47 protein-coding genes are annotated in these 47,310 nt (G+C 73.7%); 27 read left to right on the forward strand and 20 right to left on the reverse strand.

Features of this window, described 5'->3' with window-relative positions:
• The 3 genes from ACWD4P_RS25140 to ACWD4P_RS25150 form a co-directional block, all read left to right on the forward strand.
• On the forward strand, positions 1-105 hold a 105-nt coding region (locus ACWD4P_RS25140; protein WP_449781151.1), incomplete at its 5' end, for a sigma factor-like helix-turn-helix DNA-binding protein.
• A gap of 82 nt (positions 106-187) precedes the next feature.
• Positions 188-583, forward strand: a complete 396-nt coding sequence (locus tag ACWD4P_RS25145; RefSeq protein WP_359827973.1) for an STAS domain-containing protein — start codon at positions 188-190, stop codon at positions 581-583.
• 163 nt (positions 584-746) lie between these two features.
• On the forward strand, positions 747-1,226 hold the full coding sequence (locus ACWD4P_RS25150; protein ID WP_449781112.1) for an ATP-binding protein: 480 nt from the start codon (positions 747-749) through the stop codon (positions 1,224-1,226).
• A gap of 97 nt (positions 1,227-1,323) precedes the next feature.
• On the opposite strand, the gene ACWD4P_RS25155 is transcribed toward ACWD4P_RS25150, so the two are convergent.
• Positions 1,324-1,692, reverse strand: coding sequence for a PRC-barrel domain-containing protein (locus tag ACWD4P_RS25155; RefSeq protein ID WP_359827970.1), 369 nt, complete (start codon positions 1,690-1,692; stop codon positions 1,324-1,326).
• 243 nt (positions 1,693-1,935) lie between these two features.
• Here ACWD4P_RS25155 and ACWD4P_RS25160 point away from each other — a divergent pair, with 243 nt between their 5' ends.
• A complete protein-coding gene (locus ACWD4P_RS25160; RefSeq protein ID WP_449781113.1) occupies positions 1,936-3,054 on the forward strand; it encodes a mechanosensitive ion channel family protein in 1,119 nt (372 codons plus the stop codon).
• Positions 3,055-3,064: 10 nt separating this feature from the next.
• Here the strand turns inward: ACWD4P_RS25160 and ACWD4P_RS25165 are convergent, their stop codons facing one another.
• Positions 3,065-4,111 (reverse strand): YihY/virulence factor BrkB family protein, encoded by a 1,047-nt coding sequence (locus ACWD4P_RS25165; RefSeq protein ID WP_449781114.1) that lies wholly within the window; start codon positions 4,109-4,111, stop codon positions 3,065-3,067.
• Positions 4,112-4,409: 298 nt separating this feature from the next.
• Here ACWD4P_RS25165 and ACWD4P_RS25170 point away from each other — a divergent pair, with 298 nt between their 5' ends.
• Together ACWD4P_RS25170 and ACWD4P_RS25175 are read left to right on the forward strand one after the other, a co-directional pair.
• Positions 4,410-7,529, forward strand: a complete 3,120-nt coding sequence (locus ACWD4P_RS25170) for a phosphocholine-specific phospholipase C (protein ID WP_449781115.1) — start codon at positions 4,410-4,412, stop codon at positions 7,527-7,529.
• 129 nt (positions 7,530-7,658) lie between these two features.
• Positions 7,659-8,969 carry a M14 family zinc carboxypeptidase gene (locus tag ACWD4P_RS25175; RefSeq protein ID WP_449781116.1) on the forward strand — a complete coding sequence of 437 codons (1,311 nt, stop codon included), beginning with the start codon at positions 7,659-7,661 and terminating at the stop codon, positions 8,967-8,969.
• A gap of 283 nt (positions 8,970-9,252) precedes the next feature.
• On the opposite strand, the gene ACWD4P_RS25180 is transcribed toward ACWD4P_RS25175, so the two are convergent.
• The 6 genes from ACWD4P_RS25180 to ACWD4P_RS25205 form a co-directional block, all read right to left on the reverse strand.
• A complete protein-coding gene (locus ACWD4P_RS25180) occupies positions 9,253-10,245 on the reverse strand; it encodes a TIGR03571 family LLM class oxidoreductase (RefSeq protein ID WP_449781117.1) in 993 nt (330 codons plus the stop codon).
• 69 nt (positions 10,246-10,314) lie between these two features.
• The gene (locus ACWD4P_RS25185; RefSeq protein ID WP_449781118.1) at positions 10,315-11,151 is read right to left on the reverse strand and encodes an aldo/keto reductase; all 837 of its coding nucleotides are present in this window, start codon (positions 11,149-11,151) and stop codon (positions 10,315-10,317) included.
• 12 nt (positions 11,152-11,163) lie between these two features.
• Positions 11,164-11,520 (reverse strand): nuclear transport factor 2 family protein, encoded by a 357-nt coding sequence (locus tag ACWD4P_RS25190; RefSeq protein ID WP_359827954.1) that lies wholly within the window; start codon positions 11,518-11,520, stop codon positions 11,164-11,166.
• Entirely contained in the window at positions 11,517-11,942 is a 426-nt protein-coding gene (locus tag ACWD4P_RS25195) for a GlcG/HbpS family heme-binding protein (RefSeq protein WP_449781119.1), read from the reverse strand. The genes ACWD4P_RS25190 and ACWD4P_RS25195 overlap by 4 nt, the downstream gene beginning before the upstream one ends.
• 43 nt (positions 11,943-11,985) lie before the next feature.
• Positions 11,986-13,185 carry an MFS transporter gene (locus ACWD4P_RS25200; RefSeq protein WP_359827950.1) on the reverse strand — a complete coding sequence of 400 codons (1,200 nt, stop codon included), beginning with the start codon at positions 13,183-13,185 and terminating at the stop codon, positions 11,986-11,988.
• 280 nt (positions 13,186-13,465) lie between these two features.
• Positions 13,466-13,933 (reverse strand): MarR family winged helix-turn-helix transcriptional regulator, encoded by a 468-nt coding sequence (locus tag ACWD4P_RS25205; protein ID WP_449781120.1) that lies wholly within the window; start codon positions 13,931-13,933, stop codon positions 13,466-13,468.
• 317 nt (positions 13,934-14,250) lie between these two features.
• Between ACWD4P_RS25205 and ACWD4P_RS25210 the strand changes: the two genes are divergently transcribed.
• The 3 genes from ACWD4P_RS25210 (at position 14,251) to ACWD4P_RS25220 (ending at position 18,429) form a co-directional block, all read left to right on the forward strand.
• Positions 14,251-14,841 (forward strand): lytic polysaccharide monooxygenase, encoded by a 591-nt coding sequence (locus tag ACWD4P_RS25210; protein WP_449781121.1) that lies wholly within the window; start codon positions 14,251-14,253, stop codon positions 14,839-14,841.
• Between the two features lie 264 nt (positions 14,842-15,105).
• Entirely contained in the window at positions 15,106-16,203 is a 1,098-nt protein-coding gene (locus ACWD4P_RS25215; RefSeq protein WP_449781122.1) for a baeRF3 domain-containing protein, read from the forward strand.
• A 273-nt stretch (positions 16,204-16,476) separates the two neighbouring features.
• Complete coding sequence (locus ACWD4P_RS25220; RefSeq protein ID WP_449781123.1) at positions 16,477-18,429, forward strand: glycerophosphodiester phosphodiesterase family protein; 1,953 nt, start codon at positions 16,477-16,479, stop codon at positions 18,427-18,429.
• Between the two features lie 124 nt (positions 18,430-18,553).
• Here ACWD4P_RS25220 and ACWD4P_RS25225 read toward each other — a convergent pair whose 3' ends face one another.
• Positions 18,554-19,060, reverse strand: coding sequence for a hypothetical protein (locus tag ACWD4P_RS25225; RefSeq protein WP_449781124.1), 507 nt, complete (start codon positions 19,058-19,060; stop codon positions 18,554-18,556).
• A 168-nt stretch (positions 19,061-19,228) separates the two neighbouring features.
• A complete protein-coding gene (locus ACWD4P_RS25230) occupies positions 19,229-21,526 on the reverse strand; it encodes a DUF7927 domain-containing protein (RefSeq protein ID WP_449781125.1) in 2,298 nt (765 codons plus the stop codon).
• A gap of 281 nt (positions 21,527-21,807) precedes the next feature.
• On the opposite strand from ACWD4P_RS25230, the gene ACWD4P_RS25235 reads away from it, so the two are divergent.
• The gene (locus ACWD4P_RS25235; RefSeq protein ID WP_449781126.1) at positions 21,808-21,978 is read left to right on the forward strand and encodes a hypothetical protein; all 171 of its coding nucleotides are present in this window, start codon (positions 21,808-21,810) and stop codon (positions 21,976-21,978) included.
• A gap of 68 nt (positions 21,979-22,046) precedes the next feature.
• Here ACWD4P_RS25235 and ACWD4P_RS25240 read toward each other — a convergent pair whose 3' ends face one another.
• Together ACWD4P_RS25240 and ACWD4P_RS25245 are read right to left on the reverse strand one after the other, a co-directional pair.
• Positions 22,047-24,935 carry an ATP-binding protein gene (locus tag ACWD4P_RS25240; RefSeq protein WP_449781127.1) on the reverse strand — a complete coding sequence of 963 codons (2,889 nt, stop codon included), beginning with the start codon at positions 24,933-24,935 and terminating at the stop codon, positions 22,047-22,049.
• A 242-nt stretch (positions 24,936-25,177) separates the two neighbouring features.
• Positions 25,178-25,570, reverse strand: a complete 393-nt coding sequence (locus ACWD4P_RS25245) for a recombinase family protein (protein ID WP_449781128.1) — start codon at positions 25,568-25,570, stop codon at positions 25,178-25,180.
• A gap of 296 nt (positions 25,571-25,866) precedes the next feature.
• Between ACWD4P_RS25245 and ACWD4P_RS25250 the strand changes: the two genes are divergently transcribed.
• The 5 genes from ACWD4P_RS25250 to ACWD4P_RS25270 all read left to right on the forward strand — a co-directional run bounded on the left by ACWD4P_RS25250 (position 25,867) and on the right by ACWD4P_RS25270 (position 29,449).
• A complete protein-coding gene (locus ACWD4P_RS25250; RefSeq protein WP_449781129.1) occupies positions 25,867-26,961 on the forward strand; it encodes an alpha/beta fold hydrolase in 1,095 nt (364 codons plus the stop codon).
• Positions 26,962-27,001: 40 nt separating this feature from the next.
• Entirely contained in the window at positions 27,002-27,148 is a 147-nt protein-coding gene (locus ACWD4P_RS25255; RefSeq protein WP_449781130.1) for a hypothetical protein, read from the forward strand.
• Positions 27,149-27,273: 125 nt separating this feature from the next.
• Positions 27,274-27,945: a hypothetical protein gene (locus ACWD4P_RS25260; RefSeq protein WP_449781131.1), complete on the forward strand. Its 672-nt coding sequence runs from the start codon at positions 27,274-27,276 to the stop codon at positions 27,943-27,945.
• On the forward strand, positions 27,942-28,295 hold the full coding sequence (locus ACWD4P_RS25265; RefSeq protein WP_449781132.1) for a transcriptional regulator: 354 nt from the start codon (positions 27,942-27,944) through the stop codon (positions 28,293-28,295). Before ACWD4P_RS25260 ends, ACWD4P_RS25265 begins: the two co-directional genes overlap by 4 nt.
• A 143-nt stretch (positions 28,296-28,438) precedes the next feature.
• Complete coding sequence (locus ACWD4P_RS25270; protein WP_449781133.1) at positions 28,439-29,449, forward strand: aldo/keto reductase; 1,011 nt, start codon at positions 28,439-28,441, stop codon at positions 29,447-29,449.
• A gap of 71 nt (positions 29,450-29,520) precedes the next feature.
• Here ACWD4P_RS25270 and ACWD4P_RS25275 read toward each other — a convergent pair whose 3' ends face one another.
• Together ACWD4P_RS25275 and ACWD4P_RS25280 are read right to left on the reverse strand one after the other, a co-directional pair.
• Positions 29,521-29,712 (reverse strand): DUF397 domain-containing protein, encoded by a 192-nt coding sequence (locus tag ACWD4P_RS25275; RefSeq protein WP_449781134.1) that lies wholly within the window; start codon positions 29,710-29,712, stop codon positions 29,521-29,523.
• Positions 29,705-30,568, reverse strand: a complete 864-nt coding sequence (locus tag ACWD4P_RS25280) for a helix-turn-helix domain-containing protein (protein ID WP_449781135.1) — start codon at positions 30,566-30,568, stop codon at positions 29,705-29,707. Before ACWD4P_RS25280 ends, ACWD4P_RS25275 begins: the two co-directional genes overlap by 8 nt.
• 238 nt (positions 30,569-30,806) lie before the next feature.
• On the opposite strand from ACWD4P_RS25280, the gene ACWD4P_RS25285 reads away from it, so the two are divergent.
• The 7 genes from ACWD4P_RS25285 (at position 30,807) to ACWD4P_RS25315 (ending at position 35,097) form a co-directional block, all read left to right on the forward strand.
• Positions 30,807-31,169 carry an ATP-binding protein gene (locus ACWD4P_RS25285; RefSeq protein ID WP_359824978.1) on the forward strand — a complete coding sequence of 121 codons (363 nt, stop codon included), beginning with the start codon at positions 30,807-30,809 and terminating at the stop codon, positions 31,167-31,169.
• Positions 31,169-31,423, forward strand: a complete 255-nt coding sequence (locus tag ACWD4P_RS25290) for a hypothetical protein (RefSeq protein WP_359824980.1) — start codon at positions 31,169-31,171, stop codon at positions 31,421-31,423. Before ACWD4P_RS25285 ends, ACWD4P_RS25290 begins: the two co-directional genes overlap by 1 nt.
• Before the next feature lie 247 nt (positions 31,424-31,670).
• A complete protein-coding gene (locus ACWD4P_RS25295) occupies positions 31,671-31,940 on the forward strand; it encodes a hypothetical protein (RefSeq protein WP_449781136.1) in 270 nt (89 codons plus the stop codon).
• Positions 31,921-32,439: a DUF6879 family protein gene (locus tag ACWD4P_RS25300; protein WP_449781137.1), complete on the forward strand. Its 519-nt coding sequence runs from the start codon at positions 31,921-31,923 to the stop codon at positions 32,437-32,439. The genes ACWD4P_RS25295 and ACWD4P_RS25300 overlap by 20 nt, the downstream gene beginning before the upstream one ends.
• A gap of 13 nt (positions 32,440-32,452) precedes the next feature.
• Positions 32,453-33,301 carry a helix-turn-helix domain-containing protein gene (locus ACWD4P_RS25305; RefSeq protein WP_449781138.1) on the forward strand — a complete coding sequence of 283 codons (849 nt, stop codon included), beginning with the start codon at positions 32,453-32,455 and terminating at the stop codon, positions 33,299-33,301.
• Positions 33,302-33,433: 132 nt separating this feature from the next.
• A complete protein-coding gene (locus ACWD4P_RS25310; protein WP_449781139.1) occupies positions 33,434-34,555 on the forward strand; it encodes an NAD(P)-binding domain-containing protein in 1,122 nt (373 codons plus the stop codon).
• Positions 34,552-35,097 carry an NUDIX hydrolase gene (locus ACWD4P_RS25315; RefSeq protein ID WP_449781140.1) on the forward strand — a complete coding sequence of 182 codons (546 nt, stop codon included), beginning with the start codon at positions 34,552-34,554 and terminating at the stop codon, positions 35,095-35,097. Before ACWD4P_RS25310 ends, ACWD4P_RS25315 begins: the two co-directional genes overlap by 4 nt.
• 87 nt (positions 35,098-35,184) lie before the next feature.
• Here the strand turns inward: ACWD4P_RS25315 and ACWD4P_RS25320 are convergent, their stop codons facing one another.
• The 4 genes from ACWD4P_RS25320 to guaD form a co-directional block, all read right to left on the reverse strand.
• Entirely contained in the window at positions 35,185-36,114 is a 930-nt protein-coding gene (locus tag ACWD4P_RS25320) for a hypothetical protein (RefSeq protein ID WP_449781141.1), read from the reverse strand.
• Between the two features lie 7 nt (positions 36,115-36,121).
• Positions 36,122-37,039, reverse strand: a complete 918-nt coding sequence (locus ACWD4P_RS25325; RefSeq protein WP_449781142.1) for a hypothetical protein — start codon at positions 37,037-37,039, stop codon at positions 36,122-36,124.
• Between the two features lie 114 nt (positions 37,040-37,153).
• Positions 37,154-38,080 (reverse strand): hypothetical protein, encoded by a 927-nt coding sequence (locus ACWD4P_RS25330; RefSeq protein ID WP_449781143.1) that lies wholly within the window; start codon positions 38,078-38,080, stop codon positions 37,154-37,156.
• Positions 38,077-39,468, reverse strand: coding sequence for a guanine deaminase (gene guaD, locus ACWD4P_RS25335; protein WP_449781144.1), 1,392 nt, complete (start codon positions 39,466-39,468; stop codon positions 38,077-38,079). Before guaD ends, ACWD4P_RS25330 begins: the two co-directional genes overlap by 4 nt.
• Positions 39,469-39,917: 449 nt before the next feature.
• Here guaD and ACWD4P_RS25340 point away from each other — a divergent pair, with 449 nt between their 5' ends.
• Both ACWD4P_RS25340 and ACWD4P_RS25345 read left to right on the forward strand, forming a co-directional pair.
• Positions 39,918-40,313 (forward strand): RICIN domain-containing protein, encoded by a 396-nt coding sequence (locus ACWD4P_RS25340; protein ID WP_359824996.1) that lies wholly within the window; start codon positions 39,918-39,920, stop codon positions 40,311-40,313.
• Positions 40,314-40,421: 108 nt separating this feature from the next.
• The gene (locus tag ACWD4P_RS25345) at positions 40,422-41,459 is read left to right on the forward strand and encodes a DUF4232 domain-containing protein (RefSeq protein WP_449781145.1); all 1,038 of its coding nucleotides are present in this window, start codon (positions 40,422-40,424) and stop codon (positions 41,457-41,459) included.
• 279 nt (positions 41,460-41,738) lie between these two features.
• Here the strand turns inward: ACWD4P_RS25345 and ACWD4P_RS25350 are convergent, their stop codons facing one another.
• Both ACWD4P_RS25350 and ACWD4P_RS25355 read right to left on the reverse strand, forming a co-directional pair.
• Positions 41,739-42,752 carry a helix-turn-helix domain-containing protein gene (locus ACWD4P_RS25350; RefSeq protein WP_449781146.1) on the reverse strand — a complete coding sequence of 338 codons (1,014 nt, stop codon included), beginning with the start codon at positions 42,750-42,752 and terminating at the stop codon, positions 41,739-41,741.
• A 207-nt stretch (positions 42,753-42,959) separates the two neighbouring features.
• Positions 42,960-43,742, reverse strand: a complete 783-nt coding sequence (locus tag ACWD4P_RS25355) for a GntR family transcriptional regulator (protein ID WP_449781147.1) — start codon at positions 43,740-43,742, stop codon at positions 42,960-42,962.
• 209 nt (positions 43,743-43,951) lie between these two features.
• Between ACWD4P_RS25355 and ACWD4P_RS25360 the strand changes: the two genes are divergently transcribed.
• The 3 genes from ACWD4P_RS25360 (at position 43,952) to ACWD4P_RS25370 (ending at position 47,204) form a co-directional block, all read left to right on the forward strand.
• Positions 43,952-45,532, forward strand: a complete 1,581-nt coding sequence (locus ACWD4P_RS25360) for an alkaline phosphatase family protein (RefSeq protein WP_449781148.1) — start codon at positions 43,952-43,954, stop codon at positions 45,530-45,532.
• A 185-nt stretch (positions 45,533-45,717) separates the two neighbouring features.
• The gene (locus tag ACWD4P_RS25365) at positions 45,718-46,728 is read left to right on the forward strand and encodes an aldo/keto reductase (protein WP_449781149.1); all 1,011 of its coding nucleotides are present in this window, start codon (positions 45,718-45,720) and stop codon (positions 46,726-46,728) included.
• Positions 46,729-46,784: 56 nt separating this feature from the next.
• Positions 46,785-47,204: an SRPBCC family protein gene (locus ACWD4P_RS25370; protein WP_449781150.1), complete on the forward strand. Its 420-nt coding sequence runs from the start codon at positions 46,785-46,787 to the stop codon at positions 47,202-47,204.
• The last annotated feature ends 106 nt before the right edge of the window (positions 47,205-47,310 follow it).

Here is a 47,310-nt window from a genome sequence, read left to right on the forward strand (position 1 = left end):
ACCCAGTCGCAGATCGGCGCCCGCCTGGGGCTGTCCCAGATGCACGTCTCCCGCCTGCTCTCCCGCACCCTGCGGCGCCTGCGCGAGGGCCTGGAGGAGGACTGAGGGGCCGGGGGGCGACCCCGCCGCTTGGCCGCGGGACGGTGTCTACGTAAGGTCGGAGGGCACGGACATGGAGGGGACGACGATGATGCCATCCGACAACGACCAGCGGGACCTCGTAGCGGCGGCCTCCCCGTACCGAGCGGAGCTGGCGGTGCGCACCCGCCCCGCGGCCCGCGGCGCGGTGGTCTGCGCCCTGGCGGGCGACCTCGACATCGAGACCCTCGCCCCCGCGGCCGACACGCTCACCGCCCTGGTCGCGCAGCGGCCCGGCGCGGTGGTGATCGACCTCGCCGGGGTGGGCTTCTGCGACTCCTCCGGGCTGAACCTCCTGCTCAAGACCCGCCTCGCGGCGGGGGAGGAGGGCGTGGAACTGCGCCTGGCCGCGGTGCCGCCCACGGTGATGCGGGTCCTCGAACTGACCGGCACCCACGCGGTGTTCTCCATCCACGCCTCGGCCGAGGAGGCCCTGGCGGCCTGAGCCGCCCCGCCCCGCGGGCGCGGCCCCGCGGGTGCGCGCCGGGGCGCGTGTCCGGGCGCGTATCGCGGGCGAGCCGCGCACCGGGCGCCGGGGAAGGCATAATCCCGGGAGCGCCGGGAAACCGACCATGCGAACCGCCGTCGATCCGAAAGGGTGCCCTCACATGACGATGAGCCGGGGAACCCTGGACGGCGACCCGCAGCCGACCGGGCCCACCCTGCCCGCCGGGGGCCAGCGCAGACGGCTGCCCCTGGCCGGGATCCCCAAGCCGGTCGCCCGGGCCCGGGCCTTCACCACCGAGGCCGTCGGCGACTGGTACCCGCCCGCCGCGGCGCCCGGCGCCCACGAGGGCGTCGGCGCGGACGTCGTGCTGCTGGTGGCCGAACTGGTGGCCAACGCCATGCTGCACGGCGACGGACCGCTGGAACTCGTCCTGGACGCCACCGGGCAGCGCCTGCGGGTGGAGGTCAGCGACCGCAGCCAGGCGATGCCCGCGCTGCGCCTGCCGCACGAGCCGACCCTGCCCGGCGGCCACGGCCTGTTCATCGTGCAGCGCACCGCCGACCGCTGGGGCGCCGAACCGCACGGCCAGGGCAAGACGATCTGGGCCGAGTTCGACGCCCACCGGCTGTCCCGCGGCTGACCGGCGGCCGTCCCGGGGCCCGCGCCGGCCCCACACGCCGGCCCCACACGCCGGCCGGCCGCCGCCCCGGGCGGGACGGCGGCCGGCGGCCGGTCGCTCAGAGGATGCGGCCGCTGTAGAACGGGCCGTAGTAGAGCGCGTACCGGTCCTGGAACCCGGGCTCCACCTCCAGCACGTCGCGGTCGAGGTCGGGGCCGGCCTTGATCTCCTCCCTGCTCCGGTCCACGTACACCTTCCGCTCCGCGATCTCCACGCGGGAGACGGTGCCGGCCGGCAGCAGCACCCGCTTCCCGAAGATCCAGGGGCCGGTGTCGACGACCAGGTACTGCGCCCCCACCTCCTCGGACAGCTTGTCGACCTTGCCGATGGGGCCGTCCTCCGCCTCCACGTGGAACCCGATGAGGTCGGTGCCGGCGCGGTGGCCGCTGGCGTCACGGAACTCCCAGATGCCGGTGTTCCCGCTCATGCGCATCTCCCTTCCCTGGTACGGGCCGGCGAGGTGCCGGCCCGGCGCGGACGCGCGATGACCGGCTGCCCCGCCCCGCCGCATCCATGCCGCCCGGCCGCCGGACCAGCCCGCCGGCACCGGCCGCCGTCCGGCCGCCGCCGACAGGAATGGCCGCGCCCCACCGGGAAAAACGAGCTGCCGGCGGGCGTCGCCGTACCCGGGCGCCCGCCGGCCGCACCCGGGAGAAGGGAAGACCGACAGATGTGGTGGAGCCTGCTACGCCTGGCACTCGCGAGCGCCGGGGCGGTGCTCTTCGCGTACGGCCTGGACCGGATCGCGCAGTTCGCGGTACGGCGCCTGGCCGCCCGCGCGGGCACCGCCGGCATACCCCTGCTGGTGCGCCGCTGCCGGCTCCCGCTGCTGGCGCTGACGGCCTGCCTGCTCCTGCTCACGGCCCTGCCCTGGATCGCCGCGCCGCCGGACGCCCGCGACGGGCTGCGCCACCTGGCGGTGATCCTCGCCATCGCCGCCGGCGGCTGGCTGTGCGCCCGGGTGGTGGCGCTGGTCGTCGACAGCACCCTGCGGCTCGCCGTGCACCGACGCGACCCGGCCTGGGCCGGGCGCGCCCGCACCCAGGCCGACCTGCTCGGCCGGATCGTCCAGGCGGTCGTCGCCGTGGTGACGCTGGGCGCGGTCCTGATGACCTTCCCGGCCGTGCGCGGCGTCGGCACCAGCCTGCTCGCCTCCGCCGGGCTGGTCGGCGTGGTGGCGGGCGTGGCGGCCCAGAGCACCCTGGCCAACGTCTTCGCCGGCGTCCAGATGGCCTTCGGCGACCTCGCCCGGATCGGGGACGTGGTCGTGGTCGGCGGCGAGTGGGGCACCGTCGAGGAGATCACCCTGACCGCCGTGGTGATCGCGACCTGGGACCAGCGGCGCCTGGTGATGCCCATGTCGTACTTCGTCGGCCGCCCGTTCGAGAACTGGTCCCGCCGCTCCAGCCGGATCACCGGCACCGCGCTGCTCCACCTCGACCACCACGCCCCGGTCGCCGAGCTGCGCAAGGAGTTCGACGCCTTCCTCGCCGGGAACCGGCTGTGGGACGGCGAGGGCAGCGCCCTCCAGGTGGTCGACACCACCCCCACCACCATCGTGGTCCGGGTGCTGGCCACGGCGGCGGACGGCGCCGACGCCTTCGAGCTCCGCTGCCAGCTGCGCGAGCACCTCATCGGCTACCTGCGCGACCACCACCCGTACGCCCTGCCCCGGCTGCCCGTGGCCCCGGCCCCCGGCTCGCACCCGGACACCGGGGCGTTCCCGGACACCGGGGCCGTCACCGACCAGCCGCCCGCGCCGCCCGAGCCACGCGCGCCGGGCAGGTGACCGGGGGCCGTCACCGGCCGCCCTCCCCGCCCCCGTCCTTCCCGCCCTCCTCCTTCGGCCCGTCCGGCTCCCCGTGCTCCCCGGGCTCCCCGGCCGGTGACGGCTCCTCGTGGAAGGAGACGTCGACCCGCTGCTCGGGCCGGCGCTCCTCCTGCCGGGCGACCGAGGACAGCACCGCCACGTCCGCCTCCGTCAGCGGCGGCTGCAGCAGGCTGCGCGGCCACAGCCGCCGGGCCAGCACCACGTTGGTCTCGGCCGCGTACACGGTGACCTGCGCCGCCAGGTAGAGCCAGGACAGCAGCCCGATCACCGTCGCGAAGAACCCGTAGACCTGGCTCGCGTGCCGCAGCGCGTGGGCGACCAGCAGCGACCCGCCCGCCTGCAGGGCCGTGAACAGCGGCCCGGCCAGCACGCAGCCCGGCCACAGCAGCCGCAGCGGCACCTCGCGCGGGGTGAGCACCCGGAAGCACGCCAGGCACAGGGCCGTGTTCACCAGCGCCGAGACGACCAGGCCCCCGACCCGGGCGGCCGGCCCGGCCAGCGCGCCGGCGACCAGCGAGGCGGCGGCGGTGGCCAGCGCCAGCCCGACGCCCAGCACCACGAACAGCAGCCCGCAGCGCGCCAGCCGCGGCCAGTAGCCGGGCCGCTGCACGCCCGGCACGTTCCAGACCTCGGCCATGGCGTGCTGCAGCACCTGCGCGATGCCCAGCGCGCCGTACAGCAGCCCGAGCACGCCGATCAGCAGCGCCAGGCCACTGCCCCGCAGCGAGTGGACGTTCTGGCGCAGCTGGTCGCCGATGATCGGGAAGTCCGCGAGCGCGGAGTCGAGCACCGCGCGCTGCGCCCCGGGGTGGCCGTGCAGGACGAAGCCGAGGGCGGTGCTGAGCAGGAGCAGCAGCGGGATCAGGGCGACGAAGCCGTAGTAGGTGATCAGGGCGGACAGCAGCCCGCCCCGGTCGTCCCCGTACTTGCGCACGACGCCGATCACCAGGCCGGGGGCCCGGTGGCGCTGCTGGAAGCGGTCCACGGCCCGCAGGCCCCGTTCGATGGGATTCACGCCGCGCGTCTGCCCGGGGTGCGCGGGTGCGACACCCCGGTCGCGGCATCCGGGTGACGGGTGGGGTTCCTGACGGCCGGTCCGGCGCTGCCGACGCGTCGACTGCTTGATCAACTGGCGTCAAGTTGTCTGTACAGCTCGGAGTCAATTGTCGGCCACCGGACCGTCATCGGACACGACGGCCGCGTCCACCTCGGTCTCGTACACATAACGGGTCCGGTCCGAACCGCGCGGCCGGCCCCCGTACCGAAGCCCGGTAGCGAACACCCGCGGTCCGTCAGCGAGGAGCCCCACCCCCATGAGTCCCAAGCCCGAACTGTCGCGCCGCAGCGTCCTCGGCGGAGCGGCGGCGGCCGCGGTGCTGTCCGCTCTCCCGATCAGCGTCCAGCAGGCGCTCGCCGCACCGGCCCGGCCCGGACGGCTGGCGGACATCCAGCACGTCGTGGTGTTCATGCAGGAGAACCGCGCCTTCGACCACTACTTCGGCACCCTGGCGGGCGTGCGCGGCTTCGGCGACCGCACCGCCGTGCGCGGCGTCGACGGCCGCTCGGTGTTCCACCAGCCCGACCCCGGCCGCAAGGAGGGCTACCTGCTGCCCTTCGCGATGAACGCCGCCCACACCAGCGCCTACCAGCAGGGCGCGCCGTCCTTCGGCTACGGCGACTCCATGAACGCCTGGAACGACGGCCGCGCCGACGGCTCCGTCACCCGCCGCTCCTCCGGCTGGCTCGGCCAGGGCTACTACGAGTCCGCCGACATGCCCTTCTACCACGCCCTCGCCTCGGTGTTCACGGTCTGCGACGCCTACTACGCCTCCGTGCAGTGCAACACCAACACCAACCGCGACCACCTGATGACCGGCACCAGCGGCGGCACCGTGCGGGACACCCCGGTGACCGACAACACCGAGATCCCCGGCGGCTACGAGTGGACCACCTACGCCGAGCGCCTGGAGAAGGCCGGCGTCAGCTGGAGGACCTACCAGGCCGTCGACAACTTCGACGACAACGCCCTCGCCTGGTTCGCCCCCTTCGTCAAGGCCAAGCCCGGCGAGCCGCTGTACGAGCGCGGCATGCGCGCCGTCGGCGACCCGGCCAAGAAGAACGACCCCTTCGCCATGGGCGACGCCCTGGTCGAGGCCTTCACCGCCGACGTCCAGGCCGACCGCCTCCCGCAGGTCTCCTGGATCGTCGCCCCCGCCGCCCTGTCCGAGCACGCCAACTACGCGCCGCCGAACGGCGAACACCTCACCTCCCGGCTGCTGTCCGCGCTCGCCGCCAAGCCCGAGGTCTTCCAGAAGACCGTCTTCATCCTCAACTACGACGAGCACGGCGGCTTCTTCGACCACCACCTGCCGCCCGTCCCGCCGCTGGCCGACGGCCGCGGCAAGTCCAACGTCCCCGTCGACGGCGAGGTCGTCGTCCGCGTCTCCAAGGGCTCCTCCACCTACCACCGGGTGGTCGGCCAGGACGGCAGGTACCGGGTCAGGGCCGCCGACGGCGCCCTCACCTGGTCCGACACCCTGCCCGCCGGCGAGACCCTCGTCTCCGGCCCCTACCCGATGGGCCTGGGCGTACGGGTGCCGATGGTCGTCGTCTCGCCCTGGACCCGCGGCGGCGTCGTCGACTCCACCGTCTACGACCACACCTCCGTCCTGCGCTTCCTGGAACAGCGCTTCGGCGTCCGGGAACCCAACATCAGCCCCTGGCGGCGCGCCGTCTGCGGCGACCTGACGAACGTCTTCGACTTCTCCGGCCGCAACCCCGCCTGGCCGCAACTGCCCGACACCAGCGGCAACCGCCAGAAGGTCGTCGACACCGGCAAGCTCCCCGCCCCCACCGTGCCCAGCCCCCAGACCTTCCCCCAGCAGCAGCGCGGCACCCGCTCCTCCCGCCCCGCCCCCTACAACCTGCTGGTCAAGCCCCGCCTCAAGGGCGACGAACTCACCCTCGACTTCGTCAACCAGGGCCGCCAGGGCGCCGTCCTCGCCGTCTACCCCGCCCCCGGCGAGGCCCCCAGGCACTACACCGTCGCCGCCAGGAGCCGCCTGTCCGACGTCTGGAAGGTCGGCCCCGCCGGCTACGACCTGCGCGTCCACGGCCCCGACGGCGCCCTGTGGCACCTGCGCGGCGACACGAACTCCGCGTACGAGATCTCGCTCTCCGAGGAGGGCGGCGGCAAGGTGCTGGAGGTCGACGTCATCAACCGCTCCCGCACCGCCCGGACCTTCCTGGTCGGCGACCTCGCCTATGGCGACGGCCTGCGCGAGGTCCGGGTGGCCGCCGGCGACGACCGCACCGTCAACCTCAAGGTCGGCCCCGAAGGCTGGTACGACGTCGCCGTCGGCGTCCAGGACGACCTCGGCTTCCGCCGCCGCATCGCCGGGCGCTTCCCCTGGGACGACCGCACCGTCACCGACCCCGCCCTCGGCCTGGCCGACCCGCTCACCGTCGACCTCGCCCTCGGCGCCGCCTCCACCACCATCGACGAACCCGTCCTGCTGCCCGGCCGCCCCGCCACGATCACCGCCACCCTCACCGCCACCACCGCCCTCACCCGCCTGGAGGCCCAGCCCCTGCTGCCGCCCGGCTGGAGCGCCACCGCCGTCACCGCCGCCCCCGACAAGCTCGCCGCCGGCGCCAGGGCCACCGCCGTCTGGCAGGTCACCCCGCCCGCCCGGCTGCCCGCCACCGCCACCCACCGCCTGCTCGTCACCGCCCGCGCCCAGGCCGACGGCCGCTACGCCGTCGCCGACGGCGAACTCGCCGCCCGCCCCGCCCCGCTGATGACCGGCCACCTCCTCGACGAGGACTTCGAATCCCTCGCCGACACCCTCAAGCCCGAATCCGGCCTGCTCGGCTGGACCTCCCAGGCCCCCAAGGGCTGGACGGTCGTCAACGCCCCCGCCATGCCCCAGGGCACCACCCGCCTCCAGGGCTGGACCTTCCACACCAAGCGCGAATGGGCCGCCCTCGGCGCCCAGGACCGCGGCAACTTCACCCGCGCCCTCGGCGTCGTCGCCGTCGCCGACCCCGACGACTGGGACGACACCGGCTCGCCCTCCCGCAAGGGCGTCTTCGACTCCACCCTGGTCTCACCCGCCGTCACCGTCCCGGCCGGCACCGACACCCTCCACCTCGCCTTCGACTCCCACTACCGCCAGGAAGCCCCGCAGAAGGCCACCGTCACCGCCGTCTTCGACAACGGCACCGAGACCCGCCTGCTCACCTACGGCCCCGACGCCACCGGCACCGACAACGCCGGCAAGGACGCCCAGAACACCGGCATCACCCGCAGCTTCGCCGTCCCCGCCGGAGCCCGCACCGTCACCCTCGAGTTCCGCATGTACGACGCCGGCAACAACTGGTACTGGGCCGTCGACCACATCCGCCTCGACACCCGCCCCGTCACCGGCTGACCCCCGCCGCCCCACCGGGCCCGCCCGCGCCCCCGCGCCGGGCGGGCCCGGGCCGCACCTCCCCGGTCCGCGCCTGCCCGAGACAGGTACAACTAACTACTCCACGACCACCAGGGGAGGAAGCCGAAGGTGACCGACACGACGACCCCCGCGGCCGACGCCGCCCGACTCCACGACCACTACCCCAGCCTCGACGAACTCACTACCACCGCGCACCAGTTGGCCGCCCGGCGAGCAGACCTGTGCCGGGTGCGCACCATCGGCGCCTCCCGCGCCGGCCGGCCCCTGACCCTGCTCACCGTCGGCCACGGCCCGCACGACCTGCTCGTCGTCGCCGGCGCCCACGCCGACGAGTTCGCCGGCCGCGCCACCACCCTCCACCTCGCCCACCACGCCCTCACCCACCCGCACCCCGGCCTCACCTGGCACTTCCTGCTCTGCCTCGACCCCGACGGCGCCCACCTCGCCGACGGCAGCCGCACCGCCCGCACCCTGCGCGCCTACTACGACCACTACTTCCGCCCCGCCGCCGAGGACCAGCCCGAATGGGCCCCCGCCATCGACTCCGACCTCCCCGAGAGCCGCGCCCTCCTCGACCTCGTCGACGAACTGCGCCCCACCCTCCAGTTCTCCCTGCACAGCACCGACGTCGGCGGCACCTTCGTCCAGGCCACCAGCGACCCCACCGCCCTCGCCCAGCCCTTCGCCCGCTCCGCCGCCCACCACGGCATCCCCGTCGAAACCGGCGCCTTCGACACCTTCCACCTGCACGAATCCGCCCCCGGCCTCTACCTCATGGCCCCCCACCACATCGACCACCAGGAGACCACCACCGGCATGCTCACCCCCGACCGGGACGGCGGCCACCGGACCGGCACCTGGTTCGCCCCGCAACGCCACGGCGGCGAGACCGTCCTGGTCGAAGTTCCCGCCTTCACCAGCGCCCACCTCGGCGACACCCGCCCCGCCGCCGACGTCCGCCGGTACCTGAGCACCTGCGCCGCCCGCCTGCGCCACCGCGCCACCCTCCTCACCGCACTCCTCGACGGCGCCCTGCCCCACGTGCGCAACCCCGACACCCCCCTGCTGCGTGCCGCCCGCACCCCGCTCGCCGCCCTGCACCAACTCGCCGACGAATGGGACCCGGAACTGCGCGGAGCGGACCTCCTGCGCACCCCGATCACCCGCGCCCGCCTCACCGGCATCGACCTGTGGGCCCACCGCGTCCCGGTCCGCGCCGCCGCCCTGCTGCGCCGCGCCGTCCGCGTCGCCGGCGCCCCGGCCGCCCGCGAGGCCGCCCGCCTCGACCACTTCCTGCGCGACTGGTGCGCCCAGTACCAGCAGCGCTTCGACCCCGTCTGGCTCCCCGTCGCCCACCAGGCCGCCCACCAGGCCACCACCGTCCGCACCGCCGTCGCCCTGCGCCACCCGACCCCCTGACCCCCAGGGGGACGAGGGCGGGGCATCACACCCCGCGGGCCGGCGGAGGCCACTGCGCAGGGCCTGCCTGGCCGCCCGCGTCCCGGGGGCGGGACGCGGGCGAGGGCTGACGGTTCGCCGTGGCCCTGGTGCCCCTGGCGTGCCGTCCGGCCCCGGCGCCGACGTGCGCCCGTGCCCGGCCGGCGGTCCGAACTGTCGTGCGGCGGTGTGTCGTTCGCGGTGTGCCGCCGCGTGCGCGTCCGCCCGCGTCCCGGAGGGCGGGACGCGGGCGGTGGTGCGGAGCTCAGCCGTGGCGGGCGGGGGCGGCGAAGCGGGGCAGGACCTCCTCGGCGAGCTCCTGGAGCAGTTCGTCGACCGGGCGGTCGTTGGGGCGCAGGTTGAAGGAGACGTGGGCGACGCCGAGTTCGGACATCAGCTCCAGGTGCTCGATCAGGGCGGTGCGCCCGGTGGCGAGGCCGAGCCGGATGGGGCGCGGCGCGGTGGCCGGGTCCTCGGCGAGGGTGAGGACCATCGGGGTCAGGTAGGGCTTGTCGCCGGCGAGGTCGCGCCACTGGCGCATCCGCAGGCGCAGCGCGTTCGGGTCGCGCGGGTAGTTGAGGGAGGCGTCGGCGTGCTCGGCGATCCACTCGGGCTTCTGCTGGGCGCCGCCGGCGACGGCGATCGGTATGCCCGTGGGGTGGACGGGCTTGGGCAGGACCTCCAGCTGCTGTTCGGCGCCGAGGCCGAGGGCGGGCAGTTCCAGCGGGCCGGGGCGCCAGGCGGCGCGCAGGGTCTCGACGCCGGTGCGGAAGGCGGCGCCGCGGCCGTGGAAGTCGCGGTCGAACAGCGGGTACTCCACGGGGCGGTCGCCGCTGGCGAGGCCGAGCAGCAGGCGGCCGCCGGAGAGCGCGTCGACGGTGGCGGCGGCCTTGGCGACGAGCAGCGGTTCGCGCAGCGGCAGGACGATCGCGCCGGTGGCGAGGACGGCGTCCTCGGTGAGGGCGGCGAGGTGGCCGAGGTGGGTGAAGGTCTCGAAGACGCTGCCGGCGTCGCCGAACCGTACGGGGTCGTAGAGGGGGACGTCGCGCACCCACAGGGCGGCGAAGCCGAGGCGGTCGGCGAGGGCGGCGAGGCGGGCGTGCTCGGCGAGGTCGGGGACGCCGAAGGGGCGGCCGGCCTCGCGGTCGGCCCGGCCGCGGTCCTGGCCCCAGTCGTTGTCCAGGGGCAGTTCGAGGCCGATGGTCAGCCGGCCGTCGGCGGGGGCCAGTCGGGCGAGTGCGGGGTGGAGCGGTGCCATGGCGGGTCCTTCGAAAAAACACCCGTCCCGGGCGGCGGTGCGGCCGCCCGGGACGGAGGGTGGGGCGGGTCAGCTCGCGTTGAACTGGTCCGGGTGCGGGCCGGTGCGCAGGTCGCGGTCGCCGGCGGCGATCGCGGCCATGTCCTGCTCGGTCAGCTCGAAGTCGAAGACGTCGAGGTTCTGCCGGATGCGGGCCGGGGTGACCGACTTGGGGATGACGATGTTGCCGAGCTGAAGGTGCCAGCGCAGGACGACCTGGGCGGGGGACTTGCCGGTGCGCTCGGCGATCGCGGTGATCGCCGGGTCGCTCAGGACGGCGCCCTGGGCGAGCGGGCTCCAGGCCTCGGTGGCGATGCCGTGCTCGGCGTGGAAGGCGCGCAGTTCGGCCTGCTGGAGGCCGGGGTGCAGCTCGACCTGGTTGACGGCCGGCACCAGCGGGCTGTTGTCCAGCAGGCGCTGGAGGTGGGCGGGCTGGAAGTTGGACACGCCGGCGGCGCGGATGCGGCCCTCCTCGGCGAGGCGCTCGATGGCGCGCCAGGAGTCGAGGTAGAGGTCGCGGGCCGGGGTGGGCCAGTGGATCAGGTAGAGGTCGGCGTAGTCCAGGCCGAGCTTGGCGAGGCTGGCGTCGAAGGCGCGCAGGGTGGCGTCGTAGCCCTGGTCGGCGTTCCACAGCTTGGTGGTGACGAACAGGTCCCGGCGGGCCACGCCGGAGGCGGCCAGGGCGCGGCCGACGCCGGTCTCGTTGCCGTAGATGGCGGCGGTGTCGATGCTGCGGTAGCCGGCTTCCAGGGCGGAGGCGACGGCGGCGGTGGTCTCGTCGTCGGGGACCTGGAAGACGCCGAAGCCGAGCTGGGGGATCTCGACGCCGTTGTTCAGCTTCACGGTGGGGACGCTGGGGGTGGTCATGTTCTGTCTCCTTCAGGCGGTGCGGTGGGTGAGGGTGTAGTGGACGGTCTGGGCGCTGATGAGGCCGTCGCGGAAGACGAAGGTGTCGACGCCGTCGGCGACTTCGTGGTCGGCGGTGCGGGCGCTCCAGCGCAGGAGCAGGACCTCGCCGGCGAAGCTCGGGGTGAGCTGCCAGCGGGCGTCGGGCAGGTCGGCGAGCAGGCGGCCGATGGCCTGGCGGATGCCGGCCCGGCCGTGGAAGGTCCCGGCGGGGGTGATGGCGACGGCGTCCTCGGTGTAGTTGCCGCTGATCAGGTCGAGGTCGCCGGTGCCGAGGCGTTCGCCGTGGTCGGCGAAGACCTCCCGCGGGCCGCGGGTGGCGGTGCTCACCGGCCGAGGCGGTCGAGCGCCGCGGTGGCGAAGGAGTGGTCCTGCTCGGGGGCGCCGCCGCCGACGCCGATGGCGCCGATCAGCCGGCCGTCGCGGTGGACCGGGATGCCGCCGGCGATGAACAGCAGCGGGCGGTCCAGGGCGGTGGGCAGGGTGTGGAACGGTCCGTCGGGCTTGACCAGGTCGACCAGGTCGGCGGTCGGGGCGTTCAGCTGGAGGGCGGTGTAGGCCTTGCGGGTGCTGGTCTCGCCGGAGATCAGCACGGCGCGGTCGTCGCGGCGGAAGGCGAGCAGGTGGCCGCCCGCGTCCAGGACGGTGACGCTGACCGTCACGCCCGCGGCCTCGGCGGCGGTGCGGGCCGTGTCGACGAGGAGCTCGGCGTCGGCGGTGGTGAGCGGGGCGGCGGCGGGGGTGGTGCTCATGGTGGTGCTTCTTCCGTGGGGTGGGTTCAGGTCGGTTCGATGGTCAGTGGCGCAGGGCGGCGTGGCGGGGAGCCGCGCCCGTGGCGGCGGCCGCACGGGTGTCGCGGCGCTCCAGGGCGGCGGACCAGAAGGCCAGCAGCAGGGCCGCTCCGGCGAGGACGGCGCCGACCCAGTTCGGGGCGGTGTAGCCGAGGCCGGCGGCGATCACCATGCCGCCGAGCCAGGCGGCCAGCGCGTTGCCGAGGTTGAAGGCGCCGATGTTGACGGCGGAGGCCAGGGTGGGGGCGCCGTGGGCCTGGTCCAGGACCCGCTTCTGCAGCGGGGGGACGGTGGCGAAGCCGAGGGCTCCGACCAGCAGGATGGTGACGGCGGCGAGGATCTTGTTGTGGGCGGTGAGGGTGAACAGCGCCAGCACCACGGCGAGGCCGCCGAGGGTGGTGTAGAGCATCGGCATCAGCTTGCGGTCGGCGTAGCGGCCGCCCAGCAGGTTGCCGAGGAACATGCCGATGCCGAACAGCACCAGCAGCCAGGTGACGGAGCCGTCGGCGTAGCCGGCGACGTTGGTCATCATCGGGGCGATGTAGGTGATCGCGGCGAAGACGCCGCCGAAGCCGAGCACGGTCATCGCCATGGCGAGCAGCACCTGCGGGTTGCGGAAGGCGGTCAGCTCGCGGCGCAGGTGGGCGCCTTCGGGGCGGGGCATGGCGGGGACGAGCCGGGCGATGCCGAGCAGGCCGATCACGCCGAGCGCGGCGACGCCGGCGAAGGTGGCGCGCCAGCCGACGGCCTGGCCGATGAAGGTGCCCAGCGGCACGCCGACGATGTTGGCGATGGTCAGCCCGGTGAACATGGTGGCGATGGCGCCGGCCTTCTTCTGCGGGGCGACGAGGTCGGCGGCGACGACGGAGCCGATGCCGAAGAAGGCGCCGTGGGCGAGCGAGGTCACGATGCGACCGGCCAGCATCACGGGGAAGGACGGGGCGAACGCGGAGAGCAGGTTTCCCGCCACGAACAGGCCCATCAGCAGCATGAGCATGGTCTTGCGGCTGATCCTGGTGCCGAGGACGGTCATCAGCGGGGCGCCGATGACCACGCCGAGGGCGTAGCCGGTGACCAGCAGGCCCGCGTTGGGGATGGAGACGCCGTAGTCGCCGGCGATCTGGGGCAGGAGTCCCATGATCACGAACTCGGTGGTCCCGATCCCGAATGCGCCGATGGCCAGGGCGATGAGAGCGAGAGGCATGGGCCCGAACCCTTCTGTGATTGCTTGAGCTAGCGCCTTGCGTGCTCAAACAATAGTTGCAGACGCGCGATAAGTGCAAGCGCGGATATGGTGCAGGCGCCCAGGGTCGCCGGTCGCGGGGTGTCGGGAGGGGTGGAGCGGGCACGTGGGGCCGGGTGGGCGGGGTGCGGGTGCGGGGTGTGCGGGGTGCCGGAAACGCCCCGGGCCCGGCCCGTCCGAACCGTGGGTGCGGTTCGGACGGGCCGGGCCCGGGGGAGTGGCGGTGCGGGGCCGGCCGGGGTCAGCGGGCCGGCGAGGCGGCGTCCAGGGCCTCGACGGCGCGGACCAACGAGGTCAGCTCCGGGTTGCGGCCGGCCTCGTCGAGCGCCTCGCGCAGGGCGGCGTCGTTGGTCGGGCGGGCCGCCTCCAGGAGTCGCAGGCCCTCCTCGCTCACGTTGGTGTAGATGCCGCGGCGGTCGGTCGGACACAGGTAGCGCGACAGCAGCCCGCGGTCCTCCAGTCGGGTGACCAGGCGCGTGGTGGCGCTCTGGCTGAGCACGACCGCGTCGGCGACCTGCTTCATCTGCAGGTGTCCGCCCACCCCGTCGTGCTGGCGGCTGAGCACGTCGAGCAGTGAGTACTCGCGCACGCTCAGGTCGTGGGCGGCCTGCAGGGCGCGTTCGATGTGGGACTCGATCCGGCCGTGCAGGAGGGACAGGGCGCCCCAACCGTTGGCGAGAGCGGTGAGCGCGGGGTCTGTGGCGGTCATGGGGCCCGGCCTCCTTCCGTGTGTGGCTGGGTCCAGGATAAGCCATGAACTGAAATATCGGCTAGAGCTTGTATAGCGCTCGTGCAACTACTTTCCGCTCCGGGGTCGCCCCGGCCGCGCCCCCGGGAGTGGTTCAGACCACTGTGGCCACAAATGGTTCAGACCATTGACGGACGGGGAAGGCAGATCCTACGGTGTCGGGCAACCGGTCTGGCGCGGGCATGCCATGTCTCGGGCAGGCCGCCGTGCGCACCCCCACGCGCACGCGCACGCCCCGCGCCGGGCGCACACTCCATCCACCCCCACGGAGGAGCACCATGCGCAAGCGCCATCTGATCGCCGCCGCCGCGGCCGCGATCACCCTGCCGATCGCGGCGGCCCTGCCCGCCCAGTCGCACGGCTTCATCAACCTGCCGCCGAGCCGTTCCGCGCTCTGCGGCGCCAACGCCGTCCCGTGGGACTGCGGCGACATCCAGTGGGAGCCGCAGAGCGTCGAGGGCCCCAAGGGCTTCCCGACCCGCGGCCCGGCGGACGGCACCATCTGCGCCGGCGCCGACGCCCGCTGGGCCCCGCTGGACAACCCCCGCAACGGCGCCTGGCCGACCACCAAGGTGACGGCGGGCCAGCAGCTCACCTTCACCTGGGAGATCGAGGCCCGGCACTCCACCACGAACTTCCGGTACTTCCTGACCAAGCCCGGCTACGACGCGAGCCAGCCGATCACCCGCGCCTCCCTGGACCTCACCCCGTTCCTGACCGTCCCCTACAACGGCCGCCAGCCCGCCGCCACCACCACCCACACCGCGACCCTGCCCAGCGGCCGCACCGGCCACCAGGTGGTCGTCGCGGTCTGGGACGTCGCCGACACCGGCAACGCCTTCTACTCCTGCACCGACGTCCAGTTCTGACCGTCCTCCGGCGGTCCGGGTCACCCGGGCCGTCCTGACCGCCGCGTCCCGCCGACGCCGCCGCCCGACCCCGGACGGCGCCGGCGGGCCGCCGCCCGTACTCCCGCCCCGCACCCCCGCTCCCCACCCCCGACCCTGTCGCAGGCCCCGGACCCGGCACCGCCCCGGGCCGTGCTCGCGCGCGCCGCCAAAGCCGTGAATAGGTACATTGACGACATTTGGCAGCAGTGCCCAGGCTCCGCGCGTCCACGAAAGAGGGTCTCCATGCGCCCCGACCTCAGCCCCGCCGTCCTCGCCGAGCTGCGCCGGCCGCGGCCCTATCCGGCGGTGTCGATCCTGATGCCCACGCACCGCCGGGAGCCGGACAACACCCAGGACCCGGTCCGGCTGCGCAACTTGCTGGCCGAGGCGAAGGAGCGCGTCCAGGCCGACCCGAAGGTCTCCCGCGCCGACCGGATCGACCTGCTGGAGCAGCTCGACCGGGCCCTCGCCGAGGTCGACCTGGTGCACGCCGAGGACGGCCTGGCGCTCTTCGCCGCGCCCGGCGAGCACCAGGTGTGGTCACTCGGGCGCACCGCCCCCGCCCGGGTGGTCCTGTCCGACACCTACCTCACCCGCAACCTGGTCGCCGCGCACGCCGCCGAGCGCCCGTTCTGGGTGCTCGCGGTCGCCGCCGACAAGGTGGTGCTGTGGGGCGGCACCGAGGAGCGGGTCGCCGAGGACAAGGGCCACGGCTTCCCGCTGGTGCGGGTCTTCGACAACCCCGACCCCGAGCGGCAGGAGCAGATCGGCGACACGCCCAGCACCTTCCGCGACGAGGCGACCAAGACCTTCCTGCGCCAGGCCGACACCGAGGTCGGCAAGTTGCTGGCCGCCGCCCCCCGCCCGCTGTACGTGGTCGGCGAGGCCGCCGCGCTCGCCCTGCTGGACGCCGTCGGCCCGATCGCCAAGGAGTCCACCGCCCAGCTGCCGCACGGCGGCCTGGCCCAGGCCGACGCCGAGACCGTCCGCAAGGTGGTCGAGCCCGCCGTGCGCGCCCACGCCGAGCGCGAGGTCGGGGAGCACCTCGCCCAGCTCGACAAGGCCCGCGGCGCCCAGCAGTTCGCGGCCGGCCTGGACGAGGTCTGGCAGACCGTCGGCGAGGGCCGGATCGCCCGCCTGGTGGTCGAGGAGAACTACCGCGCCACCGTGCGCGACGACGGCGAGCACCTGGTGCCCGCCGAGGCCGGCCAGGACGGCGCCCGCGAGGACATCGTCGACGAGGTGGTCGAGCGCACCCTGGACACCGGCGGCCGGGTCGGCTTCGTCCCCGACGGCACCCTCGCCGACTCCGGCCGGATCGCCGCCGTCCTGCGCTACTGACCCGCCGTCGGCCCGGCCCGGCCCGGCCCGCGGCCGCCCCCGCCCCGGCGGGCGGCCGCGGAACGCCGCCGGGCCCCTGACCGTCGCACAGGGCGACCGCCCGGCCGCACCCCCACCGGGCCCGGCCGCACACCCGCCCCCGCACCCGTACGGAAACGAACCGGCCGAACGGCGCAAGGATGACGCCACTGTCGTGAACCTCACCCCCAATGGTCACGAACGGTTCCCGGAGCCGTGGCGTCCGGTTCGGCAACCCTCCCTAACCTGCCGCGCATGACACAGAGTCACCGCCCCCGCGCGGGCCGCCGCACCGGCCTGCTCGCCGCCGCCGTCGCCGCCTCGCTCGGCCTCACCGCCGTCGCCCTGAACGCCCCCAGCGCCGTCTCCGCCGAAGCCGCCCCCGCCGCGGCCACCGGCGCCCCGGCCCCCGGCGCCCCGGCCCCCGGCGAGGTCGTCCTCGACGAGCACTTCTCCGCCCCCGCCCTGCCCGCCGGCTTCACCGCCATCGAGGGCGACTGGAAGGTGGAGAACGGCCGCCTGGTCGGCACCTCCGCCAACTCCGGGCAGCAGAGCCGCATCACCTTCGGCCGCCACCTGAACGACTTCCGCATCGAGGCCACCGCCCGCTTCGAGACCGTCCAGGACAACGCCCGCTGGACCGCCCTGGGCCTGGACGTCCCCGCCAGCGGCGCCACCCCCTGGTCGATCGCCACCATGCGCACCGGCACCACCGCCGCCAACGGCCTCGAGTTCGCCCAGCGCACCCCCGCCAACACCTGGAGCGTCACCGACACCGCCGCGGCCCCCACCGCCGCCGGCACCGGCCGCGACGTGCGCATCGCCGCCGAGGTCCACGGCACCACCGCCCGCTGGATCTTCGACGGCAAGGAGGTCATGCGCACCACCCAGGTCGCCCGCACCGCCGACGGCGGCCAGGCCCTGGTCGTCAACGGCGCCAAGGTCTCCTTCGACGACCTCAGGATCACCGCCCTGGCCCCCGGCGGCTGGCTGCGCCCGGCCGGCTCCCCGCTGACCGTCTTCGCCCACCGCGGCGCCTCCTCCGCCGCCCCCGAGAACACCCTGGTCTCCGACGAGATCGCCCGCCGCGGCGGCGCCGAGTGGATCGAGAACGACGTCCAGCCCAGCAAGGACGGCGTCCCCTACGTCCTGCACGACGACACCGTCGACCGCACCACCGACGGCAAGGGCCGCATCCGCGACCTGACCGCCGCCCAGCTCGACGCCCTGGACGCCGGCTCCTGGTTCGGCCCCGTCTACGCCGGCACCCGCGTGCCCACCCTCGCCGCCCAGCTGGAGGACCTGCGCACCCGCGGCGGCAACCTGCTGCTGGAGATCAAGGGCCGGCACAGCCGCGACGAGGTCGCCCGGATCGTCAAGGAGGTGCGCGACCACCGGATGACCGGCCGGGTCTTCGTCCAGAGCTTCGAGGTCGACGCCCTGCGCCACACCCGCGAACTCGCCCCCGAGCTGCCGCTCGGCCTGCTGCGCGGCGACCTCGACGCCGACCCGGTGGCCGTCGCCAAGGACCTCGGCCTGTCCGCCTACAACCCCTCCGACGGCGGCCTCGCCGCCCGCCCGGCCGTGGTGAAGGACCTGCACGCCGCCGGCGTCGCGGTCAACGTCTGGACGGTCGACTCCGCCACCCGCTGGAAGGCCCTGGAGGCCGCCGGCGTCGACGGCGTCATCACCAACCGACCGGCGGAGCTGGCCGGTTGGAACAGCGCCTGGCTGCAGGGCGCCGCCCCCGTCCAGCCCGCCGCGCCCACCGTGGCGATCACCTCCCCGGCCGCCGGCGCCACCCTGGACCGCGCCCAGCAGCCGGTCACCGCCGTCCGGTCCAGCGGCGCCGACACCGTCCGCCTCACCCTGGACGGCAGGGAACTGGCACCCGGCACCGCCCTGGACACCACCGCCCTCGCGCTCGGCAAGCACACCCTGCGCGCCGAGGCCACCGGCCCCGGCGGCCGCGCCGAGACCACCGCCGAGTTCACCATCGCCGCCACGCCCACCGGCCTGGCCGCCCTGGTGCTCACCTCCGGCGCCGACCGCAACGCCGTCGCCACCCTGACCGTGATGCTCGGCCAGGGCCAGTACCAGCCGCTCGCCCACTGGGCCGAGAACCAGGCCGGGCGCACCGTCCCCGCCGAGCGGGCCGCCCTGATCGCCGCCGAGGCCCGTGCCCTGGACGCCGCCCCGCGCGGCTGACACCCCGCCGCCGTGCCCGCCGGCGCCGTCGACGACGGCACCGGCGGGCACGCGGTGGGAGCCCCCGGCCCCCGGCGCCGGGGGCCGGGGGCGGTCGTGCGGGCGGCTCACCCGCGCCGGCGCGTCACCAGACGCGGTAGACCGCGTCGCGGGCCTGGCCGAGGAACTTCTGGTAGGTGCCCAGGTTCCAGGCCGCCCAGGAGGCCCAGCCGCGGCCGGTGCCGTCCTCGTCGATCGCCTTGGCCTTGCGGGCCGACCAGCCCATGTCCTGCCAGTTCTCGGGAGTGACGACCCCGGCGTCGCGGTAGTGGACGTCGGGGTACCACCGCTCGTTGATCTGCCAGGCGCCGAGGTCCTTGGTGCCCGGGTCGGGGTCGGTGGGCAGGTTGGTGTGCACGGCCAGGCGGTCGCAGCCGGACTCGGCCATGGCGATCGCCACGGCGTAGATCGCGTCGTCGTTGCGGCCCTCGCCGGACTTGTCCTTCGCGAAGCCCGCCCACTTGGCCTCGCGGGCACAGGCGTCGATGCCGCTCTGGTCGCCGGCGGCGTTGGCGCTGAAGGTGGTCGAGGTGAGGCTGAGCGCCAGGACGGCGATCGAGCCGGTGAGCAGGGCGCGGGTCTTGCGCAGCACGAGAGTTCTCCCATCGGTGACGGCCCGTCAGCCGGGCCGGTACGGGGAGGACGCTAGGAAGCCTTGGTAGACAGACGATCAACGCGGACGTATACGCAGGTTCACGACGGCGCGCGGCTGCGCCCACGCGAGGCGTGGACGCGGCCGTAGGGACGGTCGTCACCGGGTTCAGCGGGTGCGGCGGCTCCTGCGCAGCAGGAGCACGCCCGCCGCGACGGCGCCGAGCGCGGCGAGCCCGACGATGGGCAGCAGCCGGGCCGCGTCGCTGCCCGTCTCGGGCAGCTGCCCGCCGTGGCCGGGCGGGGTGTGGGACGGGCTGGGGCTCGGGTGCGGCGGCTTCGTCGGGCTCGGGCTCGGGCTCGGCGAGGACGTCGGGCTGGGGCTCGGACTGGGGCTCGGGCTCGGGCTCGGCACGGTGACCGGCACCTCGGCGCGGCAGCGCGCGTCCGTCGAGCCCTGCGCGCAGTTGTTCGGGTAGGTGGTGGAGGTGACGGCGTTGCGCAGCACCGCGTCGGCGGTCAGCGCGGAGTGCACGGTGACGGAGTAGCCGATGGTCGCGGTGGCGCCGACGGGCAGGTCGCCGCTCCAGGTCAGGGTGGTGCCGGCGAACTGGACCCGGCCGCGGTCGGCGGTGGCGTCGTTGTTGTAGGCCGCGGAGTTCAGCACGCCGGCCAGGTCGTCGGTGAGGGTGACGCCGGGGGCGTCGACCTGGCTGGTGTTGGTGACCTGGATCCGGTAGCGGACGGTGTCGCCGGGCTTGGCGCTGGTGGGCTGGGCGGTCTTGACGACGGTGTAGCCGGGCACCGCGGCGACGGTGTTGCGCACCGTGTTGCTGGTGCGCTCCTGGGCGCGCTGGGTCTGGCTGCCCCGGAAGTGGAGCGCGGCGGTGTCGTCGAGGTGGGTGCCGACGGCGGTCGAGGCGTCGACGGTGACCTGGAAGGCGACGTCGGCCTCGGCGCCCGGGGGCAGGTCGCGCACGGCGCAGGTGACGGTCCGTCCGCTCGCCGTGCAGTCCGGGTTGGAGGCGGGGACGAAGGTGGTGCCGGCCGGGATCGTGTCGGTCACGGTGACGCCGGTGGCGGTGTCGAGGTCGGTGGAGCTGCCGTCCTGGCGGCGGTTGGCGACCGCGAAGGTGTAGGTGATCGTCTCGCCGGGGCCGACCAGGCCGGGCGGGTTGTCGTCGGGGCTGCCGGGCGGGGTGTTGGCCTTGGTGATCCGCAGGTCGGGTTCGAGGGCGTCCAGGGCCAGCCAGGCGGCCTGCGGCTCCAGGGCGTCGCCGGCGCCGCTGATGCGGACCAGGGCCTGCTCGGCGCCGGCCGGGATCTTGCCGGTGACGTCGATCATCCGGGCGTCGTAGCCGTAGTTGTTGACCGGGTCGGGGTCGCGGGTGGTGATGTTGGTGCCGGTGCCGTCCGCCGCGACGTGGTCGATGCGGCTGGTGAACGCGTTGTCGGTGCCGATCCCGGTGGGGCCGGGCATCGGCAGCAGGACCAGGTTCTCCGGGGTGGAGCCGACGGCCAGGGTGTCCCCGGCGATCGGCGCGTCGCCGTCGCCCACGGTGATGCCCATGGTGGCCCGCGGGGCCGTGGTGGCGGGGGTGCGGATGCCGCCCAGGGTCAGGGTCGTCGAGTTGTCGGGGTCGCGCAGCAGCTGGTAGCCGTCCCAGACCTGGAGGTAGCGCAGCGGCTGGGCCTGGTCCTCGTACGCGACGACCAGCGACCAGCCGCCCCAGCAGCCGACGTTGTTGCCGCCGAAGTTCTGCGCGGAGGAGCGGCCGGCGCACGCCTGGATGTCGGCGACGGTGTAGCTGCCGGGACCGGCCGCCCTGACCTCGGCGGTGACGTCCTTGACCGCCCCGCCGGCCAGCAGCGGCTCGGGCGGGTTCCCGCCCACCTTCTGGTCGAACCAGTCGTAGGTGTCCGCGGTCACCTGCTGGTAGCCGCTCGCCCCCGGGACCTTCCAGGAGACCAGGTTGCCCTTGTTGATGTCGCCGGAGGTGCCGCCCGCGGTACTGGTGTTGGTCGGGTTGAACTGCCAGTACAGGCGGGCCGAGAGCACCGTCGCCCCGGCGGGCAGCAGCAGCTGCGCGGAGGAGGCGTTGGGGCCCGGCGCGTTCGGGTCGACCTTGACGAACTTGGTCCGGCCGTTGTTCGAGCCCTCGGTGTCCGAGCAGACCGTGCCGTCACTGTCGTCGCAGGTCAGCACCGAGTTGGAGGCCATCGTCAGATTGCCGTGCGCCAGCAGGTCCACCACCGGGTCCGGGCCGATCGGGCGCTGCGTCCCGGCGCCGCGCGGCTTCGCCTGCGCCGCCTTCGCCGCCTTCACCGCCGTGACGGCGTGTCCGGTCTGCGGGACCCCCGCGGGCAGCGGCGGCGCCAGGGCGGCGGCGCCCGCGCCGAGCACCACCACCAACAGCGCGGACAGGACGTGCGGCGGACGTGGTCGCAGTCGTCGGACACGTGACACGGGAACCTCGCGGTCGGGAGGCGATCGGTACGGACAGCAGCACCACGTACCTGCCGGGACGGCCGCCGATGCCGGTCGGGAGCGAACTTCACCCGACCGCAGCAGCACCGGTTGACGGATCGTCCGCGAGCGGGGCCGGGCGGTTCGGGCCCGGGCCGACACGGGCCCTACCCAGGATTCGGGCCGGGATTGGGTAGCGGTACGCATTGTTCGAACCCCGCCCCGACCGGTTTCCTGGAGCCCGCCCCGCACCGACGACCCTCACCCCCCGGAGGTCGCCCATGACCCGCCGCGAACGGCTCCGGCTCTACGCCGACGCCCACTTCACCGCCCCCGACCCCGGGCTGGTCCTGCCCGCCCGCCGCGGCGGCGCCCTGCGCCGCCCCGGCCTGGCCCGGCTGGCCCGGCTCTCCCGGCTCGTCGAACGCTCCGGCCACCACCGGCACGGCTGACGGCCGACCCCCCGAACCGGGTCCCGCCCCTTGAGGGAGCGGGCGGGACCCTCCTTCCCCACCCCGCCTCAGGCCGGGTCCTGCTCCGCCGCCAGCGCCTCGCGCAGCCCCGCCCGCCCCACCCCGAGCTTGCGCAGCGCACCGGCCACGTGGTGCTCGACCGTACGGGTCGACAGGAACAGCGCCCGGGCGATGTCCTGGTTCGCCGCGCCCTCGGCGGCCAGCTCCGCGACCTGCCGCTCGCGCGGGGACAGCCGCTCGCCGTAGCCGCGCCGCCCCGGCGAGGCCGCCCGGCCCAGGCCCAGCTCCCGCCGCAGCCGCTGGCAGCGGGCCGCGTCCGAGGCCGCCCCCAGCGCCAGGTAGGCCCGCTCGGCGGCGGAGATCCGCTCCCCGGCCGCCGCCCGGTCCACCCCCGCCACCGCCGTCGCCGCCCGCTCCTCGGCCCGCGCCTGCTCGTACGGGCGCCCGATCTCCCGCCAGAGCGCGCCCGAGCGGACGAACCGCGCCCCGGCGCCCGCCGGATCCTCCTCGGCCAGCAGCAGGCCCTCGGCGAAGGCCAGCGCCGCGCGCGCGGCCGGCGCCTCCCGGCCCTCCAGGCCCACCCGGGCCTGCCCGGCCAGCTCCGCCGCGCCCGCCCGGTCACCCCGGGCCAGCAGCACCTCGACCGCCACCGGCAGCAACTCGGCCGACCGCGGCCAGGCGCCCGCCTCCCGCAGCGCCGCCAGCGCCGGCTCCAGCGTCGCCGCCGCCCGCGCGACCTCCCCCTCGGCCAGCAGCAGCGCCGCCGACCCGGCCGCCACCCGCAGCACCCCGGTCACCTGCGACTCCCGCTCCCCGTACGGGCCCGCCTCCGCGAAGTGGGCGTGCGCGGCCGCGAGTTGACCGCGCGCCGCCGACAGCCGGCCCAGCAGCAGGGCCTGCTCGATCCCGGCCATCGCGAGGTCCGGGAACTCCGCGCCCAGCACCGCCAGCCGCTCCTCCAGCCCCTCCCAGCGCCCGGCCAGGCCGTCCAGCCGCACCAGCGCGATCCGGCTGTAGCACTCCAGGTACGGGATCGCCGCCCGACGGGCCAGCAGCCGGCTCTCCTCCAACAGCCGCGCCGCCCGCCGGTCGTGGCCCAGCTCGACGGAGATCTCACCCACGTTGTACAGCGCCCGGGTGGTCTGCCGGACGATCTCCGGGCTCTCCGAGTCGCGCGGCAGCGCCTCCAGCCGCTCCCACACCGACGGGTCGCCCTCGCGCGCCAGGAAGGTCAGCCGGGTGGCCCGCACCGCGGCCGCGACCTCCTCGTCCGGGTCCGCCGCCAGCGTCCGCTCCGCCCGCTCCAGCCACCCCCAGGCACGCTCGCCCGCGCCGTCGCGCTCGTTCATGGCCAGCGCCACCATCGCCCGGGCCGCCCGGTCCGGGCGCTGCTCCAACTCCTCCAGCGACTCCTCGATCCGGTCGAAACCCGCCCGGTTCCCGCCGTGCACGGCCATCAGGAACCCCAGCGACAGCCGGATCTCACCGCGGTCGGGCACCGGCAGCCGCGGGTCGGCGATGATCGTCGTCAGCGTCGCCGCACTGGCCACCGAGTCCACCCCGTCGGCCGCGATCCGCGCCAGCGCCAGCGCGGCCCGCCCGCGCCGGCGCGGATCGAGGTCCGGCTCGTCCAGCAGCCGGCGCAGCAGCGCGCCCGCGCTGCCGCTGTCCCCGAGCGCCACCGCCTGGTCCGCCGCCGCCTGCGCCACCTCCTGCCAGGCCGCCCGGTCGCCCAGCGCCAGCGTGTGGTGGGCGATCTGCACCAGCGGCCGCGGCTCCCGCGCGCCCAGCGCCGCCACCGCCCGCCGGTGCAGGGCCCCGCGCCGCGGCCCCGGCAGCCGCCGGTACGCCACCTGCTGCGCCAGCACGTGCCGGAACCCGTAACGCGCCAGCGGCCGCTCGCTGAGCACCGCCGCCCGCAGCGCCTCGGTCAGGCCGTCCGCCGCCGCCTGCGCCTCCAGGCCCGCCACGGCGGCCAGCAGCTCCTCCCCGGCCGCCACGCCGAGCACCGCGGCCGCCGAGGCGATCGCGGCCGCGTCCGGGGACAGCGCCGCCAGCCGCTCGGTGACGGCGTCGCGCAGACCGCGCGGCACCTCGGACTGCTCCAGGTCGGCGGCCAGGTCCGCGGCGTTGGTCAGCGCCCCGGCACCGCGCCGCTCGCCCAGCGTGATCAGGTCCTCCTCGGCCACCAGCGGCAGGCCCTCGCTGCGGTCGAACAGCACCCGGGTTAGCGCCGCCGTCGCCCGCGGACCGAGCGCCGCCCGGGCCAGCTCGTCCACCTCGGCCTCGGCCAGCGGCGACAGCCGCACCAGCGCCCCGCCCACCCCGGCCGGGCGCCGGTAGGCCGCGCCGAGCACGGGGGTGTCCGGCGGCAGGTCCTCGGCCCGGTAGGTGAGCACCAGCGCCAGCCCCGCCGGCACGTCCCGGGCCAGCAGCAGGAGCAGCTCCCGGGTGGCGTCGTCCACCCAGTGCAGGTCCTCCACGACCAGCACCGTCTCGCCGAGCGCGTCCAGCAGCGCGCGCACCGCCTGCACCAGCAGCCGCAGCCCCGGCGGCCCCTCACCGGCCGCCGCGGGCAGCGGCGGCAGCCGGTCGGCCAGGTCGGGCAGCAGCGGGCGCAGCGCCCCGGCACTGGCCGGGATGCGGTCGGCCGGCGGCAGGAACGGGCCGACGCCGCGCAGCGCGTCCACCACCGGGCCGAAGGCCAGCGGCTCGCGCAGCGGGTGGCAGAAGCCCGTCAGCACCCGGCGGCCCGCGGCGGCGGCGCCCGCCGCCGCCTCCGCCACCAGGCGGGACTTGCCGATCCCGGCCTCGCCCTCGACCAGCACCACGGCGGGCGGGTGGAGCATCGCCTCGGTGAGGCGGTCCAGTTCGGGGCGGCGGCCGACGAACGCGAAACCGGCGCCGGGCGTTCCCGGCTCGACGGGCCGGGTCACGAGCGTCCGGCTGGTTCGGGTGCGCGGCGCTCGCCGAGGAGGGTTGCGAAGGCCATGGGCCCCATCATGCCGTGACGGCCGACGGCGGTGCCCGCCGGGGCACGCGCTGCGGGGCGGGGCCCGGGCGGGACCTGCGGCGGTGCCCCGGGCGGGACCTCGGGCGGTGCCCCGGGCGGGACCTCGGGCGGTGCCCCGGGCGGGACCTGCGGCGGTGCCCCGGGCGGTGCCCCGGGCCCGGGGTCTCAGACGGCGCCGGCGGGCACCGGCAGCGGGAGCGGCGGCACGTCCCGGCCGGGCAGTTCGAGCACCGTGCAGCCCAGCGCCTCCAGCCGGCGCACGGTGGCCCGGGCGCTGCGGTCGTCCAGCGAGAAGACGAACGGCCCCGGCACCAGCACCACGTCCACCCAGCCCTGCCCCACCCGCTCCAGCAGCCGCTCCAGGGCGGGGAGCCGGTCACCGGAGCGCACCCCGTCGTCCAGGAACGCGGCCGGCAGCGGCAGGCCGTGCCGGCGGGCCAGGCGCTCCAGCACCGCGCGCTGGTACTCCAGCCCCGCCGCGTCGGCGGGGAAGCAGCGCAGGTACAGCGCGGGCCGGGCCGGTCGGCGGCGGGGCGGCGGCAGGGGGCGGTCGGTCATGTCGTTCACCTGACCTGTTCGGTGAGGAGTGCGACGGGGTGGGGGAGAACCCGTCCACTCCAGCAGGCCCCGGTGAACAGTGGGGGATCAATGGGGGTCGCCACCCAATCGTGCGGGCGCCGGGACGGCTGCGCCGGGGCCTCCGCCGGTCCCGTGGGCCCCGGCGGGCCCCTGGCGTCACCCGTGTGCGCGGCCGTCCCGGGCGCCCCTCGCGGCACGCGGCGGCCGCCCCGGGCGTTGACGGCCTGTCAACCCATCGGCCTGAACGGCACGTTCGCGACGACGGAGGAACCGTAATGATCGACAGGCGCACCTTCACCACGGCCGTCGGCCTCGGCGCGGGCACCACCGCGCTGTCCCTGGCCGCCCTGCCCCAGGCCGCGGGGGCCGCACCGGCCGGAACCCCCGTACCGGCCGGGTCGGCCCCCGCCCCCGGTGCCCCCGCCGCCGTGGCCGGGGCCGGGGCCGTCGGTGCCGCCGCCCGGACCGGCTTCGCCCGTCTGGCCCGGGTCCGCGCCGGCCTCCTCGACGTCGGCTACGCCGAGGACGGCCCGGCCGACGGCCCCGCCGTCATCTGCCTGCACGGCTGGCCGTACGACATCCACAGCTACGTCGACGTCGCCCCGCTGCTCGCCGCCCGGGGCTACCGCGTGATCGTCCCCTACCTGCGCGGCCACGGCAGCACCCGTTTCCTGTCCGACCGCACGGTGCGCAACGCCCAGCAGTCCGCGGTCGCCCTGGACGTGCTCGCACTGATGGACGCGCTGGGCATCCGGCGGGCGGTGCTGGCCGGCTTCGACTGGGGCTCGCGCACCGCCGACATCATCGCCGCGCTGTGGCCCGAACGGGTCAAGGCCCTCGTCTCGGTCAGCGGCTACCTCGTCACCGACGTCGAGATGCAGAAGGAGCCGCTGGCCCCCGCCGCCGAACACACCTGGTGGTACCAGTTCTACTTCGCCACCGAGCGCGGCCGCGCGGCCATGGAGAACCGGGACAAGCGCCGCGAACTGTGCCGGCTGGTCTGGCAGCAGGTCTCGCCGACCTGGGCCTTCGACGACGCCGTCTTCGAACGCACCGCCGCCGCCTTCGACAACCCCGACTACGCGGCGATCGTCATCCACAACTACCGCTGGCGCCTCGGCCTGGCCGACGGCGAACGCCGCTACGACCAGCTGGAGCGCCGGCTCGCGGCCCGCCCGAGGATCGCCGTGCCGACCGTCACCCTCGACCCCGGCCGCGACCCGTTCACCGCTCCCGGCGACGGGTCCGCCTACCGCGACCTCTTCACCGGGCCCTACCTCCACCGCGCCCTGCCCGAGGTCGGCCACAACGTCCCCCAGGAGGCGCCCGAGGACTTCGTCCGGGCCGTCCTGGACGCCGACCGCCTCTGACCGGGGGCCGGCGGGCCCGGACGAGTCGTCTCGCGGCTTCGTGGGGGAGAAGCCGCGAGACGCCCGTCACCGGCCGCCCGTCACCACGGCCTCGTACCACCTGCAGATCCTCCACCGGGCCGGGCTGGTGAGCCGCACCCGGCGGTCCCGGCACGTGCTCTACCAGCGGCTCGGGGGAGCGGTGTAGGCGGCCGTACGTCCTTGATGCCATGTCAACGCGAGCTTGGTGAGGGGGTGTTCGGCGTGGGTGCTTCCACTGGATTCACAATAGGTCTCTGGACGCAATCGGTTTGTCATGCAAACCTTGTGGGCGTGACGACACACTCCACCCCGTCCTCGAACGACCCCCGCGACCTCCTGGCGATGCGGCAGGCCCTGGCCCGCCGCATCCACCGCGAGCAGCGCGGCGCCTGGTTCGCCCTCCTCGTCTTCGCCGCCGTGCGCCTCGGCGCCGCCCCGGTCGTCCGCTACGGCCAGGGCGACCGCAACGGCGGGCTGCCGCCGGCCATGTGGTACTGGCCGGTGGCGTTACTGCTCGCCTACGCCGCGATCAGCTGGTTCTACGTACGGCGCTCCACCCGCCTCGGCCTCGGCACCAGGATCGGGCCGTACCTGGGGCTGGGCATCGCCCTGGTCGTGCTCATCACCGGCTACGTGGCGTGGCGGGCACTGGACCCGGACTCCTTCGCCGGTGTCCACGAGCCGTCGCCCCTCGCCGTGGTCCTCGACAACCCCGTGGTGAGCCCGGCCGGCACGATCGGCCTGGCCCTGCTGCTGCTCGCCCGGATCGAACGCAGCTGGCTGCTGCTGGCCGTCGCCTGCGGGTATCTTGCCTCCATGCTCAGCGTCGGCGACCTCCCCGACCCCTCCCCGTGGGGCGGCTTCCCGCACATCCTGCTGGAGAGCGGCGTGCTGCTGCTCGGCGGCCTCGGCCTCGTCCTGCTGCAGCGGGTCAAGGGGGCCAACGGACGGGCGGTGGCATGAGCGAGCACCCCACCAGCGGCCTCGACGACGTCGTGCACCAGAGGGTCCGCCTGGGCATCCTCGCGGTGACCAAGGAGGCCCGGCAGGTGGAGTTCACGTTCCTGCGCGGCACGCTCGGGCTCACCGCAGGGAACCTCTCCCAGCACCTCGCGGTCCTGGAGAAGGCCGGCCTGGTCACGATCGACAAGGGCTACGAGGGCAAACGGGCCCGCACCTGGATCCAGCTCACCAAGGCCGGAAAGAAGGCCCTCGGTGACGAGATCACGGCACTCAAGGCCCTCATCCACCAGCTCGAAGGCACTGACGCGGGCATCGACCCCGGCCCCGCGGCCGCCCCCGCCCCGGGCTGACCCCGGCCCCGGCCGGACAGGGCCGAGTACGCCAAGGAACGCGTCCAGTTCGGGAGTCCGATCGGCTCGTACCAGTCGGTCTCCACAAGCCCCGTGTTTCCGAACTTGCGTTGGAGCGCACTCCACATCCTAGATTCGGAAACATGCGCTACATCAAGCTCGGAACGACCGGGCTGGAAGTCTCCGCCATCACCCTCGGCTGCATGAGCTTCGGGGAGCCGGACCGGGGCGGCGAGCCCTGGTCGCTGGGCGTGGACGCCAGCCGGGACATCATCAAGCAGGCGCTCGAGAGCGGCGTCAACTTCCTTGATACGGCCAATGGGTACAGCGCCGGGAGCAGCGAGGAGATCGTCGGCCAGGCCGTCAAGGACTTCACCCGGCGCGAGGAGGTCGTTCTCGCCACGAAGGTCTGGATGCGGATGCGCCCCGGTCCCAACGGCGCCGGGCTGTCCCGCAAGGCGATCTTCGCCGAACTCGACGCCTCCCTGAAGCGGTTGGGGACCGACTACATCGACCTGTACCAGATCCACCGCTGGGACTACGACACCCCGATCGAGGAAACCCTCGAGGCGCTGCACGACGTGGTCAAGTCCGGGAAGGTCCGCTACATCGGGGCCTCCTCCATGTACGCCTGGCAGTTCACCAAGGCCCTGTACCTGGCCGACCTGAACGGCTGGACCCGGTTCGTGTCGATGCAGGACCACTACAACCTCATCCACCGGGAAGCGGAGCGGGAGATGTTCCCGCTCTGCGCGGACCAGGGCGTCGGCGTGATCCCGTGGAGTCCGCTGGCGCGGGGCAGGCTGACGCGGGTCCGGGACACCGTCACGGCGCGTGCCGAGACCGACGAGGGCGGCAGGATCCTCTACCGCGACGGGGACCAGGCCGTGGCCGAGCGCGTCCACGAGATCGCGGGCAGGCGGGGTCTGTCCCCGGCCCAGGTCGCCCTGGCCTGGGTCATGCGCAACCCGGTGGTGACCTCGCCCGTCGTCGGGGTCACCAAGCCGGCCCAACTGGCCGAGGCGGTCGCCGCGGTGGGCGTGGAACTGGACGAGGACGAGGTTGCCTACCTGGAGGAGCCCTACCAGCCGCACGAAGTCGCGTACCTGGAGGAGTCCTTCTACAAGTCGCGCCCTGCGGCCGGCTCCCGGTAGTCCGGGCTACCCCTTCCGTGCGCGGGAAGTCGGGCGGGCCGACTTCCCGCGCACGGAGGGGGTGGGGGTTGTCAGGCGTGGTGGTCGAACTCGCCGGCTTTGATGCCGTGGAGGAGGGCGGCGAGGGTGGCGGGGGTGGTGCGGAGGATGAGGTGGGCTTCGTCGGACTCGCGGAGTTCGACCAGCCCGTTGATGGAGCGAACCTCGACGCATTCATTGCTTGCGGCACTGTAGCTGGACTTCTGCCACTCTGAGCTAGGCATGGGCGGGCTTTACTTCTTTCATGATGGATCGGATGAAGTCGCGCGATTCGTCTTCGCCGAGGGCGTTGGAGTCCAGGCTGGAGAAGATGGTTCGGTGCTTGGCGAGGTTGGTCGGCGAGTCGAAGAACAGCGCACCTTGGGAAACATCCATCTCGACTGTATCCAGCTCGGGGACCGGCCCTTCGACGTAGATCAGGTTCTCGCCAGCGCCCGGAAAGGTGTCGATGGCGAATGGCACCACTCGTACGGAGATCCCGGGCTGCTCCGAGTCGTCCAGTAGCGCGGCAAGCTGGTCGATGAGCACCACAGGTCCGCCGAACTGCATGCGCAGAGCGGCCTCATGGATGAAGGCCCGAAGAGGTGTTGCCCCGGATCGGACGACCTCCTGGCGTCGGAGACGGAAGGTCGTTCGTGTCTCGATGTCTTGCGGGGGCAGGGGAGGGACGAGCCGGGCGAACACCGCCGCTGCGTATGCCCTGGTCTGGAGAAGTCCAGGAATGTAGACGGTGTTGCAGAAGGTGATCCGCTTGGCGTGGCCCTCAAGCTCTGCGACTTCAAGGAAGTCGATGGTCAAGAGGTTTCGGTATTCCTCCCACCAGCCCTTTCCGCGCTCCGAGGTCATGTCGGCCAACGCGTCGATCAGGGGCTGGTTGTCGCACATGCATGCGGTAGCGATGGTTCGCAGTCGTTCGACGCTGATGCCGCCCTTCCCGCTCTCCATCTGTGTGATCTGAGCGGGCTGGATGCCGAGCTTGCGAGCCAGCTGACTGCCGCCGAGGCCGGCCTGCTCCCGCATCCTCCGCAGCTCTGTCCCGATCCGCCGTTGGCGAAGGGTTGGGTTCGGTCGTAGCGCCATGATGACCAGTCTGCCGCAGGTCGGCGCGGCCGAGGTGCCACGTTCGGGGGAACCTCCCCGGACTCGGCTCAAATTTGAGCCCGCCTGCGCTATCGTCGTTCCCACATCGATCCGACGGATCGTCAGTAACGCCTGCTAGCAAGCACCGCAGAGCAGCCACGTCCTTCTCCACCGGCCTGGCTCACGGCGACACATGTTCCGCCGGTTCCCCCCTCACTCACGCCTCGGGAGAACTCCCATGCGTCACCTCAACACGCCCACCCTCGCCATCGCGCGCCACACCCTCCACACCACGATGACCCGCGTCGGCTGGTCCCCGTCCGTCATCTCCGACGCGCAGCTCGCCCTCGTCGAGCTCCTCGTCAACGCCTGGCGCCACGCGGACACCCCCGCCCCGCTGGTCGAGATCGTCTCCGTCGACGGCTCCCTGCGGGTCTCCGTCACCGACGAGAGCCCGATCCTCCCCGCCACCCCGCCGCTGTCCCTGCTCGCCGAGTCCGGTCGCGGCCTGCAGCTCGTCGCCGGGCTCACCCACCGCTGGGGCGTCGACCCCCACGAGCGCGCCAAGTCCGTCTGGTTCGAGCTGGACGGTGCCGCCTGATGCCCCGCCGCCGCCCCCTCATGCTGCCGACCGACCCCCGGATCCGGCACTACACCGACGACCACATCCGCACCCTCCTCGCCGAAGTCCAGGAGCGCGGCCGCCGGTTCGGCCTCCTCTTCCCCTCCGCCACCACCGACAAGACCCTCGACGGCCGCGTCCTCGTCCGCTTCAACACGGCGCCGGCCTCGACCCTCCTCAACCTCCTCGTCCTGCTCCTCGACGCCGAACGCGAGATCCCGTGCGACTCCTGATCGGGACGGCCTTCGCCGTCCTCCTCGCCCTCGCCTTCGCGACCGTCGCCCTGGGCGTCGTCACCGCCCTGCGCACGACCCCGCCCGACGAGGACGCCTGACCCACCGCCCCCACCCCGCCGCCCCCCGCCGCCGTCCATGCGCGCCGGGGGCCGCGGCACTGCTTCCTTCACGCCCTTGACGCCCCTTCCCCTGCGGAGCCAAGGTCGTGGAACCGCATGGAATCCACTCGGTACGGGAGGTAGTCGTGACGCTAAAGTTCTTGGGGATCTACCCGAACACTCCTGATGACGGCTCGCCGACCATCTGGTTGGACGAGTCCACCGGCGACCTGGTGATCCAGTCCTGGAAGGCCGACGAGGCCACCATCAGGGAGGCCCAGGAAGTCGGTTCCGTCCCGGGCCACTCCACGGACATCCCGGATCACGAGGGCGTGTTCCGGTTGCCCGCCAACATGATCCAGTTCATTCCCCGGCCGGACAGTGAGGTCAACGACGGTGGCAACGGCGGTTCGTGAGCAGTTGGCCAAGGCGCGGCGCTCGGCGGCGCATCTGGAGATGCGCGACAGCTACATGCTGGATGACCCCGAGTTCATCGCCTGGCAGCAGGGCAAACGGCTCGATCCGGCGGACCGCGAGTCCTGGTGGCGGTCGTGGCTCGACGTGGTGGCCGAGGCGACGGGCCGCGGGGTCGCGATGCGTCGCCTCCGTGTCGTGTCCGAGCCGGTGACCGACTACATCCGGTACGAGTACGACGTGACGTTCTCGAACGTCGCGGCAGGGGAGGAGGTGCGGTGGCTGCCGCGTTCCCGCGCCGGTGACCTGCTCCTGCCCGGTCTGGACGGTTGGGTGATGGACGACGAGGTGGTGATCCTGCACCACTTCACCGGGAACGGGCAGTGGGCCGAGGCCGGCATGGAGGTCCGGACCGATCCGGAGCTGGCCAGGCGGTATCTGACGGCCTACGAGGCCGCTTGGGACCGGGCGACGCCGCACGCGGAGTACCGTCCCGCCTGATCGATCACCGTCCATGGCTGCCCCGGCGTCCTCAAGTGTCCAGCGTGCCCGCCAGAATCTCGCCGACCGGCTCGGCGAGATCCAGCGGGACGCCGGGTTGTCGGGGCGTGATCTGGCCGCCGCATGCGGCTGGTACCCGTCCAAGGTCTCGCGGCTGCTGAACGCCCACACACCGCCGTCCGAGGACGACATCCGGAAGTGGTGCCGGGCCTGCGGGGCCGAGGAGCGTGCGCCGGACCTGATCGCCTCCCTGAGGGCCGTCGAAGGCATGTTCATCGAGTGGCGGCGCATGGAGCGCGCCGGCCTCAAGGCTGCTCAGGAAGCCCGGCTACCGCTGTACGAGCGAACGCACCGGTTCCGCTCCTACTCGTCCTGGTTGGTGCCCGGCCTGATTCAGACACCGGGGTACACGACCGCCGCTCTGCAGGCCGTCCAGCAGCGCCGAGGGCTCATTGACGACGTTCCGGCTGCTGTGGCCGCCCGCATGCAGCGTCAACGAGTGCTGTACGAGGGCGATCGTCGGTTCGCTTTCCTGATCGAGGAGTCCGTGCTGCGCTGCGGGATCGGCGGCGGCAGCGTCATGCATGACCAGCTGCACCACCTGGCGACCGTCGGATTGCTGCCCCATGTGAGCCTGGGGGTCGTTCCGATGCGCCCCGACCGGAGGCGCTGGCCGACCGAAGGCTTCTGGATCTTCGACAGAGCGCAGGTGAACGTGGAACTGATCTCCGGCTATCTGACCATCACCCAGCCGAGCGAGATCGCCATGTATGCCGAAACCTTCCGCGAGCTGGCCGAGTTGGCCGTCTACGGGGCGACCGCTCGTGAACTGATCACGTCTGCCGCTGAGCTGCTCGGATGATCCCTTCTCATCGGTGTGGAATCCCGTGGAACTCGATGGCGGCGTGTGCCACTGGCTCCCTACCTTCCTGCTGACGGGCCAATCCCCAGGTCCGCGGCAGCGGACCAGGCGGCACGCGAGAGGGGCATCACGTTGGAGACATCCGATCGGGCGCGGCTGGACACGTTCTTCGGCCGCATCGTGCGGGAGTTCACCCCGGCGAAGAAGCCGGCCTCCGTCCTTGTCACCCACCTGCTTCCCGAACGCCCGTCGTTCGTGAAGGCCGTCGCGGCCGCATCGGACCTCAAAGCCGTGCTGCCGAAGCCCAAGAGCATCGACACCGGTGCACGGCGCGAGATCGAACGCACCTTTGCCGTGGACGAGTTGTCTCGAGAACTGTTCGGAAACCCTGACTCCGCCGTGACCTATCTGGAGACCCGGGCGGCTGGTCAGGAAGTCGTTCTCCTCGACGTGGGTGGGTACTTCGTGCCCTCTCTGGCGGAGGTCTGCGCGCGTTTCTCGGGCATCGTCCTGGGCGTCGTGGAGGACACCGAGAACGGACACCAGCGGTACGCCGGGCATGGCAAGCTGCCGTGCCCCGTCGTCTCGGTCGCCCGGAGTCCGTTGAAGGAACCGGAGGACTTCCTCGTCGGCCAGTCCGTGGTCTTCTCGGCCGAGGCATTGATGCGCGGGCGCGGGGATATCCTCCCCGGCCGGCCGGCGCTGGTCATCGGCTTCGGCAAGCTGGGCAGCTCTATCGCCCGGCTGCTGCACGCCAAGGGCGTTCGGGTCACGGTGTACGACGTGGACCCGGTGCGGCGCGCACAAGCGCTCTCGCAGGGCTTCAATGTCGCCCGCGACCGTGACCGGGCGATCTCCACGGCGGGCGTCGTCCTGTGCGCCACGGGTGCTCTGGCGTTGCGAGGGGATGACTTTCCCAATCTCAGGAATGGTGCCTACGTGGCCACGGTCACCAGTTCGGAGGATGAGCTGGAGCTGGCCGGTCTGCCGGACTGCTACACCCGGCACCAGGCCGGCGAGGCGGTCACACGGTACGAGACGACCGGGCACTACTTCTACCTGATGAACGGCGGGAACGCCGTCAACTTCCTTCATGGTGCCAGCGTTGGACCGTTCATCTTCCTCGTGCAGTCCGAGATCATCGCGGGCATCCACATGCTCGGCAGCGGCGGTCTTGACGCGGGTATGCATGAGGTCGACAGCAAGGCCCGCGGAGCCATCGCGGCCGCGTGGCTCGACTTCTACAACAGGTGATTCCCTTGGCCATCACGGCAGACCACATCAGCACCACGCTCGCGGCGTACCTCGGCCGCTTCCCCGAGGACGCGGCGGGCCTCGCCGTCCCGTTGGGGCTGCTCGCCGACGGCGCGGACCTGACGAGCCGGAAGGAGTTCCGGGGCCACGTCACCGCCGGGGCCGTCCTGGTCAACGACCGGCGGGAGGCGCTGTTCGTCCGCCACCGCGCCCTGGACAGGTGGCTCACCCCGGGCGGGCACCTGGAGCCCGGGGACACCACGCTGGTCGGCGCGGCGCTGCGGGAGCTGGCCGAGGAGACCGGTGTCCGTGTCGAGGGGCTCGCCGCCGACGGGCCCGTCCACATCGACGTGCACGCCATCCCGGCGAACCCCGCGAAGGGTGAGCCGGAGCACCGGCACATCGACGTGCGGTTCCTCTTCCGGACCGGCGGCACCGATCCGGTGGCCCTCCAGGCGGACGAGGTCACCGGGTACGCCTGGCGGCCCGTCGAGGGCATCGCCGACGGGACGCTGCGGGCCCGCGTCCTGGCCGCGCTGTAGCGCCCGGCGGCCCGGCACCCCGGCACTCCGGCTGCGCGGGACGTCGGACGGGCCGACTTCCCGCGCAGGGCACCCGCCGGGCCCGGCTCAGGCCTGGTGCACGCAGTACAGGGCGCCTCCGTAGGGCGCGATGTCGAAGCCGGGGGAGGAGACGGCGCCGGGGATCGCCTGCGGCGGGCTCCAGCCCGGGCCGCGGTCGAAGCGGGTCCACCAGAGCCTGCCGTTCCCGGAGTCCTGGCCCGCGTAGTAGACGCAGTACAGGTAGTCGTTGTAGTGGGCGAGGGCGGGCGCGTGTTTGGTGCGGACGGGGTTGCCGTTCCAGTCGACGAGGTGGTGGTCGTAGCTCCACGTGTGGGTCTTGCTGTCGTAGACGGTCCAGTACAGGTCGTCGCCGCCGCGGTCGTGCACGCAGTACAGGTGGTCCTTGAACGTGTCGACGGCGGCCCTCCGCACGGACCGGATGTCGCCCGGGTGCGCCTGGAGGACGCCCCAGGTCTTCGTGGCGGTGTCGTGGGTGATCCACAGCAGCAGGCCGTCGTGGACGTGCACGCAGTAGAGCAGGCCGTCGTAGACGGTGACCGCGGCCGGGTGCGTGGAGCGGACCTCGGCCCCGCGGTGGTCCGTCACCGGCCGCTGCGGGGACCAACCGGCCTCGGGGCCCTCGGTGTTGAAGCGGGTCCACCACAGGCGGCGGTCGTCGTGGGTGCGGTGGTGCACGCAGTACAGGTAGTCGTTGGCGTGCGTCACCGCGGGCGCGCCGTACGCGTGGGTGTGCTTGCCGTCGGTGCTGTTGGCGGCGCGGTCGACGTACCACTGCGCGTAGTCCTTGTCGTGGAAGTCGTACCACAGGACGGGCAGGTCGGGGGCGCCCGCGCGGAGGCTGTACAGCAGGCCCTTGTACGCCTCGGTGCCGGGGCCGGCGGGCGAGGAGGCGCCGCCGGGGACCGGCCGGTCCTGCGACCAGCCGCCGTTCTCGAGGACGATCCACCGCAGTTCCCGGTCGACGGTTCTCCTCATCTCGCGCTCACCCCCGGTGCGCGCAGTACAGCGGGCCTTCGTAGGCCGTGATGTCGGCCCCGGGGGAGGAGATGACGTAGGGGATGCGCTTCGGGGTGCTCCAGGGCCCGCCGACGTTGTACCGGGTCCACCAGAGCTGGCCGCCGGTGTCCTCGCCCACGTAGAAGACGCAGTACAGGTAGTCGTTGTACCGGGTGACGGCGGGGGCGTAGGAGGTGCGGATCGGTTTCCCGCTCCCGTCCACCATGGGCTGGTCGGTGCCCCATTCGCGGGTCTTGCTGTCGTAGGTGATGCAGTACAGGTCGTCGCCGCCGCGGTCGTGCACGCAGTACAGGTGGTCCTTGAAGCGGTCGACGGCGGGCGCCCGCGCCGTCTGGATGCCGCCGGGGACCGGCTGGTCGATGCTCCAGGCCTCCTTGGCGGTGTCGTAGGTGATCCACCGCAGGCTGCCGTTGTCGTCGTGCACGCAGTAGAGGAGGCCGTCGTAGACGGTGACGGCGGCCGGGTTCGTTGAGCGGACCTCGTCTCCCCGGTCGTCCTTCACCGGTTGCTGGGCGGACCAACCGGCCTCGGAGCCCTCCGTGTTGTAGCGGGTCCACCACAGGCGGGTGTCGCCCTGGGCGCGGTGGTGCACGCAGTAGAGGAAGTCGTTGGCGTGGGTCACCGCGGGTGCGCCGTAGCAGGGCAGGCGGTTCCCGGCGACGTCGACGACGGCCTGGTCGCCGCGCCACTGCTCGGTGTCCTTGTCGCGGACGTCCCACCACAGTTCGGGGTTGCTCACGGTGTCCTGGTGGAGGCAGTACAGCAGGCCCTTGTACGCCTCGACGGCGGGTGCGAAGGGCGAGAAGGCGAGGGGGATCTCCAGGTCCTTCGACCAGTCCGTGTCGTAGGCGACCCATCGCAGTTCCTTGTTGACGGCGTTCACTCTCGTTCACCTCCGGTGGGCCGGCGCTCCGGTGGACGGGTGCCGTCCCGGCTCCGGCTCCGGCTTCGTGGATTCTTCGTGGGCCGACCTGCCCGGGGTTCCGGGCGGTCCGTCTCAGCCGCGGTGCACGCAGTACAGCGGGCCGTGGTAGGCCGTGATGTCGGCGCCGGGGGAGGAGACGACGTAGGGGATGCGCTGCGGCCTGCTCCAGGGCCCGCCGACGTCGTACCGCCGGGTCCACCAGAGCCCGCTGCCGAACTCGGATGCCTCGTCCGTGCAGTAGACGCAGTACAGGTAGTCGTTGTACCGGGCGACGGCGGGCGCGTACGGGGTGAGGACCGGTTTCCCGTCCTCGTCCACCATGAGCCGGTCGTCGCTCCACTGCTGGGTCTTGCTGTCGTAGGTGATCCAGTACAGTTCGTCGCCGCCGCGGTCGTGCACGCAGTGCAGGAGGTCCTTGAACCGGTCGACGGCCGGCGCCCGCGTGACCGGGACGTCGCCGGGGACGGGCTCGTCGGAGCTCCAGGCCTGCCGGGCGGTGTCGTGGGTGAGCCAGTGCAGGCGGCCGGTCTTCTCGTGCACGCAGTAGAGGAGGCCGTCGTAGACGGTGACGGCGGGGGAAACCGCCGTCCGGACGTCGCGTCCGTCGGGGTCCACCACCAGTTTCTGCTCGGACCATCTGGTCCCGGAGACCTCGGTGTTGTAGCGGGACCACCACAGGCCGGGGTCGGCGTTGGAGACGTGGTTCACGCAGTACAGGTAGTCGTTGGCGTGGGTCACCGCGGGTGCGCCGTACGTGCGCAGGCGTTTCCCGTTGGGGTCGTAGGCGCCCGCCTCGCCCCTCCACAGCCCGGTCTCCTTGTCGTAGATGTTCCACCAGAGGCCGGTGTTGTTGGCCGTGTCCTGGTGGAGGCAGTACAGCAGGCCCTTGTACGCCTCGATGGCGGGGGCGAAGGCCGAGTAGGCGGAGGGGACGTCGGCGTCCTTCGACCATTCGGTGTCGTAGGCGGCCCACCGCAGTTGCTTCAGGCTGGTGCTCATCCCGTCCTCACCTCCGCCGGTCCGGGCCGGCAGGTACGGGAGGGGGCCGACGGATCGTCCCGGTCGTGCGCGAGCCGGCCGTTGAGGTAGGTGGCCAGGACGGTGCGGTCGTCCCCCATCACCGCGAGGGTGAACAGGAGGTCGTGGATGGTCTTGGTGTTGGAGGTGCGTGCGGCCAGCAGCGGGGTGGCGGTGGGGTCGAGGACGATGAAGTCGGCCTCGTGCCCCGGTTCCAGCGATCCGACGAGGTGGTCGAGGCGCATCGCCGCCGCCGAACCGGTGGTCGCCAGGTAGAACAGCTTGACCCCGTTCATCGGGAACCCGCGCAGGGCGCCGACCTTGTACGCCTCGCTCGCGGTCTGGAGCAGGGAGAGGCTGGTGCCGCCGCCGACGTCGGAGCCCAGTCCGACCAGCGCCCGCCGGCGCGGATTGGTCGCACGCTTCATGCGGAACAGGCCGGAGCCCAGGAAGAGGTTCGACGTCGGGCAGTGCGCGGTGCCGCTGCCGGTCCTGTACAGGCGTTTCCACTCGCGCTTGGACAGGTGCACGGCGTGCGCGAAGACCGCACCGGGGCCGAGCAGGCCGTGCCGCTCGTAGACGTCGACGTAGTCCTTGCACTTCGGGAACAGCTGGTGGACCTTCTTCACCTCGTTCCTGTTCTCCGCCAGGTGGGTCTGCAGGAGCGTGCCGGGGTGGTCCCGCCAGAGCTTCGAGGCGGTGCGCAGCATCTCGGGCGTGCAGGCGACCGCGAACCGCGGGGTGACCGCGTAGATGCTGCGGCCGACCCCGTGCCACCGTTCGATCAGTTCCGCGGACTGCTCGTAGGCCACCTGGGGGGAGGCGTCGAGCAGGGCGGGCGGCGCCTCGCGGTCCATCAGCACCTTGCCGGCCGCGAGCCGCATCCCGCGGCCGACGCTCTCCGCGAACAGCGCGTCGACCGACCGCGGGTAGGTGGCGCAGTTGACCATGGCCGTCGTCGTGCCGTTGCGCAGCAGTTCGTCACAGAACAGGGCGGCGACGGCCCGGGCGTAATCGGCATCGGAAAAACGCTTCTCCTCCGGATAAATGTGGTGATCGAGCCAATCCAGCAGCTGTTTTCCATAGGCGGCGATAATCCGGGTCTGCACGTAATGGACGTGGCAGCTGACGAGCCCGGGCAGGATCAGCTTGTCGCGGTACTGCACGACCTTCACGTCGTCCGGGAGGTCGCGCACGAGGTCGCCGTAGGGACCGGCCGCGACGATCTTCCCGTTCTCGCAGACCAGCAGCCCGTCCTTCACGTGGACGAGCGCCTCCTCGTCGGAGGTCAGGAACGGGTCGTCACGGAACCAGACGAGGCCGCCCCGGACGGCCGTCAGATCCCCGGGCGGAGAAGCAGAGGTTCGCATGGGGGCTCACTCCCAAGGAGGTCGAGGCGGTCGCGAGGTGCGTCGGGGTCGCCGGCCCCCCGGGGCTCCGCGCGGGGGGCGCTGGGCCGGACGTGTACGGACCGATAGGTGGCGGGGCGACCGCGCTCCCAGTCTCGCGGGGGCCCGCGGGCGCTGCGCGCCGGGCTCCACCGCTCGGGTGGTCTCCGGCGCGACCGGGATCGATGGCCCGCCGACGGCCGACGCGCCCGGCCTCGCCGCAACGGGTGAGCGTGGTCGCGGCTTCCGTTCGCGCACGTACACCTGCGGTGACCAGCAATGGAGCACTTCGGTCACGATCCATTTCGGAGCGGGCAATTCCAATGGCGTATCGGTAAGCCGTCGAACGTGATCTGCCTGGCCTATCGTGACCACCGGACATCATGTCCGGATTCAGGCGCCAATCGCGATAAACCGACCATGGAGGTCGCATGGACATCAAGCCCGGTATCTACAGCATCAAGTGCGTCGGATACCTCACCCAGGTCCTGACCGCGCCCACCTCGGGCGACAAGGTCGTCGGGCAGAAGGAGCGCGAGCTCGACAACCAGTACTGGAACGTGGAGGAGAACGGGGAGTACAACACCATCCGCAACGTCGGCACGGGCCGGTACCTGGCCGTCGACGGCGACAACGCCATCCTGAGCGACAACCCCGCGGACTGGGACGTGTCGCTGGAGAACCAGGGCCGCTTCAAGGTCGCGGCGGTCGGCGACGGCAGGGCCCTGTACCTGACCGGCGGCAAGGACGGCGACGCGGTGAAGCTGGCCAACTACACCGGGGCCAAGCCCCAGCAGTGGTACTTCCAGAGCCGCGACGACGACTGAGGAACGGCCCGGAGCGGCTTCCGGCGGGGCGTGGACCGTGGCAGGCCCGTTGCCCACGAAGTGGCGCAGCTCACTGCCGTCCGGCGGCGGGCGTGATCGACTCGCCCGATGCGCCAGCCCTCCACGCCCCGCCCGCCGCTGACGGGCCGCCACCTCACGGCCGCCACCGCCGCCACCGCCGCCGTGCTGCTGGTCGCGGGCTGCGGCTCCGCGACGACCGCGGCCTCCGGCGGCGCTCCCGGCGGCGCGGGCGGCGCCTCCGGCAGCCCCGCCCCGTGCGGGACCGCGCTGCCCACCGCGCCCGGCGGCGCGCCGCAGCCGGCCGAGCTCGCCCAGGGCGGGGCGCGGATCACCGCCGTCGGCCCGACGTGCTTCGCGTACGAGGTCACCAACCCGCACGCCGAGCCGTACGACTACACCGTGGTGTTCGACGGGCCCGACCCGGACGGGGGAGCGGCGGTGTTCGGCGGCCCCGGGAGCGGGGGAGGGAACCTCACCCGCACCGTCACCGCGCTCGCCCCCGGCGCCACCGAGAAGGGGCGGATCGAGCTGGGCGGGCCCGGCGCCGCCGGGTCGGGCTCCCGCCCCGGCGCGCCCACCCCGAACCGGCCCGGCATCCGCCCGCCCAAGCCGGAGCTCCTCAAGGTCCGCAGCGTGCCCACCGCCGAGGCCCCCGGCGCCGGCGGCCCCTGCCCGCCCTCGGGCCTGCGGCTGTACGCCGACGAGGGCAGCGCCGCGATGGGCCTGCGCGCGGTCGGCCTGCACCTGCGCAACTGCGGCACCGCCACCGTCGTCCTCGACGGCTACCCGCAGGTGCAGCCGCTCGACGTCGACCACCAGCCCCTCGACGGGGTGCGGATCCTGCGCGGCGGCGCCGAGATCGCCACCGGCACCGGCGCCGACGACCCGCCGCAGACCTTCGACCTGCGCCCGGGGGAGGGCGCCCGCGCCGTCCTGGCCTGGCGCAACACCACCGAGGCCGGCACCCCGCAGAACGCCCCCTACGTGCGGGTGCGCGCCACGCCCGGCGCGGCCCCCGTGACGGTCGTCCCGGAACTCGACCTCGGCACCACCGGACGCCTCGGCGCCGGCGCCTGGACGCGGGAGGACACACGGACGCAGGACGGGTCGACCGCGCGCCCGTGACGGCCGCGGGGGAGTCCGCCCTTTCCGGCCCGCCCGCCGGCCGGCCGCGGCCCCGGGGAACGGGACCGGCGGTCCGGCGCGCTCCCCCGTGGCGTGCCGGACCGCCGGCGCGGGAACGGAATCAGTGTTCCGCTGCGCGGTGTCCCTCGTGGAGGATGTCAGGAGAAGGCCCCCGCCGTGTTGGCACCGAGTCGACAGTTCTTGGCACTGCGTGCACAGGTGGGGCCTTCCCGCCCGTTCCTGCGCGCCGGGTGCTCGCGGTGCGGGGTTCGCGCGCCCTCAGCCCTGCCGGTACGAGGAGCGCAGCCGGTGCTCGCGGGGGGAGAGGCCGTACGCGGCCTTGAAGGCGCGGCTGAACTCGGCGGCGCGGGGCAGGCCGCAGCGGGCGGCGACGGCGTGGACGGGCAGGTCGCGCAGCGCGGGGTCGGCCAGCTCGCGGTGGGCGCGCTCCAGCCGGCGGCGGCGGACGAAGGCGGCGACGGTCTCGCCGCCGGACTCCCGGCCGAACAGGCGGTGCAGGTAGCTGACGGAGATGTGGTGGGCGGCCGCGATCACGGCGGGCGTCAGCTCCGGGTCGTGCAGGTTGCGCGCCACGAAGGCCCGGACGTTCTCCACCAGGGCCCGCCGGCGGGTGTCGTCGGGCACGGCGGCCTCGGCGTCCAGCTCCCGGGCGAGCCAGGCGGCCACCAGGTCGACCACGACGCCGCCCAGGCGCGGGGTCTCGACCGGGCCCAGGACGGCGGCCTGCCGGTCGAGGCCGACGAGGAAGTCCGCCAGCAGCGCGCAGCTGCCCTCCCGGGAGGAGAAGCCGCGGCCCAGCAGCTCCTGCACCCGGTGCGGCGGCAGCGGCAGCAGGTCGGTGGGGAAGTCGACGCCGACGGCTTCGATCCGGCGCTCCGCCGGGGCCTGGCCGGCGCGGGTGCCGAAGGCCCGCAGGTCGAACGGGTGGGAGCTGTCGAGCATGTGGAGGTTGCCGGGGACGAAGGTCTCGGTGGGCCCGGTGTCGCGGGTCAGGGCGAAGCCGCCGTCGAGCAGCAGGGTCAGGTGGAACACCCCGAGGTCCGAGCGGCGCACCCGCCGCGCGGTGCGCTGGAAGCGGGTCGGCGGGAAGGAGGTCCGCAGGAGGGTCACCGGCCCGAGCTCCAGGCGCCGCATCTCCGCCCGGAAGTCGTCGCGGTGGTCGCTGGTCACCTCGCTGTCCCGGGTGCGGCCGACCAGCTCCCGCCAGCAGTCGAACCGTTCCTTCACGGGTACGCCGTCGCTGCGGAACACGCTCTCCGTGCTCGTGGCCACTGTCCGCCCTTTCCTTCCGGGGTCCGTCCCCTTCCCGCCCGGTCGGGCTCCCCTCCCCACCCGGCGTCACCGGCACCTTGCGTTCGGTGACACCGCAACCTACAAGGTCGGGGCGGGCGGCCTCCGCCCGGGGCCCCGGGCGCGGCCCGGGGCGGAGGCCCGGGGCGGGCTCGGGCCGGGACCGGGGCCGGTCCGGGGGCGGCGGCGTCAGTTCCCCCCGGCCCGGTCCGCGTCCGGGGCGCCGAGGGCGAGGGTGAAGCAGAACCGGTCGCCGCGGTAGAGGGTGCGCACCTGCTCCAGCGGACGCCCCGCGCCGTCCAGACTGCGGCGGTGCAGCAGCAGCATCGGCAGCGCCGGCGGGGTGCCGACCAGCAGCGCCTCGCGCGGGGTGGCCAGCACCGTCTCGATCCGCTCGTCGGCGGCGCCGATGCCTACCCCCTGCTCGCGCAGGTACCCGTAGAAGGACCCCTCGGGGTCGAAGTCCCGATCCAGCGCGGGCACCCGGGCGACGGGCACGTACGTGGACTCCAGCCCCACGCGCTCCTCGTCCGCGCGCAGCACCCGCTCCAGGTGCCACAGCGGCTCGCCCTCGGGGACCTCCAGGAGCCGGGCCATCGCCGCGTCGGCGGGCAGCCGGTCCAGGGCGATCAGGGTGCGCCCGGGGCGCAGGCCCTGGCGCGAGACGCCCTCGGTGTAGCTGCTCAGGGACAGCGGCTGCTCGATCTTCGGCCCGGCCACCACCGTGCCCCGGCCCTGGCGGCGCAGCCGGCCCTCCAGCAGCAGATCGCGCAGCGCCTGGCGCACGGTGGCCCGGGCGACGCCGTGGCGCTGCGCCAGATCGGCCTCGGTGGGCAGCCGCCCGCCCGCGCCCAGCTCGGCGATCAGCTCCTCCAGGCGGGCCTTGACCAGGTAGTACTTGGGCACCCGGCCGTGCTCGGGGACACCGGCGCGGGCGGGCTCGGGGACGGTCCGGGGGGTGGGGTGGCTCACCGCCCAAGCCTATCGACCGCCCCGCGGGCCCCGCGGGCGCCCGTACGGCCCACAGGGTCGATGATCACGGAAGAGTAACGGGTCTGGACCGAATTTTCGGCGGTTGTTCATACAACCGTGGACTCGCCGAGGCGCCGCCCTCGCCCGCCCGACCCATCCTCACTCCCGGTGCCACCGCACCGCACTGACGATCCGTTGGGAGTCCTCCGTTGCGCACCTCCCGCCCCACCTCCCGCCCCACCTCCCGCTCCGCCCGCACCGCCGCCCTGGCCGCCGCCACGGTCGCCACCACCGTCGCCGCGCTGATCCCGCTGTCCGCCACGGCCTCCTCCGCCACCGCCGCCACCACGGCCGGCGCCGCGGCGGACGGCCCGTACCGGGGCCTGCCGAACGGCACCAAGCGCGCCAAGACCCTGGTCATCGGCGTCGACGGCACCCGCTACGACAAGCTGCTCACCGCCGACGCCCCCACCCTCAAGGCCCTGATGGCCGACGGCATGACCGCCACCAGCAACCTCTACGCCAACCCGCTCGCCCCCACCCTCTCCGGCCCCGGCTGGTCGACCATCGCCACCGGCGTGTGGCCCGACAAGCACCAGGTCAAGGACAACGCCTTCACCGGCTCCCGCTTCGACCTCTACCCCGACTTCGCCACCCGCCTGGAGAACGCCGACCCCGCCACCTCCACCCTGGTGATCGGCTCCTGGAACCCCATCGCCGGCAACGTCTTCAACGGCCGCGCCGACCTGCGCCTCCAGGAGGGCGAGAACGACACCAAGACCGCCGCCGACGCCGTCGACTTCCTCTCCCACGGCAACCCCGACACCACCTTCCTCCACTTCGACCAGGTCGACGAGGCCGGCCACAACCACGGCGGCACCAGCCCCGAGTACGCGGCCGCCCTCCACAGCGCCGACACCCTCGTCGGCCAGGTCCTCCAGGCCGTCAAGTCCCGCCCTGCGTACGCCTCCGAGGACTGGCTGGTCATCGTCACCACCGACCACGGCCACACCGACGCCGGCGGCCACGGCGGCAACAGCGCCAACGAGCGCCAGACCTTCCTGATCGCCGACGGCGCCGGCTACACCCCCGGCTCGCACCGCTACGACGTCAAGCCCGTCGACATCGCCCCCACCGTCCTCAAGCACGAGGGCGCCCCCGTCGACCCCGCCTGGAAGCTCGACGGCCGCCCCATCGACGAGATCGTCCCCGACGCCTTCGACGCGCTGCGCCCGAGCCTGCAGGCCCGCGCCGACGAGAGCGGCATCCCGGCCGGCGTCAAGGGCTGGACCCACACCCCGCCGGCCGGCTGGAGCATCGACAACTCCCGCATGCCCTCCGGCGGCGTCACCGAGTGGCGCGGCTGGACCTTCGCCACCGACGAGTTCTGGACCGCCGCCCAGCTCGCCCAGTCCCGCGAGACCAACGTGCGCGCCCGCAACGTGTTCGCCGTCGCCGACTCCGACGAGTGGGACGACAAGGCGCACGGCGCCGGCCAGTTCGACTCCACCCTGGTCGGCCCGGCCTACCCGGTGGCCGGCGCGAGCCGCGGCGTGCTGTCCTTCGCGACGGACTACAAGGTCGACGGGCCGCAGACCGGCGACGTCTACGTGGTCTTCGACAACGGCGCCCCGCAGCTGGTGAAGTCCTACCGCAGCGACCTCAACACCGTCGAGAACCTCCCCGTCACCGTCCCGGCCGGCGCCACCACCGCCCGCTTCCAGTTCCGCTACACCGGCACCAACAGCGCCTTCTGGACCGTCGACCAGGTCTCCTTCACCGCCTCCTGATCCGCGCGGCACGGATCCGACGGTGGCCCGCCCGCGGGTTCGGGCGGGCCACCCCTTGCATTACCCAGCGCACGCAACTATTGTTCCTGCATGTAAGGCGCGCATGCACCAATCGCTCGGTGGGTGCGCAACCCCCGGCGGGCCCCCTTCCCCCAGGCGCCCGCCCGCTCCGCAAAGGCACTGACATGTCCCTCAAGAACATCCTCCCCGGCAAGCTCGGCTTCGGCACCGCCCCCCTGGGCAACATGTTCCGCGCGATCCCCGACACGGAGGCCGCCGCCACCGTCGAGGCCGCCTGGGAGCAGGGCGTGCGCTACTTCGACACCGCCCCGTTCTACGGCGCGGGCCTGTCCGAGACCCGCCTGGGCGAGGTGCTGTCCGCCAAGCCGCGCGACGAGTACGTGCTGTCCACCAAGGTCGGCCGCGTCATCCTCGACGAGCTGGAGGAGGGCGCCCGCGACCTCGGCGAGAAGGGCGGCCTCTTCGAGCACGGCAACCCCAACAAGATCGTCCACGAGTGGACCGCCGAGGCCACCGAGCGCTCCATCGAGGACAGCCTCAAGCGCCTGGGCACCGACCGCCTGGACATCGTCTGGGTCCACGACATCGCGCAGGACTTCCACGGCGACCAGTGGCTGAGCAAGTTCGAGGAGGCCCGCACCGGCGCCTTCCGCGTCCTGTCCCGCCTGCGCGAGGAGGGCGTCATCAAGGCCTGGGGCCTGGGCGTCAACAAGACCGAGCCGATCGAGCTCACCCTCGCCCTCGACGAGCCGCGGCCCGACGGCTTCCTGCTCGCCGGCCGCTACACCCTCCTCGACCACGACCACGCCCTCCAGCGCCTGCTGCCCATGGCCCAGGAGCAGGGCGTCGACATGGTCGTCGGCGGCCCCTACAGCTCCGGCGTCCTGGCCGGCGGCGCCCACTTCGAGTACCAGGCCGCCCCGCAGCACATCCTGGACAAGGTCGCCCGCCTCAAGGCCCTGACCGCCAAGCACGGCGTCTCCATCAAGGCCGCCGCCCTCCAGTTCTCCCTCGCCCACCCGGTGGCCGCCGCCGCCGTCCCCGGCGCCACCAGGCCCAGCCGCATCGCCGAGGACATCGCCGCCCTGAACGAGAGCGTCCCCGCCGCGTTCTGGCAGGAGCTGCGCGCCGCCGGCCTCGTCAGCCCGGCCGCCCCGCTGCCCGCCGGCGCCTGACCGCCCGTACCGCCCCCGCACACCACCCTCACCGCAGTAGCACAGGAGAAACGACCATGGCCTCCACCACCGTCAGCCGCATCGTCCCCGCCACCCCCGAGAAGGTCTGGGCCCTCGTCGGCGGCTTCGACGCCCTGCCCGACTGGCTGCCCTACATCCCCGAGAGCGTCGCCTCCGAGGGCGGCCGCGTCCGCAGCCTGAAGAACCCCGAGGGCGAGGTCATCGTCGAGCGCCTCGTCGACTTCAACGAGACCGAACGGCACTACAGCTACGCCATCCTCCAGGCCCCCTTCCCGGTCGACGGCTACGTCTCCACCATCCGCGTCCACGCCGTCCCCGGCCGCCCCGACGCCGCCGAGGTCCAGTGGTCCGGCCGCTTCAACCCGGTCGACGCCACCGAGCAGCAGGTCGTCGACCTGTTCACCGGCATCTACGCCGACGGCCTCGACGCCCTGAACACGACCCTCGCCGGCTGAGCGAGGCCCCCGCACGCCGGCGCCGCGGCGGTGCGGACACCCCGGGCGTGGCCGGGGAAGGTCGAGGCGATGGTCGGCCCGATCCGGGTGGTGTGGTTGAGGTCGG

The sequence above is a fragment of the Kitasatospora sp. NPDC002543 genome, assembly GCF_053594915.1.

Bases quoted from the DNA above. Each gene is read 5' to 3' on its own strand.
- ACWD4P_RS25365 (WP_449781149.1), top strand. From the start codon at position 45,718: ATGTCCCTCAAGAACATCCTCCCCGGCAAGCTCGGCTTCGGCACCGCC.
- ACWD4P_RS25195 (WP_449781119.1), bottom strand. From the start codon at position 11,942: ATGAGCACCACCCCCGCCGCCGCCCCGCTCACCACCGCCGACGCCGAG.
- ACWD4P_RS25145 (WP_359827973.1), top strand. From the start codon at position 188: ATGATGCCATCCGACAACGACCAGCGGGACCTCGTAGCGGCGGCCTCC.
- ACWD4P_RS25150 (WP_449781112.1), top strand. From the start codon at position 747: ATGACGATGAGCCGGGGAACCCTGGACGGCGACCCGCAGCCGACCGGG.
- ACWD4P_RS25275 (WP_449781134.1), bottom strand. From the start codon at position 29,712: ATGCCTAGCTCAGAGTGGCAGAAGTCCAGCTACAGTGCCGCAAGCAAT.
- ACWD4P_RS25160 (WP_449781113.1), top strand. From the start codon at position 1,936: ATGTGGTGGAGCCTGCTACGCCTGGCACTCGCGAGCGCCGGGGCGGTG.
- ACWD4P_RS25305 (WP_449781138.1), top strand. From the start codon at position 32,453: ATGGCTGCCCCGGCGTCCTCAAGTGTCCAGCGTGCCCGCCAGAATCTC.
- ACWD4P_RS25170 (WP_449781115.1), top strand. From the start codon at position 4,410: ATGAGTCCCAAGCCCGAACTGTCGCGCCGCAGCGTCCTCGGCGGAGCG.
- ACWD4P_RS25220 (WP_449781123.1), top strand. From the start codon at position 16,477: ATGACACAGAGTCACCGCCCCCGCGCGGGCCGCCGCACCGGCCTGCTC.
- ACWD4P_RS25210 (WP_449781121.1), top strand. From the start codon at position 14,251: ATGCGCAAGCGCCATCTGATCGCCGCCGCCGCGGCCGCGATCACCCTG.
- ACWD4P_RS25370 (WP_449781150.1), top strand. From the start codon at position 46,785: ATGGCCTCCACCACCGTCAGCCGCATCGTCCCCGCCACCCCCGAGAAG.
- ACWD4P_RS25245 (WP_449781128.1), bottom strand. From the start codon at position 25,570: ATGACCGACCGCCCCCTGCCGCCGCCCCGCCGCCGACCGGCCCGGCCC.
- ACWD4P_RS25345 (WP_449781145.1), top strand. From the start codon at position 40,422: ATGCGCCAGCCCTCCACGCCCCGCCCGCCGCTGACGGGCCGCCACCTC.
- ACWD4P_RS25185 (WP_449781118.1), bottom strand. From the start codon at position 11,151: ATGACCACCCCCAGCGTCCCCACCGTGAAGCTGAACAACGGCGTCGAG.
- ACWD4P_RS25250 (WP_449781129.1), top strand. From the start codon at position 25,867: ATGATCGACAGGCGCACCTTCACCACGGCCGTCGGCCTCGGCGCGGGC.
- ACWD4P_RS25180 (WP_449781117.1), bottom strand. From the start codon at position 10,245: ATGGCACCGCTCCACCCCGCACTCGCCCGACTGGCCCCCGCCGACGGC.
- ACWD4P_RS25235 (WP_449781126.1), top strand. From the start codon at position 21,808: ATGACCCGCCGCGAACGGCTCCGGCTCTACGCCGACGCCCACTTCACC.
- ACWD4P_RS25340 (WP_359824996.1), top strand. From the start codon at position 39,918: ATGGACATCAAGCCCGGTATCTACAGCATCAAGTGCGTCGGATACCTC.
- ACWD4P_RS25270 (WP_449781133.1), top strand. From the start codon at position 28,439: ATGCGCTACATCAAGCTCGGAACGACCGGGCTGGAAGTCTCCGCCATC.
- ACWD4P_RS25290 (WP_359824980.1), top strand. From the start codon at position 31,169: ATGCCCCGCCGCCGCCCCCTCATGCTGCCGACCGACCCCCGGATCCGG.
- ACWD4P_RS25265 (WP_449781132.1), top strand. From the start codon at position 27,942: ATGAGCGAGCACCCCACCAGCGGCCTCGACGACGTCGTGCACCAGAGG.
- ACWD4P_RS25215 (WP_449781122.1), top strand. From the start codon at position 15,106: ATGCGCCCCGACCTCAGCCCCGCCGTCCTCGCCGAGCTGCGCCGGCCG.
- ACWD4P_RS25205 (WP_449781120.1), bottom strand. From the start codon at position 13,933: ATGACCGCCACAGACCCCGCGCTCACCGCTCTCGCCAACGGTTGGGGC.
- ACWD4P_RS25280 (WP_449781135.1), bottom strand. From the start codon at position 30,568: ATGGCGCTACGACCGAACCCAACCCTTCGCCAACGGCGGATCGGGACA.
- guaD (WP_449781144.1), bottom strand. From the start codon at position 39,468: ATGCGAACCTCTGCTTCTCCGCCCGGGGATCTGACGGCCGTCCGGGGC.
- ACWD4P_RS25320 (WP_449781141.1), bottom strand. From the start codon at position 36,114: ATGAGGAGAACCGTCGACCGGGAACTGCGGTGGATCGTCCTCGAGAAC.
- ACWD4P_RS25155 (WP_359827970.1), bottom strand. From the start codon at position 1,692: ATGAGCGGGAACACCGGCATCTGGGAGTTCCGTGACGCCAGCGGCCAC.
- ACWD4P_RS25330 (WP_449781143.1), bottom strand. From the start codon at position 38,080: ATGAGCACCAGCCTGAAGCAACTGCGGTGGGCCGCCTACGACACCGAA.
- ACWD4P_RS25285 (WP_359824978.1), top strand. From the start codon at position 30,807: ATGCGTCACCTCAACACGCCCACCCTCGCCATCGCGCGCCACACCCTC.
- ACWD4P_RS25200 (WP_359827950.1), bottom strand. From the start codon at position 13,185: ATGCCTCTCGCTCTCATCGCCCTGGCCATCGGCGCATTCGGGATCGGG.